The organism is Rhizobium albus, assembly GCA_030160035.1.
GTDB classification, from domain to species: Bacteria; Pseudomonadota; Alphaproteobacteria; order Rhizobiales; family Rhizobiaceae; genus Georhizobium; species Georhizobium albus.
The window spans coordinates 683678-739255 of the sequence record BSNO01000004.1 but is presented as its reverse complement, the minus strand read 5'-3'; the positions used below and the strand labels follow the sequence as shown (position 1 = coordinate 739255).

The 55578-nt window shown below is 63.2% G+C and carries 58 protein-coding genes and 1 tRNA gene (2 of these 59 only partly in view); 34 read left to right on the top strand and 25 right to left on the bottom strand.

What is annotated here, in order from left to right:
- Window positions 1-773, top strand: the 3' portion of a protein-coding gene (locus tag QQL76_RS18835; RefSeq protein WP_499208928.1) for a GNAT family N-acetyltransferase. The gene continues 520 nt to the left of window position 1, outside the view; 773 of the gene's 1293 nt are visible here — the last part of the coding sequence; the start codon falls outside the window, past its left edge; the stop codon is at window positions 771-773.
- A gap of 9 nt (window positions 774-782) precedes the next feature.
- Here QQL76_RS18835 and QQL76_RS18830 read toward each other — a convergent pair whose 3' ends face one another.
- The 3 genes from QQL76_RS18830 to QQL76_RS18820 form a co-directional block, all read right to left on the bottom strand.
- Window positions 783-2429 carry an acyl-CoA synthetase family protein gene (locus QQL76_RS18830; protein ID WP_499208927.1) on the bottom strand — a complete coding sequence of 549 codons (1647 nt, stop codon included), beginning with the start codon at window positions 2427-2429 and terminating at the stop codon, window positions 783-785.
- A gap of 69 nt (window positions 2430-2498) precedes the next feature.
- Entirely contained in the window at window positions 2499-5165 is a 2667-nt protein-coding gene (locus QQL76_RS18825; RefSeq protein ID WP_499208926.1) for a bifunctional diguanylate cyclase/phosphodiesterase, read from the bottom strand.
- A 143-nt stretch (window positions 5166-5308) separates the two neighbouring features.
- Window positions 5309-5393: transfer RNA gene (locus QQL76_RS18820), tRNA-Leu, on the bottom strand.
- Window positions 5394-5568: 175 nt separating this feature from the next.
- Here QQL76_RS18820 and QQL76_RS18815 point away from each other — a divergent pair.
- Both QQL76_RS18815 and QQL76_RS18810 read left to right on the top strand, forming a co-directional pair.
- On the top strand, window positions 5569-6093 hold the full coding sequence (locus tag QQL76_RS18815; protein ID WP_499208925.1) for a disulfide bond formation protein B: 525 nt from the start codon (window positions 5569-5571) through the stop codon (window positions 6091-6093).
- Window positions 6094-6241: 148 nt separating this feature from the next.
- Window positions 6242-8368 carry a DUF294 nucleotidyltransferase-like domain-containing protein gene (locus QQL76_RS18810; protein WP_499208924.1) on the top strand — a complete coding sequence of 709 codons (2127 nt, stop codon included), beginning with the start codon at window positions 6242-6244 and terminating at the stop codon, window positions 8366-8368.
- Window positions 8369-8389: 21 nt separating this feature from the next.
- On the opposite strand, the gene QQL76_RS18805 is transcribed toward QQL76_RS18810, so the two are convergent.
- Complete coding sequence (locus QQL76_RS18805; protein ID WP_126012317.1) at window positions 8390-8947, bottom strand: HNH endonuclease; 558 nt, start codon at window positions 8945-8947, stop codon at window positions 8390-8392.
- A 109-nt stretch (window positions 8948-9056) separates the two neighbouring features.
- Window positions 9057-9704: a DNA-3-methyladenine glycosylase family protein gene (locus QQL76_RS18800; RefSeq protein ID WP_499208923.1), complete on the bottom strand. Its 648-nt coding sequence runs from the start codon at window positions 9702-9704 to the stop codon at window positions 9057-9059.
- Window positions 9705-9830: 126 nt separating this feature from the next.
- On the opposite strand from QQL76_RS18800, the gene gluQRS reads away from it, so the two are divergent.
- Window positions 9831-10721, top strand: a complete 891-nt coding sequence (gluQRS, locus tag QQL76_RS18795; RefSeq protein WP_499208922.1) for a glutamyl-Q tRNA(Asp) synthetase — start codon at window positions 9831-9833, stop codon at window positions 10719-10721.
- On the opposite strand, the gene QQL76_RS18790 is transcribed toward gluQRS, so the two are convergent.
- Entirely contained in the window at window positions 10718-11014 is a 297-nt protein-coding gene (locus tag QQL76_RS18790; RefSeq protein ID WP_499208921.1) for a hypothetical protein, read from the bottom strand. The two genes, gluQRS and QQL76_RS18790, sit on opposite strands and share 4 nt — an antisense overlap.
- 107 nt (window positions 11015-11121) lie before the next feature.
- The gene (locus tag QQL76_RS18785) at window positions 11122-11970 is read right to left on the bottom strand and encodes a YihY/virulence factor BrkB family protein (RefSeq protein WP_499208988.1); all 849 of its coding nucleotides are present in this window, start codon (window positions 11968-11970) and stop codon (window positions 11122-11124) included.
- Between the two features lie 81 nt (window positions 11971-12051).
- Here QQL76_RS18785 and QQL76_RS18780 point away from each other — a divergent pair, with 81 nt between their 5' ends.
- From QQL76_RS18780 to QQL76_RS18745, 8 genes are all read left to right on the top strand, one after another.
- On the top strand, window positions 12052-12888 hold the full coding sequence (locus QQL76_RS18780; protein ID WP_499208920.1) for a Rossmann-fold NAD(P)-binding domain-containing protein: 837 nt from the start codon (window positions 12052-12054) through the stop codon (window positions 12886-12888).
- A gap of 109 nt (window positions 12889-12997) precedes the next feature.
- On the top strand, window positions 12998-13195 hold the full coding sequence (locus QQL76_RS18775) for a twin transmembrane helix small protein (RefSeq protein WP_126012334.1): 198 nt from the start codon (window positions 12998-13000) through the stop codon (window positions 13193-13195).
- Window positions 13196-13225: 30 nt separating this feature from the next.
- On the top strand, window positions 13226-13795 hold the full coding sequence (locus tag QQL76_RS18770) for a cob(I)yrinic acid a,c-diamide adenosyltransferase (protein WP_499208987.1): 570 nt from the start codon (window positions 13226-13228) through the stop codon (window positions 13793-13795).
- Window positions 13796-13823: 28 nt separating this feature from the next.
- Complete coding sequence (locus QQL76_RS18765; RefSeq protein ID WP_499208919.1) at window positions 13824-14564, top strand: rhomboid family intramembrane serine protease; 741 nt, start codon at window positions 13824-13826, stop codon at window positions 14562-14564.
- Window positions 14565-14731: 167 nt separating this feature from the next.
- Window positions 14732-15481, top strand: coding sequence for an electron transfer flavoprotein subunit beta/FixA family protein (locus QQL76_RS18760; RefSeq protein WP_499208918.1), 750 nt, complete (start codon window positions 14732-14734; stop codon window positions 15479-15481).
- A gap of 84 nt (window positions 15482-15565) precedes the next feature.
- A complete protein-coding gene (locus tag QQL76_RS18755; protein WP_499208917.1) occupies window positions 15566-16495 on the top strand; it encodes an electron transfer flavoprotein subunit alpha/FixB family protein in 930 nt (309 codons plus the stop codon).
- A gap of 105 nt (window positions 16496-16600) precedes the next feature.
- Entirely contained in the window at window positions 16601-17482 is an 882-nt protein-coding gene (locus QQL76_RS18750; RefSeq protein WP_126012346.1) for a 3-hydroxybutyryl-CoA dehydrogenase, read from the top strand.
- Between the two features lie 237 nt (window positions 17483-17719).
- The gene (locus tag QQL76_RS18745; RefSeq protein ID WP_499208916.1) at window positions 17720-18013 is read left to right on the top strand and encodes a GIY-YIG nuclease family protein; all 294 of its coding nucleotides are present in this window, start codon (window positions 17720-17722) and stop codon (window positions 18011-18013) included.
- A 186-nt stretch (window positions 18014-18199) separates the two neighbouring features.
- On the opposite strand, the gene tlpA is transcribed toward QQL76_RS18745, so the two are convergent.
- Window positions 18200-18886, bottom strand: coding sequence for a TlpA disulfide reductase family protein (tlpA, locus tag QQL76_RS18740; protein ID WP_499208915.1), 687 nt, complete (start codon window positions 18884-18886; stop codon window positions 18200-18202).
- Between the two features lie 37 nt (window positions 18887-18923).
- Here tlpA and argH point away from each other — a divergent pair, with 37 nt between their 5' ends.
- The 5 genes from argH (at window position 18924) to QQL76_RS18715 (ending at window position 25896) form a co-directional block, all read left to right on the top strand.
- Window positions 18924-20327 carry an argininosuccinate lyase gene (gene argH, locus QQL76_RS18735; RefSeq protein ID WP_499208914.1) on the top strand — a complete coding sequence of 468 codons (1404 nt, stop codon included), beginning with the start codon at window positions 18924-18926 and terminating at the stop codon, window positions 20325-20327.
- 140 nt (window positions 20328-20467) lie between these two features.
- Window positions 20468-20737, top strand: coding sequence for a lipoprotein (gene lptM / locus QQL76_RS18730; RefSeq protein ID WP_499208913.1), 270 nt, complete (start codon window positions 20468-20470; stop codon window positions 20735-20737).
- A gap of 11 nt (window positions 20738-20748) precedes the next feature.
- Complete coding sequence (gene lysA, locus QQL76_RS18725; protein WP_404862958.1) at window positions 20749-22032, top strand: diaminopimelate decarboxylase; 1284 nt, start codon at window positions 20749-20751, stop codon at window positions 22030-22032.
- Window positions 22033-22086: 54 nt separating this feature from the next.
- Window positions 22087-23202, top strand: a complete 1116-nt coding sequence (locus QQL76_RS18720) for a GGDEF domain-containing protein (protein ID WP_499208912.1) — start codon at window positions 22087-22089, stop codon at window positions 23200-23202.
- An 87-nt stretch (window positions 23203-23289) separates the two neighbouring features.
- The gene (locus tag QQL76_RS18715; RefSeq protein ID WP_499208911.1) at window positions 23290-25896 is read left to right on the top strand and encodes a TIGR02302 family protein; all 2607 of its coding nucleotides are present in this window, start codon (window positions 23290-23292) and stop codon (window positions 25894-25896) included.
- Between the two features lie 26 nt (window positions 25897-25922).
- Here the strand turns inward: QQL76_RS18715 and QQL76_RS18710 are convergent, their stop codons facing one another.
- The 4 genes from QQL76_RS18710 to QQL76_RS18695 form a co-directional block, all read right to left on the bottom strand.
- On the bottom strand, window positions 25923-26285 hold the full coding sequence (locus tag QQL76_RS18710; protein ID WP_126012366.1) for a response regulator: 363 nt from the start codon (window positions 26283-26285) through the stop codon (window positions 25923-25925).
- 146 nt (window positions 26286-26431) lie between these two features.
- Window positions 26432-28777 carry a PAS domain-containing hybrid sensor histidine kinase/response regulator family protein gene (locus tag QQL76_RS18705; protein WP_499208986.1) on the bottom strand — a complete coding sequence of 782 codons (2346 nt, stop codon included), beginning with the start codon at window positions 28775-28777 and terminating at the stop codon, window positions 26432-26434.
- Window positions 28778-29005: 228 nt separating this feature from the next.
- The gene (hpt, locus tag QQL76_RS18700; protein ID WP_126012369.1) at window positions 29006-29548 is read right to left on the bottom strand and encodes a hypoxanthine phosphoribosyltransferase; all 543 of its coding nucleotides are present in this window, start codon (window positions 29546-29548) and stop codon (window positions 29006-29008) included.
- Window positions 29549-29694: 146 nt separating this feature from the next.
- Window positions 29695-30264, bottom strand: a complete 570-nt coding sequence (locus QQL76_RS18695; protein ID WP_126012372.1) for an FxLYD domain-containing protein — start codon at window positions 30262-30264, stop codon at window positions 29695-29697.
- Between the two features lie 269 nt (window positions 30265-30533).
- Here QQL76_RS18695 and ftsE point away from each other — a divergent pair, with 269 nt between their 5' ends.
- The 4 genes from ftsE (at window position 30534) to QQL76_RS18675 (ending at window position 34001) form a co-directional block, all read left to right on the top strand.
- Window positions 30534-31193 carry a cell division ATP-binding protein FtsE gene (gene ftsE / locus QQL76_RS18690; protein WP_126012375.1) on the top strand — a complete coding sequence of 220 codons (660 nt, stop codon included), beginning with the start codon at window positions 30534-30536 and terminating at the stop codon, window positions 31191-31193.
- On the top strand, window positions 31186-32205 hold the full coding sequence (locus QQL76_RS18685; protein WP_499208985.1) for a cell division protein FtsX: 1020 nt from the start codon (window positions 31186-31188) through the stop codon (window positions 32203-32205). The genes ftsE and QQL76_RS18685 overlap by 8 nt, the downstream gene beginning before the upstream one ends.
- Window positions 32206-32292: 87 nt before the next feature.
- On the top strand, window positions 32293-33075 hold the full coding sequence (locus QQL76_RS18680; RefSeq protein ID WP_499208910.1) for a YdcF family protein: 783 nt from the start codon (window positions 32293-32295) through the stop codon (window positions 33073-33075).
- A 92-nt stretch (window positions 33076-33167) separates the two neighbouring features.
- Window positions 33168-34001: a lysophospholipid acyltransferase family protein gene (locus tag QQL76_RS18675; RefSeq protein WP_499208909.1), complete on the top strand. Its 834-nt coding sequence runs from the start codon at window positions 33168-33170 to the stop codon at window positions 33999-34001.
- Here QQL76_RS18675 and QQL76_RS18670 read toward each other — a convergent pair.
- Window positions 33926-34504 carry a gamma-glutamylcyclotransferase gene (locus QQL76_RS18670; RefSeq protein ID WP_499208908.1) on the bottom strand — a complete coding sequence of 193 codons (579 nt, stop codon included), beginning with the start codon at window positions 34502-34504 and terminating at the stop codon, window positions 33926-33928. The two genes, QQL76_RS18675 and QQL76_RS18670, sit on opposite strands and share 76 nt — an antisense overlap.
- Before the next feature lie 50 nt (window positions 34505-34554).
- Here QQL76_RS18670 and QQL76_RS18665 point away from each other — a divergent pair, with 50 nt between their 5' ends.
- The gene (locus QQL76_RS18665) at window positions 34555-35559 is read left to right on the top strand and encodes a DUF2125 domain-containing protein (RefSeq protein ID WP_499208907.1); all 1005 of its coding nucleotides are present in this window, start codon (window positions 34555-34557) and stop codon (window positions 35557-35559) included.
- 69 nt (window positions 35560-35628) lie between these two features.
- Here QQL76_RS18665 and QQL76_RS18660 read toward each other — a convergent pair whose 3' ends face one another.
- Window positions 35629-36561, bottom strand: a complete 933-nt coding sequence (locus tag QQL76_RS18660) for a prephenate/arogenate dehydrogenase family protein (protein WP_499208906.1) — start codon at window positions 36559-36561, stop codon at window positions 35629-35631.
- A gap of 57 nt (window positions 36562-36618) precedes the next feature.
- Window positions 36619-37719, bottom strand: coding sequence for a histidinol-phosphate transaminase (gene hisC, locus QQL76_RS18655; RefSeq protein WP_499208984.1), 1101 nt, complete (start codon window positions 37717-37719; stop codon window positions 36619-36621).
- 167 nt (window positions 37720-37886) lie between these two features.
- On the opposite strand from hisC, the gene metX reads away from it, so the two are divergent.
- The 4 genes from metX (at window position 37887) to QQL76_RS18635 (ending at window position 40636) form a co-directional block, all read left to right on the top strand.
- Window positions 37887-39074: a homoserine O-acetyltransferase MetX gene (metX, locus tag QQL76_RS18650; RefSeq protein ID WP_499208905.1), complete on the top strand. Its 1188-nt coding sequence runs from the start codon at window positions 37887-37889 to the stop codon at window positions 39072-39074.
- Window positions 39071-39685 carry a class I SAM-dependent methyltransferase gene (gene metW / locus QQL76_RS18645; protein WP_499208904.1) on the top strand — a complete coding sequence of 205 codons (615 nt, stop codon included), beginning with the start codon at window positions 39071-39073 and terminating at the stop codon, window positions 39683-39685. Before metX ends, metW begins: the two co-directional genes overlap by 4 nt.
- Before the next feature lie 68 nt (window positions 39686-39753).
- Entirely contained in the window at window positions 39754-40119 is a 366-nt protein-coding gene (locus QQL76_RS18640; protein WP_499208903.1) for a DUF2384 domain-containing protein, read from the top strand.
- Window positions 40112-40636 carry an RES family NAD+ phosphorylase gene (locus tag QQL76_RS18635; protein ID WP_499208902.1) on the top strand — a complete coding sequence of 175 codons (525 nt, stop codon included), beginning with the start codon at window positions 40112-40114 and terminating at the stop codon, window positions 40634-40636. Before QQL76_RS18640 ends, QQL76_RS18635 begins: the two co-directional genes overlap by 8 nt.
- On the opposite strand, the gene QQL76_RS18630 is transcribed toward QQL76_RS18635, so the two are convergent.
- Window positions 40587-41378, bottom strand: a complete 792-nt coding sequence (locus tag QQL76_RS18630; protein WP_499208901.1) for a class I SAM-dependent methyltransferase — start codon at window positions 41376-41378, stop codon at window positions 40587-40589. The two genes, QQL76_RS18635 and QQL76_RS18630, sit on opposite strands and share 50 nt — an antisense overlap.
- Before the next feature lie 208 nt (window positions 41379-41586).
- On the opposite strand from QQL76_RS18630, the gene QQL76_RS18625 reads away from it, so the two are divergent.
- From QQL76_RS18625 to QQL76_RS18615, 3 genes are all read left to right on the top strand, one after another.
- The gene (locus QQL76_RS18625; RefSeq protein ID WP_126012414.1) at window positions 41587-42021 is read left to right on the top strand and encodes a VOC family protein; all 435 of its coding nucleotides are present in this window, start codon (window positions 41587-41589) and stop codon (window positions 42019-42021) included.
- 111 nt (window positions 42022-42132) lie between these two features.
- On the top strand, window positions 42133-42903 hold the full coding sequence (gene gloB, locus QQL76_RS18620) for a hydroxyacylglutathione hydrolase (RefSeq protein WP_499208900.1): 771 nt from the start codon (window positions 42133-42135) through the stop codon (window positions 42901-42903).
- Window positions 42903-43385 (top strand): cupin domain-containing protein, encoded by a 483-nt coding sequence (locus QQL76_RS18615; protein ID WP_499208899.1) that lies wholly within the window; start codon window positions 42903-42905, stop codon window positions 43383-43385. The genes gloB and QQL76_RS18615 overlap by 1 nt, the downstream gene beginning before the upstream one ends.
- On the opposite strand, the gene yddG is transcribed toward QQL76_RS18615, so the two are convergent.
- Both yddG and QQL76_RS18605 read right to left on the bottom strand, forming a co-directional pair.
- On the bottom strand, window positions 43374-44255 hold the full coding sequence (yddG, locus tag QQL76_RS18610; protein WP_499208898.1) for a DMT family transporter: 882 nt from the start codon (window positions 44253-44255) through the stop codon (window positions 43374-43376). The two genes, QQL76_RS18615 and yddG, sit on opposite strands and share 12 nt — an antisense overlap.
- 69 nt (window positions 44256-44324) lie before the next feature.
- Complete coding sequence (locus QQL76_RS18605; protein WP_499208897.1) at window positions 44325-45116, bottom strand: DUF3108 domain-containing protein; 792 nt, start codon at window positions 45114-45116, stop codon at window positions 44325-44327.
- Window positions 45117-45399: 283 nt separating this feature from the next.
- Between QQL76_RS18605 and rpmB the strand changes: the two genes are divergently transcribed.
- Both rpmB and QQL76_RS18595 read left to right on the top strand, forming a co-directional pair.
- Entirely contained in the window at window positions 45400-45699 is a 300-nt protein-coding gene (rpmB, locus tag QQL76_RS18600; RefSeq protein WP_499208896.1) for a large ribosomal subunit protein bL28, read from the top strand.
- 84 nt (window positions 45700-45783) lie between these two features.
- The gene (locus QQL76_RS18595; RefSeq protein WP_499208895.1) at window positions 45784-46419 is read left to right on the top strand and encodes a VUT family protein; all 636 of its coding nucleotides are present in this window, start codon (window positions 45784-45786) and stop codon (window positions 46417-46419) included.
- Here QQL76_RS18595 and QQL76_RS18590 read toward each other — a convergent pair whose 3' ends face one another.
- The 4 genes from QQL76_RS18590 to QQL76_RS18575 all read right to left on the bottom strand — a co-directional run bounded on the left by QQL76_RS18590 (window position 46420) and on the right by QQL76_RS18575 (window position 51046).
- Window positions 46420-47424, bottom strand: coding sequence for an esterase-like activity of phytase family protein (locus tag QQL76_RS18590; RefSeq protein WP_499208894.1), 1005 nt, complete (start codon window positions 47422-47424; stop codon window positions 46420-46422).
- Window positions 47421-49331: a cobaltochelatase subunit CobT gene (cobT, locus tag QQL76_RS18585; protein ID WP_499208893.1), complete on the bottom strand. Its 1911-nt coding sequence runs from the start codon at window positions 49329-49331 to the stop codon at window positions 47421-47423. Before cobT ends, QQL76_RS18590 begins: the two co-directional genes overlap by 4 nt.
- 15 nt (window positions 49332-49346) lie before the next feature.
- Entirely contained in the window at window positions 49347-50342 is a 996-nt protein-coding gene (cobS, locus tag QQL76_RS18580; RefSeq protein WP_499208983.1) for a cobaltochelatase subunit CobS, read from the bottom strand.
- A gap of 77 nt (window positions 50343-50419) precedes the next feature.
- Window positions 50420-51046: a J domain-containing protein gene (locus tag QQL76_RS18575; RefSeq protein ID WP_499208892.1), complete on the bottom strand. Its 627-nt coding sequence runs from the start codon at window positions 51044-51046 to the stop codon at window positions 50420-50422.
- A gap of 113 nt (window positions 51047-51159) precedes the next feature.
- Here QQL76_RS18575 and QQL76_RS18570 point away from each other — a divergent pair, with 113 nt between their 5' ends.
- Window positions 51160-51438 carry a BolA family protein gene (locus QQL76_RS18570; RefSeq protein WP_126012441.1) on the top strand — a complete coding sequence of 93 codons (279 nt, stop codon included), beginning with the start codon at window positions 51160-51162 and terminating at the stop codon, window positions 51436-51438.
- A 6-nt stretch (window positions 51439-51444) separates the two neighbouring features.
- Here QQL76_RS18570 and QQL76_RS18565 read toward each other — a convergent pair whose 3' ends face one another.
- The 3 genes from QQL76_RS18565 to QQL76_RS18555 are packed head-to-tail and all read right to left on the bottom strand — an operon-like array spanning window position 51445 to window position 54466.
- Window positions 51445-52746 (bottom strand): HlyC/CorC family transporter, encoded by a 1302-nt coding sequence (locus tag QQL76_RS18565; protein WP_499208891.1) that lies wholly within the window; start codon window positions 52744-52746, stop codon window positions 51445-51447.
- Complete coding sequence (aroB, locus tag QQL76_RS18560) at window positions 52743-53873, bottom strand: 3-dehydroquinate synthase (RefSeq protein WP_499208982.1); 1131 nt, start codon at window positions 53871-53873, stop codon at window positions 52743-52745. The genes QQL76_RS18565 and aroB overlap by 4 nt, the downstream gene beginning before the upstream one ends.
- Window positions 53874-53875: 2 nt before the next feature.
- Complete coding sequence (locus tag QQL76_RS18555; RefSeq protein ID WP_499208890.1) at window positions 53876-54466, bottom strand: shikimate kinase; 591 nt, start codon at window positions 54464-54466, stop codon at window positions 53876-53878.
- A gap of 147 nt (window positions 54467-54613) precedes the next feature.
- On the opposite strand from QQL76_RS18555, the gene QQL76_RS18550 reads away from it, so the two are divergent.
- Window positions 54614-54811 carry a hypothetical protein gene (locus QQL76_RS18550; protein ID WP_126012453.1) on the top strand — a complete coding sequence of 66 codons (198 nt, stop codon included), beginning with the start codon at window positions 54614-54616 and terminating at the stop codon, window positions 54809-54811.
- 51 nt (window positions 54812-54862) lie between these two features.
- Window positions 54863-55578, top strand: the 5' portion of a protein-coding gene (locus tag QQL76_RS18545) for a site-specific tyrosine recombinase XerD (RefSeq protein WP_499208889.1). The gene runs 265 nt beyond the window's last position; the window shows 716 of its 981 coding nt (coding positions 1-716); its start codon is at window positions 54863-54865; its stop codon lies beyond the right edge, outside the window.

Sequence of the window (55578 nt, the reverse complement as noted above, 5' to 3'; positions counted from 1 at the left end):
GCATCGATGGGCCGGCGGCAGAACTGCTGCGCGCCGTCGCTCTGGCGCGCGGTTTGACGGTGGAAACGACCGAAGCGGTGGAACGCCCGGTGCTGCGGTCGAGCGAAGAGCCGGAGCGCTATCTGCGCGGCGCCATCCGCGGACGTCACCTGAAGGAGATGCGTCGGCAATGGCGCCATCTCGCAGCCCAGGGCACGCTCGTGCACAAGGTCGCGCGCCAACCGCTCGATGTGCGCATCGGGCTGGAACAGTTTCTCGCACTCGAAGCAAGCGGCTGGAAGGGCCAGCGACGAAGCGCGATGGTGTCGGATCGCTACCGCGCGGCTTTTGCCCGCGAGGCCGTGACCAACCAGGCCGAAAACGACAATGCCCGCATCCATGTTCTGGAATTCGATGGGCGGGCCATTGCGGTGATGGTCGTGTTCGTGATCGCCGGCCAGGCCTTCACCTGGAAGACCGCCTATGACGAAAGGTTCGCCGCATCCTCGCCGGGCAAGCTTCTCTTCTGGAAGCTGACCGAACAGCACCTCGACGACCCGAACATCCAGATGACGGATTCCTGCGCGGTGCCTGACCATCCGATTGCCAGCCGGCTCTGGGAAGAGCGCGAGCGCATGGCCACGATGATCATCGGGCTTGACGGAAAGGCAGACCGTCAGGTCCGCCAAGTCGCGCGTCAGCTCCACCTCTACCGGAACACCCGCAACGTCGCGCGCATCCTGCGCGAACGCGTGCGCGCGCTCGCCCGCCGGAAGTCCGCGGCGAAGAACTGAGCCTGCCGGTCAGACGCCGGCTGCTGCTTCCTCGATCGCTCTTTGGCGCAATTCGCGCCGGATGACCTTGCCTGTCGTCGTCAGCGGCAGGCTGTCGACGAACGCGACCTCGCGTGGGTATTCATGGGCCGATAGCCTCGTCTTCACCCAGGCGGTGATCTCGCTCGCAAGCGTCTCCGATGCCTGAAATCCCGGTTTCAGGACGACATAGGCTTTCACCGCTTCGGTGCGGATAGGGTCCGGCTTGCCGACGGCTGCGGCCAAGGCGATGGCCTCGTGTGCGTGGAGGCAATCCTCGACCTCGCCTGGGCCGATGCGATAGCCGGCCGATGTGATGACGTCGTCGTCGCGGCCGAAGAACTCGACATAGCCGTCTTCGCTCATCACGCCCTGGTCGCCCGTCGTCATCCAGTCGCCGATGAACTTGCGCCTGGTCGCCGCCTCGTCGTTCCAGTAGCCGAGGAACATGACCGGGTCCGGCCGCTTGATCGCAATCTGCCCGGGCGTGCCGGGCGCACAGGGCACGCCGTCCGCATCAATGACGGCGACTGAGTGTCCCGGCACGGTCTTGCCGATCGCGCCGGAGCGCGAAACGCCGATTTTGGCGCAGGATGCGAGCACGAGATTGCACTCGGTCTGACCGTAGAATTCATTGATCGTCACACCGAGTTCGCGCCGTCCCCATTCGAAGGTTTCGCGGCCGAGCGATTCACCACCCGAGCCGATGGTCCTGAGGTTCAGGCTATACTTTTCGGCCGGACGCACGACGCTCCGGAGCATTCTGAGCGCTGTCGGCGGAATGAAGGCGTTGCGCACGTCAAGCTCCGCCATGATGCGGAAGGCGAGATCGGGATCGAATTTCTGCGCAGGTGTCGCCACCACCGGAACGCCGAAATAGAGTCCCGGCAGAAGCACGTTGAGAAGCCCGCCTGCCCATGCCCAGTCGGCCGGGGTCCACAGCTTGTCGCCGGGCTGAGGCAGGAACTCATGGTGCATCTGTACCCCGGGCAGATGCCCGATGAGGACGCGGTGGCCGTGCAGCGCCCCCTTGGGCGGCCCGGTCGTGCCGGAGGTGAAGACCATCAGCGCCGGCGTGTCGCCGGTCGTCGGCTCTTCGATCGGCGGTCCGTTGCGATGCGTCTGCACAAGTGCGTCGAAGCCGAGCGCCGGGCTTTCCACCGCATCGCCGGCGACGATCGCGGTCTTGAGGTCGGGCAAGGCGTCGCGTAGCGGCTGAAGCTTCTCGACCCCCATCGCGTTCGTCACGATCGCGCGCGCACCGCAGGCGGCCAACCGATAGCTGAGCGCATCCTGCCCGAACAACAGCGCAAGCGGCACGGCAATGGCCGCCATCTTGTAGATCGCGACATGGGCGATCGCGGTCTCGAAGCTTTGCGGGAGAAGAATTGCGACGCGGTCGCCGCGAGAAACGCCCTCGGCCTTCAGTGCCCGTGCCAGCGCCGATGCCCGGGCATCGAGTTCGGCATAGGTCAGCGAGGCATGGTTGCCGCCGAGATCGAAATGCTGGAGGCAGACCCGCTCCGGCTCGCTGCGCGCCCACCGTGCGGAGACATATTCGGCAATGTTGAAATCATCCGGCACGTGCCATTCGAAGCCGGACACGGCCTCTTCGTAGGTTTGGCTCTCGTCGAGCATTTCAGTTGTCCGCCTTAATTTTGGGCAGCAGCTTAAACGCTCAACGGTGGCGGATGGCAAGGGCGTGATTCACGCCGCGCCCATCGCCTCCGCATTGCCCTCGCGCTGATAGGCGGCGAGATAGGCCGACAGATCATCCCCGGACATGGGGCGCGCGAACACGTAGCCCTGCAGCGAACTGCAGCCGAGCCTGCGCAAGATCGACACGTGCTCCATGGTCTCCACGCCTTCCGCCACGACCTCGATCTGCAGCGAGCGACCGATATCGATCATCGACGAAACGAGATTGCGGGCGGTCTCGGACTTCGTGATCGGCATGATCAGCTGGCGGTCGATCTTGAAGCGTTTCGGCTGGAGATTGACGAGGCTGACGATGGAGGCGTAGCCCGTGCCGAAGTCGTCGATCTCGATATCGATGCCGAGGTCCTTCAAGCCAGCGATGTTCTTCGCGACGATGTCCTTGCCGTCGTCCAGGAACGTCGATTCCAGCAACTCGAAGGACAGATCGCCAGGCTTGAAGCTCAGTTGCTTCAGCCCGCCGATCAGGCTCTCGTCATGCAGGCGGGCCGATGAGACATTGACCGAGATGCGTGGCACCGCGATGTCCAGCGCGCGCCAGCGCACCAGCTGGAACATCGCCTGATCGAGCACCCGCTGGTCGATCGCAGCCATGACGTTGATATCTTCGGCAGTGTCGAGGAAAGCAGCCGGCGGAAGAATGCCGCGCTCCGGATGCTGCCAGCGCACGAGAACCTCTGCACCGACCACGGCGAGCGACGTCGCGTCGAACTGGGGCTGATACCAGGCCACGAATTCGTCGCGCTCCAGGCCACGCAGGATCTCGTCGGCTGTCTTCTTGCCGGCGATGACGGCCGTCTGCAGCGCTTCGGTGAAGAATTCATAGCGGTTGCGGCCGCGGCTCTTGGCTTCGTAAAGCGCAATATCGGCATTGACGAGCAGTTGACGCCCGTTCCGATCGCCGGGTGCCGCCAGTGCGATACCGGCGCTCACTCCGGCGCGGCAGTCCTGCGACTGGTACAGGAATGGCTGCCGCATCGCCTCGATGATCGACATCGCCAGGGCTGCAAGACATGCGGCGCTCGTCGGACCCATGGTCACGATCACGAATTCATCGCCGCCGATGCGGGCGACGAAATCCTGCTCGCGGACATTCGCCCTGAGGATGCCGGCCGCGTGGCGCAGGGTCTCGTCACCTGCCGCATGTCCGAGCGTGTCGTTGATCTGCTTGAAACGATCGAGGTCCAGATGGATCAGGGCCGATGGCAGGCGCCCACCATCGCCGCCCTCGCTCAGGATGCGGTCGAGATAGCGCCGGTTCGGCAGTCCCGTCAGCGGATCGTGGTTGGCGTTGTGCTCCATCTGCGCCTTGGCCTCTTCGAGCGCTGCGGTGCGCGCTTCGGCGAGATCACGGGCGAGCTTCAGGCGGGCATTCAACTCCAGATCGGCCGAAACGTCCCAGTTGACGCCGACGATGCGCCGGCCGCCATTGGAGTGGATATAGGCCGAGCCGATCGCCCGGATGTGGCGGCAATAGCTGACGGATTGCCCCGAGCGGAACTCGGATTCGTACCGCTCGCCGCCATCGAGCACGCGTCGGAACGCTGCCGTTGCCTGCTCCAGATCGTCGGGATGGATGCAGTCGAGCCAGCGCTCGAAATCGTTGATGTCGTCTTCCGGCCGGATGCCATAGAGCTCCTTCATCCGGTCGTCCCAGTAGAGCTCGCCCGTCTTCGCGTCGATCTCCCAAATGCCGATCTTGGAGGCGTCGAGCGCTAGTTCGAGGCGGTGGGACAGACGCTCCATCTCCTCCTCGCGTCGCCGCATCTCCTGGATGTGACGCTGGCGCTCGTCGACGAGGCGGCCCGACATCACGATCGGCACCACGATGAGGATCGAGGCTGTCGCAAATATCGCGCGGATGAGCCAGGTGTTCGGCGGCATGGTCGCCCAGCCATCGTTCGGAACGGCTGACAGCACCCATTGCCCGGTCGGCAGTACAACCGACATCGTTTCGGGCTGCTGCGCCAGGATCTGGGCGTCTCCGTAGAAAAGTTCGCCCCGGTCGCCAAGCCCGTCCTTGCCGCGGATGGCGATGTCGATCGGAAGGTCTGCCGTCAGGCCGCTGGCCGCGTAGAGCGCCTGAAGGTCCAGAACCGCAGCAACGATCCCCCAAAAGCGCCGACGCCCATTGTCGTCCTGGACGAACACCGGGTAGCGGCCGATGAGACCCTGTCCGCCCTGAACGAGATCGACCGGACCGGCGAGAACGAGGCCGCCGGTGTCGCGGGCGCGCAACGCGGCATCGCGCTGGGCAGGTAGCGTGCGGTAATCGAGGCCGATGGCTTTCTCATTGCCTTGCACGGGATGCATCAGCGTAATGACGAGGTCGGGCGCGGCAGCGATGTTGCGCACCTGCGAATTGTCGTCGATCAGTTCGCCGGCCAGTCGCTCGAAGCGCGCCTGGTCCATGTCGGGTTCGCTGGTGATGACCGCGACGAGGCCGCGCACCAGCTGGGTATTGGCATTGATGCCACCTTCGAGCTTTGCGCGAACCACCGAAAGCCGCTCGGCGACCTCGGCACGCTGCTTCTGCATGAAGACGACGTTGTTCTGGTGTTCGGCATAGACGCCGGCCGCAATCAGCACCGCAAGCGCAACGATTGCGGCGAACTGACTGGATTTGAAACGGTAGCCGACCGCTCTCCAAGCCCCCATGATCCTGTCCCGCGAATGCCCGGACACCCCGCGTTGGATGTCCCCCGATGGGTCGACACTAGAGGCGAGAGCTTAACACTTTGAAACGTCGAAGCTGGGAGAACTGGCCACGTGTCGGGTCGTCCAAAGCCTGGATCGATCGATGGTGCGGGTGGTCGGGGTCGAACCGACACTCCTTTCGGAACCGGATTTTGAGTCCGGCGCGTCTACCAATTCCACCACACCCGCATCGCGTGACGAGGCGATATCTGCCACGAGCGACGCAGTCAGTCCAGCCTTAATTCGAGGCCTTGAAAGGTGATTTCGATCCGTTCCGTGGGCTGGCCTGCGGCGTCGATGGCACTTCGTTTTCCCGCAGACGACATGGTAGAAGGCTGCAATCAACGATGCGGATCGGCATGACATGGCAGACAGAATTTCACTCGACAGGCCCATAGCGCGGGATCGACGCACCGCATTGGCGGCAGCGCTCGCCATCGGCATGGCGCTCGTCGTCGGCGGTGCCCTCGCCTTCGAGCACATCGGCGGCTACATTCCTTGTGCGCTCTGCCTGCAGCAGCGCACGCCCTACTATGTGGGCATTCCCGTCGCGCTGCTTGCTCTCTTGTCGGCGACGATGCGCTGGCCGGCGATGGTGACCCGGGCCCTGTTCCTGATCGCTGCCGCGCTGATGGCCTATGGCGCCGGGCTCGGCGCCTACCATTCCGGCGTCGAATGGGGTTGGTGGGAAGGCCCGGCGGCGTGCGGCGGCGGCGCGGTCAGCACCGATGCGGGCAGCCTGCTCAATGATCTCAACGCGCTGCGCCCCCCATCCTGCGCCGATGCGGCCTTGCGGGTTCTCGGCCTCTCCTTCGCGGGCTGGAACGTCATCGCCAGCATCGGGCTTCTTGTCATTGCTCTCAAAGGAGCATTCGCGCCGGCGCGGTGAATGCCGAGGCAAAGACTTAGAGCAATTTCGCTGAATCGCTCAATTGCTCTAAGTATCTGATTTTGCGCGTTTCCGGACGGTGAACCGGTATCCACTTCACCTGGAAACGCTCTAAGGCTCTACCGGTGACAGGTTGAAGGCAAGACCGATGAAGGCAGCAACCGGTGCAACGCCGCTCAAGGCGCTTGATGCCATCGTGTTCGACAGCGAGACCACCGGCCTCGATACGAAGGTCGCTCGCATCGTGCAGATGGCCGCCATCGGCGTATCGGGTGGTGCGATCGTAGAAGACGACCGTTATGAAAGCCTGGTGGATCCGCGCATGGCGATCCCTTCAGGCTCGAGCGCGATCCACGGCATCAGCGACAGCATGGTCAAGGATGCGCCGGTGTTCGCCGTCGCGCTCGGCCATCTGGAATCCTTCCGCAGCGAGCGGCCGATCATCGGCTATTCGATCGGGTTCGATCTCGCCATCATGGCCAAGGAGGCGAGCCGCACCGGCCTGACCTGGCGCCGGCCCCGATCGCTTTGCGTGCGCACGCTGGCGGCCTTTGCCAATCCCAATCTGCCGGACCATGCCCTGGAGACGATCGCCACCTGGCTTGGCGTCGAGATCGTCGGACGCCACAGCGCGATGGGTGATGCACGGGCGGCTGCGGCCATCTTCATCGCTCTTTTGCCCAGGCTTGCCGATCTCGGCGTCCGCACGCTTGCCGAGGCGGAACGGGCAAGTCTCGGCCTCAACGAGCAGATGACGTCGCATGATCGCGCAGGCTGGACGCGGCCGGTGCTGGAACCGGGAGACCACCCCTCACTCGCGGCGGTCGACCCCTACGCCTACCGGCACCGGGTCGGCCAGATCGCGTCCGCCGAGCTTGTCATCATTGCCGGCGATCAGCGGGTGGATCGTGCCATGAAGCTGATGGCCGAGCGCAAGATCAGTTCAGTCCTCGTTTCGCCCGAAGGCAAGCCCGGCGGTACCGTGCAGGAATACGGCATCGTCACCGAGCGCGACATGCTCCGCCTCGTCGTCACCCATGGCTCGGCGGCGCTCGAGATGCCCATCGATACCATCGCCACGCGGCCGCTGATTTCAGTCGCCGAGGAATCCTTCGTCTACCGCGCCATCGGCCGCATGGAGCGGCAGCAGATCCGGCATCTGGCCGTGCGCAATCAGGAAGACCGGCTGACGGGCATCATTTCGGCGCGCGATCTTCTGAAGTTGCGCGGCAGTGCGGCCATCCGGCTCGACGATGCGATCGAGGCGGCGAAAAACGCCGCCGATATCGCAAAGGCCTGGGCGATGCTGCCCGGCGTCACCAACCGCCTGCTTGCCGAAGACATCGACCCGCGCATCCTCGCCGGCATCGTTTCGGAGGAGCTTCGTATCGTCACGCGGCGCGCGGCCGTCATGGCCGAAGCGCAGATGCTGGCGGAGGGGCGCGGCGCTCCTCCCACATCCTATGCTTTTCTGGTGCTTGGATCAGGCGGCCGGGGTGAAAGCCTGCTTGCGGCCGACCAGGACAACGCCATCGTCTATCAGCAGGGCGAACCGGTTGGCCCGGAAGACGAGTGGTTCGCCGAACTGGGCGAGCGGGTCGCCAAGACGCTCGATACGGCCGGCATCGTCTATTGCAAGGGCGGCGTCATGGCCAAGAACCCGCAATGGCGCGGATCGCTCGCCACCTGGCACCGACGGATCGCGCACTGGATCGCACGCTCCGAGCCGGAAGATCTGCTCAATGTCGATATTTTCTTCGACATGCGGGCGGTTCACGGAACCCAGCCGCTTGCCGCGCGGCTGCTGGACGACGCGCTGACCTCCGCCCATGACCACCGGCCCTTCGCCAAGCTCCTCGGCGACCGGCTCGGCGAATTCACGCCGGTTTTCGGGATGTTCGGACGGCTGAAGACGATCGATGGCCGGATCGATCTCAAGAAGCACGGGCTTTTCCCGATCGTGACGCTCGCACGGGCGCTGGCCATCCGCCACGACATCCGCCACCGCCGTACCGAATTGCGCCTGGAGGGGTTGATGGCCCGCGGTATCGGCTCGGAGGAACAGCTGACGGCGCTGCTCGATGCGCACCGGTTCATTCTCGGGCTGATGCTTGCCCAGCAGTCGCGGGATCTTGCGGAAGGCATACCCGTTTCGAACAAGGTCGCGGTCGACCGCCTCACACCGTCTCAAACAGCGCGGCTGAAGGCAGCCCTCAAGCTAGTGGAGAGCGTGCCCAATCTCTTCCGCGGGCTGGTCACTGCCCAGCCCCGCTGACATTGTGGCGACGCAGCCGGCTCAAGGCTGCAGTTCGACATCCCAGTAGAGATAATCCATCCAGCTCTCATGCAAATGGTTCGGCGGGAAGAGCCGGCCATTGTTGTGAAGATCGTGCACGGATGGCTGGAACGGCGTCTGGCGCGGGAACATCTGCGCTTCGCGCGGCATCTGCCCGCCCTTCTTGAGATTGCAGGGCGAACAGGCTGCGACGACGTTTTCCCATGTCGTCTGACCACCGCAGCGGCGCGGGATGACGTGATCGAAGGTCAAATCGTCGGGCGAGCCGCAATATTGGCATTCGAAGCGATCGCGCAGGAAGACGTTGAACCGTGTAAAGGCCGGGTGTCGGGACGGCTTGATGTAGCTTTTCAAGCAGACGACACTCGGGATCTTCATCGAGAAACTCGGTGAGGACACCGCGTGCTCGTATTCGGCCACGATGTTCACGCGGTCGAGAAACACCGCCTTGATCGCGTCCTGCCAGGACCACAAGGAAAGCGGATAATAACTCAAGGGCCGGAAGTCGGCGTTCAATACAAGCGCCGGTAAGGACTCCGGTGAAACTGCAATCGTCAAGTAGCTGCTCCTGACCGATTCGTACGCTGCGTCACATATATTAGGCACCATGTTGCAGGAATGTGAAGCTATGGCGAAGTCCGGGCACCTTTGTTGCCAAGCCTTATCCTCAGCTTCCCACCGGAGCCACCGTACGGCGGATCACCGTTCCATAATAGGCCCACAAAAGTCTGGCGGCGATCCCCCTGAAAGGCGACCATTTCTCTGCAAGTATACGCAGGTCCCGTGCGGTTGGACGCGTGGCGAGGGAAAAGGCATGGGCGGCAGCCGCTTGCAGCGCCACATCGCCGGCCGGAAAGATGTCTGGATGACCACCGCAAAAGAGCAGATAGACTTCTGCGGTCCACGGGCCGATCCCCGGAAGTGCCGTCAGGTCGGCGATCGCCTGTTCGGCCGGAAGATGTCGCACCGCGTCCAGATCGATCGCTTCTTCGGCCACGGCCCGGGCCACACCCAGCAATGCCGCCTGCTTGGCGCGCGAGAGGCCAATCTGACGGAAATCGGCTTCCTCAAGTGAAAGAACTCCGGCCGGGGTGATCTCACCCAGCCTGGACAGGAGACGCGCATGGATGGCGTCGGCACTCGCGCGCGACACCATCTGCGACACGACGATGCCGGCAAGCCCCGCATAGCCTGAAGGCTGAAGGCGCAGCGGCACGGGGCCCGCCTTCTCGATCACCGGGCGCAGGCGCGGGTCGGCACGGGCGAGTTCCGCCAAGCCCGCCTCGATCTGCTCCTGTGTCGCGATGGGCTGCATGGACGTTGACCTCGGTCCGGGACAGATGGCACGGGACATCGCTCCGACTTATCGCTTTCCCGACCGTGAACCGGTATCCACTTCACCCGGGAACGCTCTAGCAGATCATCCGCCGCGGAACCAATCATGAGCGCTGCGCCGTCCAGTCCCGTCTTCCGCTTCGCGCCGAGCCCCAACGGTGCGCTGCATCTCGGCCATGCCTATTCGGCGCTGCTGAACGAGAAGCTGGCGCGGGAAACCGATGGCCGGTTGCTGCTGCGCATCGAGGATATTGACCAGACACGCTGCACGCCGGCGCTCGAAGCGCAGATGATCGCCGATCTCGCCTGGCTCGGCCTGGACTTCACGCCGCATCGCCGCCAATCGGAGCACTTCGGCGACTACCGGCAGGCGCTCGATCAACTGATTGGTCGAGGCCTCGCCTATCCCGCCTTCCTGAGCCGTGGCGATATCCGGGCGTGGATCAGCGACCAGGAGCGTGCGACCGGCAAGCCATGGCCGCGCGATCCGGACGGCGCACCGATCTATCCTGCCCTAGATCGTCACCTCTCCGCCTCCGAACGCGAAGCCCGGATCGCCGCAGGTGTGCCTTTCGCGTGGCGGCTCGATATGGCGGCTGCGCTCGCCGTAGTGGGTCCGGACCTCAGTTGGGTGGAAAGCGGCCAAGGCCCCTCGGGCGAGCACGGGATCATCGTCGCCGATCCGGGTGCCTGGGGCGATGTGATGCTGGCGCGCCGGGACACGCCGACCAGTTATCATCTGTCCGTGGTGGTCGACGATGCGCTGCAGGGCGTCACCGACGTGGTGCGCGGCCGGGATCTCTTTTTTGCTACGGCGATCCACCGGCTGTTGCAGCACCTACTCTCACTGCCGGCGCCGCGCTACCACCATCACCGGCTCATCCTCGGTGACGACGGAACGAAGCTCTCGAAGAGCAAGGGTGACGAAGGCGTTGCCGCCTTGCGCGATGCAGGCATCGATCCCATCACCATTCGCAGCGATCTCGGGTTTGGCTAGAAATCCATGCGCATGAGAATGCGCTTCACCACCGCCAGGAAGAACAGCGATCCGAAGCCGCCCGCGATGCCGGCAGCAAATCGAATTTCCGTTGCATCCATCGGCATGCGCATCGCTTCATAGGCCATCAGGCCGAGATAGAACCCGGCGGCGAGCACGATCATGTTGCCGAGGGCACCAAACCCCTGCCGGCCCATGACGGCGTCCATCGCCTGCCCGACCAGAAATCCACCCATCAGAGCGAGGATCGCAAAGATGGTGGACCATTCAATTGAAAGATCCCCGAGCGTCATGCTCGCACCTCCAACAGTTCACCCTTTGCTAAATTACCACTGAGCGTTGGTGGGCGCGATGGGGATGTCGAGATTGGGTAAACGGCGTCCTAGCGGCCATCCGCAAATTACACATCGTCCTTGTGGATCTGACGGTAGCGCAGGATCGCGGCATTCACTTCGGCGCCGAGGATGAAGATCGCCGCCACGATGTAGAGGAAGAACAGCGCGATCACGATGGAGGCGAGGCCCGCATAGGTCGACACGTAGGTCGCAAAACGCTGCAGGTAGGACGCGAAGAGGCTGGCAGCCACCAGCCAGCAGATGATGGTGAGCCCGACGCCCGGCAGAACTTCCGCAAGCTTGCGGCGGCCGGCGGGCAGCCAGAGATGCGAGATCGCAAGACCGATGATGAGGACGGAAACCGCCACCACGATGCGCCAATTGTCGATCATCGACGTCGTCGCATCCATCCAGGGCAGCCATTCGCGCGCCAGACGCACGGCGAGCGGGGCGAGGACGAGCAGGAAGCTGATCGCCATGAAGACGAAGGATGCGATGAAGACGAAGCCAAGGCTCTGCGCTCGCGTCAGATACCAGGGCCGCCGATCGGCGACCCGATAGGCACGGTTCAGCGAGATGCGCAACGCTTCAACACCGTTGGAAGCAAAGAACGCCGCCGCAAGCACACCGATCGTCAGAAGGTCGAAACGATCCTGCGTCAGCACATTCTCGACTTCGCGCGCGATCGGCTCAGCGACCGTCTGCGGCCAGGTGTCGAAGATGAGATGCACGGCTGTCTCGGAAAACGCATCGGCGCCAAGATAGCTGGCCAGCGCCGTTCCGAAGATCATGAAGGGAAAGATCGCCATGATCGTCGAGAGCGCGACATGGCTCGCCATCGCCCAGCCATCTTCGTCATTGAAGTGGTTGAAGGCGTCGAGCGCTATCCGGTAGGTCTTCTTGTAGACGCCCATTCTCGTAAAGTCGCACTTCAGCCCAGGCGGTTCGGCAATGCGCACCGTTCCGCGCCCATCTCATCAAGCGGTGCATCAAGCATGACACAAATACGTTCCATTCTCTTAACCGGATGCTCATCGGGCATCGGCGCCTATTGCGCACGGGCCTTGAAGGCTGAGGGCTGGCGCGTGCTGGCCACTGCCCGCACCGACGCCGACCTTGCGGCACTTGCAGCCGAAGGGATCGAGGCCTTTCAACTGGACTACCGCGACGCGACCTCGATCGCGACGCTTTTCGAGACCGTCATGGCTGCGACAGGTGGCACGCTCGACGCGGTCTTCAACAATGGCGCCTATAGCCAGCCCGGCGCGGTGGAAGACCTGCCGGTCGAAGCATTGCGCGAGCAGTTCGAGGCGAATGTCTTCGGGTGGCACGATCTCACGCGGCGCATCGTGCCGGTCATGCGCGCACAGGGACATGGCCGCATTGTGCAGTGCTCTTCCATCCTCGGCCTGGTTCCGATGCCTTACCGTGGGGCATACAATGCATCGAAACATGCGATCGAGGCGCTCAGTCTCACCATGCGCATGGAACTGACGGGCTCCGGCATCCATGTCAGCCTGATCGAGCCGGGCCCGATCGAATCGAAGATCGCGATCAACGCGCTGCGCTACGTGGATAAATACATCGACATCGAGAACTCGGTTCATCGCCCCGCGTATGAAAAACAGCTTGCCCGCCTGCGCCAAGGTGGGGTCAAGTCCAAGAACAAGCTCGGCCCGGATGCCGTGCATGCCGTTCTGACCCACGCGCTGAATTCTCCGAAACCACGGCCGCATTATGCGGTCACACGTCCGGCCAAGCTCGGCGTCGCGATGAAGCGCATTTTGCCGGCAGGCTTCTTCTACAACATGCTGGCCCGGCAGGAGCCCTGACATGGCGTCATTGCGACACACTTTCCGTGAGCGGATGGAATGTGGCAAAGCAGGCGCAACGTCCTATGTGTGGTGTTCTCATACGCCACAGCGCAAGAAGTAACCTGATATGGAAAACATCACTTACGCCCTCGCCATCATCGTCATGGCCGCCGTCGCGGTCGTGCTCGTGCGCGGCTTGTTTCACATGATGCGGGGCGGCGATGGCGTCACGTCGAACAAGCTGATGCAGATGCGCATTCTCCTGCAGTTCATCGCGATCGTTCTCATCGTGGTGACGCTGTTGCTGACGAATGGCGGGCGCTGATCGCGCAGCGAGAATGCGGGGGGACGAATGATGGTTCGACTGAACAAGATCTACACGCGCACCGGAGACGACGGCAGCACCGGCCTTGTCAGCGGTGATCGGCGCGCCAAGGACGACGCCCGCATTGAAGCGTTCGGCACCGTCGACGAGGCCAATTGCACGATCGGGATGGCGCGGCTCCACACGCAGGGGAGCGAACTCGATGCGGTGCTCTCGCGCATCCAGAACGACTTCTTCGATCTCGGCGCCGACCTCGCCACGCCCCATACTGACGAGAAACTGGACTACGAGCCTCTGCGCATCGTTGCAGCCCAGGTCGACTGGCTGGAAACGGAAATCGATCGGCTGAATGCGGATCTCGAGCCGTTGAAATCCTTTGTGCTGCCGGCCGGCTCCCCGCTCGCCACCCACCTCCACCTTGCGCGCACGATTGCACGCCGCGCAGAACGGGCGATGGTGACGCTTGCGGCCAGGGAGACGATCAATCCCGAAGCGCTGCGCTACATCAACCGCGTCTCGGATTTCCTGTTCGTCGCAGCACGCCATGCCAACGACAATGGCGCAGGCGACGTTCTGTGGGTTCCAGGCAAGAACCGCTGACGCCTGAAACCAGCCATCGGGAGTGGCGATGTTCGTTCCGATCCACGACGCCAACGATCTTCGGCACATCCGGCTGCAGGTGGTCACCCTCGGACTGATCGCCGCCAACGTCATCATCTATCTCACGACGGCGATGGACGGGCTCGACAGCGAAGCGGTGCTCGCGACGGTCTACGGTCTCGGCTACATTCCCGCAGTGGCCAACGGCCATCTCGATCTTGCGCCGGCGCTGGCCATCGTGCCCGACGCTGCAACCTACATCACCTATGCCTTCCTGCATGGCGGTCTTCTGCACCTTGCGGGCAACATGGCCTTTCTCTGGGTGTTCGGCGACAATGTCGAGGATGCGATGGGGCATGTGCGCTTCCTCCTCTTCTACCTCGTCTGCGCTGCCGCCGCTGCGATGGCGCACGGGTTTCTCTATCCCTTTTCCGAGGTGCCGTTGATCGGCGCGTCCGGTGCCGCCTCGGGCGTGGTGGCCGCCTATCTCCTGCTTCATCCGCGCGTCAGACTCTGGGTCCTCGTCTTCGGCCGCATTCCCGTGCCCGTCCCTGCCTATTTGGCGCTCATCGCGTGGATCGCCTACCAGTTCGGCATGCTCGTCATCGATATCGGTGGCGAAGTTTCCTGGGCCGCACATGCAGGTGGCATCATCGCCGGGCTGGTGCTGTTGCCCCTGATGAAGCGGCGCGACGTGCCGCTTTTCGACCGCCGGATCGTGCGGCCACGCGCCGTGACGGTGGTGCCCGCCATCCGCCGCGACGTTTGACTTTTACGTAAGCGTAAGCTAGTGCTCGACCCAGTCGAGCGGCACCGGCTGCGATTGAAATCCCCGGCGATTGGCGTATGCATGTCGCAAATCGGGCGCCTGTCGGTGACAATGCGCTGATAAACAGCCTGTCCGCGTCGAAGACCGCGTTTGAGAAAGGGAAGAGAATGAAGATCCTCGTGCCGGTAAAAAGGGTGGTCGATTACAACGTGAAGATCCGCGTCAAGGCGGACGGTTCAGGCGTCGAACTGAACAACGTGAAGATGTCGATGAACCCGTTCGATGAGATCGCCGTCGAAGAGGCGTTGCGGCTCAAGGAAGCCGGCAAGGCCGAGGAAGTCGTCGTCGTCTCCGTCGGTCCGGCAAAGGCCGAGGAAACGCTGCGCACCGGGCTTGCCATGGGTGCCGACCGCGCGCTCCTGATCCAGACCGACGACGTGGTCGAGCCGCTGGCCGTCGCCAAGCTGCTCAAGGCCGTCGTGGCGGAAGAAAATCCCAATCTCGTCATTCTCGGCAAGCAGGCGATCGACGACGACTCGAACCAGACCGGCCAGATGCTTTCGGCGCTGCTCGGCTGGGGTCAGGGTACCTTTGCCTCCAAGGTCGAACTCGGCGATGGCAAGGTCAATGTGACCCGCGAAGTCGATGGCGGCCTGCAGACCGTGGAGCTGAAGCTGCCAGCCGTCGTGACGACGGATCTGCGCCTCAACGAACCACGCTATGCATCGCTGCCGAACATCATGAAGGCCAAGAAGAAGCCGCTCGACAAGAAGACGCCGGCTGATTTCGGGATCGACACCGCGCCGCGCCTCAAGGTCCTGAAGACCGAGGAACCCGCCGGCCGATCGGCAGGGGTCAAGGTCGGCTCCGTCGAGGAACTCGTGCAGAAGCTCAAGAACGAAGCCGGCGTGCTTTGATGTGATTTTCAGCGTTGGCCCGAGGCTCGGTCGAAAGACCGCGACGCCTTGAGCCCGCCAACGCGCTCAAGGGAGAAACGACAGATGACCATTCTTCTCGTCGCTGAACACGACAATGCAACGCTTTCCGACCAGACGGCGAAGGCGCTTTCGGCTGCATCCAAGATCGGTGGAGACGTCCACGTCCTCGTCGCCGGCAAGGGCGCGCAGGCCGCCGCCGACGCAGCTGCCAAGCTTGAGGGTGTCGCCAAGGTTTTGCTGGCCGATGCCGACAGCCTGGAACACCGCCTCGCCGAGCCGACCGCGGCACTGATCGCGAAGCTCGCCGCCAACTACGACACGGTCATCGCGCCTGCGACCACCATGGGCAAGAACGTGCTTCCGCGCGTCGCTGCGCTGCTCGACGTGATGCAATTGTCCGACATCATCGAGGTCATCGACGCGACGACCTTCAAGCGGCCGATCTATGCCGGCAACGCGCTGCAGACCGTGCAGACGACCGACGCGAAGAAGGTGATCACCGTGCGCACCGCCTCTTTCCAGGCGGCTGGCGAGGGCGGCTCGGCGAGCGTCGAGACAATCGACGCCGGTGACAATCCGGGCGTGTCGTCCTTCGTCGGCGAGGCGATTGCCGAAACCGATCGTCCGGAACTGACCTCCGCGAAGATCATCGTTTCCGGCGGGCGTGCGCTCGGCTCCAAGGAGAAGTTCGAGGAAGTGATGCTGCCGCTTGCCGACAAGCTCGGCGCAGCCGTCGGCGCTTCGCGCGCTGCCGTCGACGCCGGCTACGCGCCGAACGACTGGCAGGTCGGCCAGACCGGCAAGGTGGTTGCGCCCGATCTCTACATTGCCTGCGGCATCTCCGGCGCGATCCAGCACCTCGCCGGCATGAAGGATTCCAAGGTGATCGTCGCGATCAACAAGGACGAAGAGGCACCGATCTTCCAGGTCGCCGATTACGGTCTGGTCGCCGATCTCTTCACGGCGCTTCCGGAACTCGAAAAAGCGCTCTGACCACCCGCCGATTTGCACATTAGAGCGCTGGCCGGGGTGGACGCATGCCACCCGGCCACGCTAGTTTCCCTCATTCTTTCAGGACATGGCGGAACCAGAGGGTCAATGACCAGCACAATTCGTAGCGTGGGCGTGGTGGGCGCGGGACAGATGGGCTGCGGCATCGCCCAGGTCTGTGCTCTTGCTGGGTATGACGTCCGTCTTCACGATGTGACGACCGAGCGCATCGAAGCGGGGCTCGCGACGATCAACGGCAACCTCGCGCGCCAGGTATCCTCGGCAAAGCTGCCGGAAGAAGAGCGCAGCAAGGCGCTGTCGCTGATCAAAGCCGCTCCCACCATGGACGATCTGGCGTCGATGGATCTCGTCATCGAGGCCGCGACGGAAGACGAAACCGTCAAGCGCAAGATCTACCAGCAGCTGTGCCCGGCTCTCAATCCGGAAGCGATCCTCGCCACCAACACTTCGTCACTGTCCATCACACGGCTCGCCTCGGCCACCGACAGGCCCGAACGCTTCATCGGCATTCACTTCATGAACCCGGTTCCGGTGATGAAGCTGGTGGAGCTGGTCCGCGGCATCGCAACGGAAGACGAGACGTTCCAGTCCGCCAATAAGTTCGTCGCCTCGCTCGACAAGACGATCACGGTTGCGGAAGACTTCCCGGCCTTCATCGTCAACCGCATCCTGCTGCCGATGATCAATGAGGCGATCTATACGCTCTACGAGGGTGTCGGCACCGTCGAAGCGATCGACACCGCGATGAAGCTCGGTGCCAACCACCCGATGGGTCCGCTGCAACTCGCCGACTTCATCGGCCTCGACACCTGCCTCTCGATCATGCAGGTGCTTTATGACGGCCTCGCCGACAGCAAATACCGCCCCTGCCCGCTCCTCGTAAAATACGTCGAAGCCGGCTGGCTCGGCCGCAAATCCGGCCGCGGGTTCTACGATTATCGCGGTGAAGTGCCCGTTCCAACGCGGTAGGACTTTTCCGGACACATCCGGGCCACCCTCGCCCTTCGACAGGCTCAGGATGAGGGTGGAGGAAGGGTTGTTCTGCCGCTGCCAGCATCAGCCGTATTGCTGATCAAACAGACGAGTTGATCTGGACACTTGCGCGGCACGACCGCCTACCCTCATCCTGAGCTTGTCGAAGGGCGAGGGTGGCCACGATGCCGCTTCAATGCCATCCTCACCGGACGGCGCGATAAAGGGGTAATCATGGAAGCCACCGTTTACATTTTGCGCTGCTCCGACGGCTCCTATTACACTGGCCTGACCAAGCAGGACATCGAGGCGCGCGTGTGGGAACACAACGAGGGCGTCTACGACGGCTACACGAAGAAGCGTCGTCCCGTGCATCTCGTTTTTCACGAATGCTACGACCGCATCATCGACGCAATCGCCCGTGAGCGACAGATCAAGGGCTGGTCGCGCGCCAAGAAAGAAGCCTTGATGCGGTACGATTATGAAGCGCTGCCCGAATTGTCGCGCACGCGTCGGCAACTGGATTAAAACGATCACTGTGGCCACCCTCGCCCTTCGACGGGCTCAGGATGAGGGTGGAGCAAGCTTCGGCTCGGCAAGCGATGCATTAAGTTCGCATCGAAACGCACACGCAATCCCGGACATGGTCGAGACGGATTAACCTCCACCCTCATCCTGAGCCCGTCGAAGGACGAGGGTGGCCACAATACTCGCCTAGATCCCCTTCGCCGTCTCCACCAGCTTGATGGCGTCGTCGCCGGCCCAGGCGGCGGGGCCGTTCATGGCGGCCATAAGGCAGGAGTTTTCGTCGATGAGGAGCGTCACGGGAAGGCCGAAGGCGAGGCCCTGGGCCTTGAGGTCGTTGAAGATGCCCATGGACGCATCGCGGTACAGCGCGAGGTTGTCGACGCCGATTTCTTCCAGGAAAGCACGCGGCTTCTCTTCGTCGCCCAAGTCGATGTTGACGGTCACGACCTCGAACGTTTCGTCTCCCATCGTCTCCTGCAACTCGGCGAGATCCGGCATCTCTTCCCGGCAGGGGGCGCACCATGTGGCCCAGAGATTGACGAGCAGCGTCTTGCCGTCGAAATCGCCGAGCGTCATCGGCGCGCCGTCGGGGCCTTTGAAGCCGAGCGAGGCAAGCGAGACCGGCGTCTCTGTGGGCGACATCGCGGCAACCGCGCCGGTGGCGACAGGGGTCAGCGCTGCGACCCGGTCGTCGGTTGCCGGGCAGCTTGCCGCCTCGGTGGTGCCTTGAAGCGAAACGGCCGCCACTTCGTTCATCGGCGGCGTGCGGTCATTGCCAGAAGGACTGCCCTTCACGTATACCGCCCCGGCACCAGCCAGGACACCAAGAACGACGGCGGCGATTGCCAGTTTCGCGGTGGACAGGCTCTGCATTCTCGCGATCCCTCTCAATCAGACCGTTGGGCTCAACATGTCGGACAACACTGCCGAAGGCAAATCGTCGAACCAGATGTGGGGTGGGCGTTTCGCGTCCGGTCCGGCTGCGATCATGGAAGAAATCAATGCTTCCATCGACTTCGACCGCAAGCTGTACCGTCAGGATATCGCCGGCTCGCTTGCCCATGCGGCGATGCTCTCAGATAAGGGCATTATTTCGTCTGAGGATCGCGACAAGATCGCGCAGGGCCTGAAAACGATCCTTGGCGAGATCGAGCAGGGGCAGTTCCAGTTCTCCCGCCGGCTGGAAGATATTCACATGAACATCGAGGCGCGGCTCGCCGATCTCATCGGTCCTGCAGCGGGCCGCCTGCACACCGCCCGATCGCGCAACGACCAGGTTGCGCTGGATTTCCGGCTGTGGGTGAAGGAAGAACTGCAGCGCACGGATACGGCGCTGACAGGCCTGATCGAGGCATTTCTCGAGCGCGCCGGTGAGCATGCCGAAACCGTCATGCCGGGCTTCACCCATCTTCAATCGGCCCAGCCCGTGACATTCGGCCACCATCTCATGGCCTATGTGGAAATGTTCGGCCGCGACCGTTCACGGGTCCGCGATGCGATCGAACGGCTCGACGAATCGCCGCTCGGTGCCGCCGCACTTGCCGGCACGGGCTATCCGATCGATCGCCATCAGACCGCCGCTGCGCTGAATTTCCGCGAGCCGACCCGCAATTCCATCGACACGGTGTCGGACCGTGACTTCGCGCTGGAGTTCCTGACGACCGCTTCGATCGCTGCCACGCATCTGTCGCGGCTGGCAGAAGAGATCGTCATCTGGTCGACGCCGCAGTTCCATTTCGTGACGCTGTCGGATGCGTTTTCCACCGGCTCGTCTATCATGCCGCAGAAGAAGAACCCGGATGCAGCCGAACTGGTGCGTGCAAAGACCGGCCGTATCAATGGCTCGCTGATCGCGCTGCTGACGGTGATGAAGGGTCTGCCACTCGCCTATTCCAAGGACATGCAGGAAGACAAGGAGCAGGTGTTCGACGCAGCCGAAAGCCTGGAGCTCAGCATCGCCGCCATGACGGGCATGATCCGCGACCTCAAGGTCGACGCGCAATCGATGCGCGCGGCGGCCGGCTCGGGCCATTCCACCGCCACGGACCTTGCCGACTGGCTGGTGCGCGAAGCCGGCCTGCCCTTCCGCGAAGCGCACCATGTCACGGGACGCGCAGTCGCGCTCGCGGATGAGAAGGGCTGCACGCTTTCGGATCTGCCGCTCGACGCGCTGCAGGCGATCCATGCGTCGATCACCGACGATGTCTTCAACGTGCTCTACGTCGAAGCCTCGGTCGCCAGCCGCAAATCGTTTGGCGGAACGGCGCCCGATCAGGTGCGCAGCCAGATCGCCTGGTGGCGCGAACGGCTCTAGAGCGTTGCCAGCTGAAGTGGATGCCGGTTCATCGTTCGGGAACGCGACATCCCAACACACAAAGGCGTGCGTTCTGCTCGCATTGCACATGACGCACGGCATCGGCTAAAAGACGCGGCATCATCCGGAGACAAGAGACGATGACCGGCCAGAAAACGACCGCCAACGCGACAGCGCGCCTTCTCATCATCACAGTGGCGGCAGGCCTTGCGCTGACAGCCTGCGGTCGCAAGGCGCCGCTTGACCGGCCAGCGCTTTCCGGTGCGCCGCAGGCGCAGGCAGAGGTTCAGCAGCCCGATGCGGATGCCAATCGCCTGTCGGGCGTGATCGGCGGCTCGCGCAACAGCTCGGCTGACATTCCACCCGCCGAACCCAACCGCCGCTTCTTCCTCGATCCGCTGCTCGATTAAGGCCAAGCCTCTTGAACCATTTCCGTTACCTGAACGGCGCGCTCCACGCCGAAGACGTCGACGTGGCGGAGATCGCCAAGGCCGTCGGCACACCCTTCTATTGCTATTCCACGGCAACGCTGACGCGCCACTATCAGGTCTTCGCCGACGCCTTTTCCGACATCGACGCGCTCGTCTGCTATGCGATGAAGGCCAATTCGAACCAGGCGGTTCTGGCGACGCTCGCCAAGCTCGGTTCCGGCGTCGACGTGGTCTCCGAGGGCGAGTTGCGGCGCGCGCTGGCAGCCGGCATCCCGCCTTCTAAGATCATGTTTTCGGGCGTCGGCAAGACCAAGCGCGAGATCGACTTTGCGCTCGCGTCCGGCATCCACTGCTTCAACATTGAATCCGAACCCGAACTGGAGGTCGTGAACAGCCGGGCGCTCGCTGCCGGAACGACTGCACCGGTCTCCTTCCGCATCAACCCGGATGTCGATGCACGCACCCATGCCAAGATCTCGACCGGCAAGAAGGACGACAAGTTCGGCATCTCCTGGCAGGATGCGCGTCGGGTCTATGCCCATGCCGCCACGCTGCCCGGCATCCGCGTGACCGGCATCGACATGCATATCGGCAGCCAGATCACCGATCTGCAGCCCTATGACGACGCGTTTCGTCTGCTGCGCGAACTGGTCGAAACACTGCGTGCCGACGGGCATACCATCCACCACGTCGATCTCGGCGGTGGCCTCGGCATTCCCTACCGCGACGACAACCAGCCGCCGCCGGAACCGCGCGACTATGCCGAAACGGTCAAGGCGCATGTGCGCGATCTCGGTTGCCAAGTGATCTTCGAGCCCGGCCGCATGATCGCCGGCAATGCGGGCATTCTCGTTTCCGAAGTGCTCTACGTGAAGGAAACCGGCAGCAAGATTTTCGTGATCGCCGACGTCGCCATGAACGACCTGATCCGTCCGACACTCTATGAGGCATGGCACGAAATCCGGACGGTGAAGGAAACCCCAGCCGGGGCACCGCGCATCAAGGCGGATATCGTGGGGCCTGTGTGCGAGAGCGGCGACTTCATGGCCCGCGACCGGACCATTCCGGTTCTTCAAGCCGGCGACCTCATCGCCATCGGCTCTGCAGGTGCCTATGGCGCGGTACAATCGGGTACCTACAATTCACGTCTCCTAGTGCCGGAGGTGCTCGTCAAAGGCGACCGGTTCCACGTCGTGCGCCCGCGCCCGAGCTTCGACGATCTTCTCGGCCTGGACAGCGTGCCGGACTGGGTCAACGAGATCGAAGCTGGTTAGACCAAATTTAAGGTTTTTCGGGCGATAAACCCCTAATTATTAAGGGGTTCCGCGTTGCTTCAAGTCGATCTCGGCGTCATTGCGCTCGCGTTTTTCCACAATGCCGGATTGGTTGCCCTTGTGGTGTTGGCATATGGCTCGGTGCTGAGACGCACACGCGCCGGGATGGCCCGGAACCTCGTTCTCGGCCTTCTGTTTGGGGCAGGCGTTCATCTGGCGATGTCGAGCCCCATCATGCTGACGGAAGGCGTCGTCGTCGACGGTCGGGCAGTCTTCGTTGCCCTTTCTGCGGTGTTTGCGGGATGGCCCGGCGCCCTGACTACCGCATCGATCGCCGCTTTTCATCGGCTCGAGACGGGTGGCATTGGAGCTACCGCGGGGCTCTGCGGAATTGTTTGGGTCTTGGTCTCGACGATCGCGGTCGCTGAATGGCGCGGTCTGACAACAACCGCGCCCAGCATGCGGCGACTGACGGAAATCGCCCTCGTGGCATCACTGATGCCGATAGCCATTCTGCTGATGCCCTCGGATCTCGCACTCACTGTGTTTCTGAATGCAGGCTTGCCGCTCGCAGCGGCGACTTTTTGCGGCGTGCTGGCTTTTGGTCACCTTCTTGCCGGCGAGCTGCAGCGTCATGAGGCAACAGTGCGAGCACGACGGGATTTGCGCACCGATGCACTGACCGGACTGCAGAACCGGCGTGGCTTCGACGATCTCTCCACGCGCGCCTTCCACGTTGCCAGAAGCGAAGGCAAGCAACTTGCGCTCGTCATGATCGATATCGACCACTTCAAGAAGGTCAACGATATTTGGGGTCATGCAGCGGGCGACAAGGTGCTGGCCGAAGTCAGCGATATCATCGGAACGCATGTGCGTGTTCACGACACCGTCTGCCGCTTCGGCGGTGAGGAAATCGCCGTGCTCATGCCGCACGCCTCGCTGGAAGCTGCGCTATCGACTGCCGAAAGGGTTCGGATCGCCATCGAGGAGGCAATCTTCTTGTTGGGAGGGATCCAGATCAAAGTCACCGTCAGCGCCGGTGCGTCATGCGTCGACGAGTCAATGACCGAATTTCGTGATCTGTTCGATGCCGCAGACAAGGCGCTCTATTTGGCGAAAACCGCCGGTCGCAATCGGGTGAAGAGCGCGGCCATCGTCAAAGCCGCCTGAGGATTTGCTCCCCATCACAATCCGGTGGGTGCCCTCGCCAAAGCCACATTTTCCGCTATCCTCGTCTTGAACCTGGAGCAGCGGTGAATGGCGATTTCTACCTTGGCGGAAACGGCGGCGGCACTGGCCGCCAAGCTTTCGCGCAAGCGGGCCACGACGAAGCTCGTCATCGCGCTGGAGCGCCTCTGGATCGCAGTCCTTCCGCTTGCCGGGATCGCCGCGATCTACGTTGCGCTGTCATGGTTCGGCTATTTTCGCGCCGTGCCCGACTTGGTCCGCATCGCGACGCTTGTTGTCCTGGGGCTGGCCGCGCTTGCGTCGCTCTACCTGCTCACCCGTTTCCGACTTCCATCGACGGGCGAGGCCGACGCCCGGCTTGAGGAACGCAATGCGATCGCGCACCAGGCGGTGCGCGTTCAAAGCGATACGCTCGAGCGCGACAATCCGCTTGCCCGCGCGCTTTGGGAAGAACACCAGCGGCGCATGAGCGCAAAGCTCGACAAGCTTTCGGTCGGCCTGCCCAATCCCGATACGCCACGCCGCGATCCCTACGGAATGCGGGCGCTGGTCGTGCTTCTGCTCTTCACGGCATTTGCGTTTTCTTCGTCCAACCGCGCCGGCACGCTGTCGGATGCGTTCGTTTCCCATGCGGTCAGCAATGCGCCCCCGGCGCGCATCGACGCGTGGATCACGCCGCCGGCCTATACGGGCCGTCCGCCGATTTTCCTCAGCACGGCGCAGCTGGGCGAAGGTGCGGTCATCACCCTGCCGGAGCGCAGCGAAGTGGTTGTCCGGATCAGCGGCGGCGCCGGCGGGGAGATCGTCAGCTTCGCAGCGGAACAGGCCGAAAGCGCGGTGATGCTGGCACCGACCGAGGCAAACGACGCGCCCTCGTCCGCAGCGCAGAGGCCTGCAGCCGCATCGAGTGGCGATGCGCGCGGCTACCGCATGGATGCGATGCGCAGCGGAACGCTGGTTGTTTCCGGCGCGCGCGACGGCGACCGCGCGTGGCGGCTTGCGGTCGAGCCGGACCAGGCACCGCAAATCACTTTCGCTGAAGATCCTCGCCGTGCCGTCAACGGTGCGCTGGAAATTGCCTTCACTGCTTCCGACGATTACGGGGTCGTCCGCGCTTTCGCCGATATCGCGCCGGTCGATCCCGCGGAGGGCGCTCGCCCGCTCTACGAGGCACCCGAGTACCGCTTGAACCTGTCGCGTCGCCAGGGGCTGGAGCAGCGGGGACGTGCAAGTCACGATCTCACGCAGCATCCATGGTCAGGCACGCTCGTCGACGTGACGCTCGTCGCCGTCGATGCCAGCGGCCAGGAGGGCCGATCGGAGCCGCACCGCATGCGGTTGCCGGAACGCAGCTTCTCCGAGCCTCTCGCCCGCGCACTGGTCGAACAGCGACAGATCCTCGCGCTCGATGCCAACGCCGTCGCCGAGGTGCTGACGCTGAGCGATGCGCTGATGATCGCACCGGAAGAGACCATCCCGAACCTCTCCCATTTCCTGCTTCTGCAATCGGCGCGCTCGCGCATCGAGCAGGCCTACAACGACGACATGCTGCGCGATGCCGCCGATTATCTCTGGGAAGTGGCGCTGGGCATCGAGGACGGCGACCTGTCGCTTGCCGAGAGACGCCTGAGGGACGCCCAGCGCGAGCTTGCCGAGGCATTGGAGAACGGTGCGACGGACGAGGAGATACAGGCGCTGATGGACGAGCTGCGCGAGGCGATGCAGGAGTACCTGCAAGCGCTCGCTCAGGAACTGCAGAATTCCGATCAGGCCATGCAGCTTCCCGAAAACGCGATGCAGAACCTGCTTCGCCAGGAAGACCTTAACGCCATGCTCGACCAGATCGAGAATCTCGCTCGGCAGGGCGCGACGGAAGAAGCGCAGCAAATGCTGTCCGAACTGCAGCGCATGATGAACAACCTTCAGGCCGGCCGGCAGCAGCAACAGCAGCAGGGCAATGGCGAGATGCGCCGCCAGATGGATGAGCTCGGCGAATTGATGCGCGAGCAGCAGGAGCTGATGAACGAGACCTTCCGGCTCGATCAGGAGCTCGCCGAGCGCATGCAGCAGAGCCTCGATCCGTTCAATCCCGGCCAGCAGGATCAGCAGCAGGGCAATCAGGCGCCGCAGGAGGGTCAGCAGGGCGAGAACGGACTTTCGGAGATGACGCCCGAGCAGCTGCAGGAGGCGCTGCGCCAATTGCGCGCGCAGCAGGAGGCGCTCCAGCAACAACTGGGTGAGTTGCAGGAGAGCCTGGAGGGCATGGGCATGGAGCCGAGCGAAGGGTTCGGCCAAGCGGGCGAGGCCATGGGCGATGCCTCACGCTCGCTCGGTGACGGGCGCGGCGAACAGGCCGTCGGCGAACAGGGCCGCGCGCTTGAAGCGCTGCGCCAAGGCGCTCAGGACATGATGAACCAGATGATGCAGCAGATGGGCCAAGGCGAGGGTCAGGGCGAAGGCCAGGGCCAGAACCAGATGCGCCGGTCGGATACCGATCCGCTTGGGCGGCCGCGCTCTACCGAAGGGCCGGATTTCGGCGACACGGTGCGCGTGCCGGACGAGATCGACATCCAGCGGGCGCGGGAGATCCTGGAAGCGATCCGCAACAGGCTCGGCAATGCGCTGAGCCCGCAGCTGGAACGGCAATATTTGGAACGGCTGCTGGAGATCCGCTGAGGCGATGCCGCCTCGCGCATCGGGTCTCAGGCGGCGAGCGCCCGGCTTACGGCGGCGCGAATTTCCGGCAGGCTGAAGGGCTTGGAAACGACATCCACGATGATGGCGGCGAGGTTGTCCGCACGTTCGCGCTGCTCGGCATAGCCGGTCATGAGCAGGATCTTCATGGTCGGGTGCATGGCGGACGCTTGGTGCGCCAGCTCGATGCCATCCATCGCCGGCATGCGGATATCCGACAGAAGCAAATCGTAGCGCTCGCCACCACCCAGCCTGTCGATGCCTTCGGCGCCGTCACCGACTTCCTCGACCTGGTGACCGTCGAGCTTCAAGGCTCGTGCCACGAACGAGCGGAGCGCAGTCTCGTCTTCCGCGATCAGAATTTTCGCCATTGCCGTCTCCGCTTTCGTCAGCGCACCGCAATCGGTCGCCGCGGGTTTCTCTGCCCAGCCCTTACGCCAACAAACCATTGATTGGTTTGCTTTGCGTAAAGAGAGCACGCCGGAAACCTGGTTGAGTGCCGAAATGAAGCGGCGTTTCAGCTCGGCTCGATAAGGGCCTTGATGCGTTCCGTCAGCTGCTCGAGCGCGAATGGCTTGGTCATCACGTGCATGCCATGTTCCAAATGGCCATGGCCAACGACCGCATTCTCGGCGTAGCCGGTAATGAACAATACCTTCAGATCGGGTCGCGTTTCGCGTGCTGCATCGGCCATCTGCCGGCCGTTCATGCCTCCGGGAAGGCCGACATCCGTAATGAGGAGATCGAGCCTCGCATCGGACTGCAGAATCTTGAGGCCCGACGGACCATCGCCCGCCTCGATCGCTGTGAAGCCCAACTCCTCCAGCACCTCGACGACCAGAAGCCGGATAAGGGGTTCGTCATCGACGACGAGAACCGTTTGTCCCGCCGCTTCGAGCGCGGGCGCACTCGGCTCGGCCTGAACGCCCTGCTCTACGACATCGCCCAGATGGCGCGGCAGATAGAGGCACACCATCGTGCCTTGCCCGACTTCCGAATAGATCCGCGTCTGCCCGCCGGACTGGCGCGTGAAGCCGTAGATCATCGACAGGCCGAGCCCGGTGCCCTGGCCTATGGGTTTGGTCGTGAAGAATGGATCGAATGCCTTGGCGACGACCTCCGGCGGCATGCCGGCGCCGTTGTCCGACACGCACATGGAAATGTACTGACCCGGCGGGATCTCCCGTTCCCGAGCGGCGCGCTCGTCCATCCAGCGATTGGCGGTCTCGATCGTCAGCTTGCCGCCATCCGGCATCGCGTCACGCGCATTGATGCAGAGATTGAGAAGCGCGTTTTCGAGCTGGTTCGGGTCCACGAGCGTGGCCCAGAGGCCAGCGGCTGCCACCACTTCCACGGCGATCTGCGGTCCCATGGTGCGGCGAATCATGTCGTCCATGCCGACGACCAGACGGTTGACGTCGGTCGCCTTCGGATCGAGCGTTTGGCGGCGGGAAAATGCCAGGAGACGATGGGTCAGCGCAGTCGCCCGCTTTGCCGCGCCCTGCGCCGCGCCGAGATAGCGGCCAGCCTCGTCGACGCGACCCTGCGCGATACGCCGTTCGGCCAGCTCCAGGCTGCCCGTGATGCCCGCGAGCAGATTGTTGAAGTCGTGCGCAATCCCACCGGTCAGCTGGCCAACCGCTTCCATCTTCTGGGACTGGCGCAGCGCCTCTTCCGCCGCCATCAGTTCCCCAGTGCGTTGCTGGACCTGCTGCTCCAGAGTCGCGTTCAGATTGGCCAGTTCGGCGGCCTGAGCGCGGCTGTGCTCGATGTCGGTGTTGGTGCCGATCCAGTTGACGATCGCGCCGTCCTCGTCCCTCACGGGCTCGGCGCGGACCAGGAACCAGCGATACACTCCATCGTGACGGCGAATGCGGAACTCTGTCTCGTAGACGGCTCCTGTCGTCAAAGCGCGCTCCCAGGCGGCGGCAGCTTTCTTGAGATCGTCGGGGTGAACGATCTTCGTCCACTCCACACCTTCCAGATCTGTGCTCGAAGCGCCCGCATATTCGGAGACGCGGTTGTTGAACCAGTAGAGCAGGCCATCGGGTCTGGCCGCCCAGACATGGTTCGGCACCGTCTGGGCAAAGACGCGGAACTGTTCCTCGCTGTCGCGAAGCGCCTTTTCAGCCTGTTTGCGGGCCGTAACGTCCTGAAACAGCACGGCCACCTGGCGGCGGCTCGGCGGCTCGACCCGAACGGCGGCAAGCTCCAGATGCCGGCCGGTCGCGATCAACATCTGTTCGAAGCGGATCTGCTGTCCAGTGCGCAGCACTTCGCCATAGCGCGCAACCCAGTCATCGGCCTCGGCGGGAACCATCTCCCGCAGCTTCTGACCGACGACGTTCGGAATGCCGGCATGGCGGGCATAGGCTTCATTCGCTTCGATGTGAACGTAATCGCTGGCCGGGCCGTGCGGACCATCCAGAAATTCGATGATGCAGAAGCCCTGGTCGATGGCGTCGAACAGCATGCGGTAGCGGGCTTCGCTCTCGCGCAGCAGCTCGGTGCCGATCGTCCGATCGGTGACATCGGCACCTTCGACGAAGATGCCTGTGATCTGCCCGTCCCTGCCGCGCAAGGGTTGATAGACGAAATCGACGTAGCACTCGTTGATCGGCCCGCCCGGCACGGGCTGCACGGCGTATTTGATCCCGTCGGCCCGAAACGGCTTGCCGCTCTGGTAGACGTCGTCGAGCAGCTTGAGGAAGCCTTGCTCCACGGCATCGGGAAGCGCTTCGGCAACCGTCTTGCCCAGCACGTCACGGCCGCCGACGATCTTCCTGTAGCTCGGATTGGCAAGTTCGAACCGGTGCTCCGGGCCGCTCAGAAGCGCCATGAAAGTCGGCGCCTGCTCGAACATCGCTGCCAGCTGATCGCGTTCGAGAACGACGTTCTGGAACGAGGCCTGTTCGGAATTCTCGTTGCTGTCCAAGAGGTTTTCCCAGCCTACGTGTTGCAGATCGACATTCGACCCTGTCGCGCCTGTCGATGATGACAGGCTTTCCGGCAGAGCGTTCGACTGGTTCTACACCGAGACGTTGAAAACGCGATAAGATTTCCGCCTAAGGCGACGGAAAGGCCGTCAGGCTCAGGCGTCGCCCTTCACCACGCCCACGAAAGGCAGTTCGCGGAAGGCGTAAGCGACATCCATGCCGTAGCCAACGACGAAATAATCGGGGCATTCGAAACCGACATGATCGGCCTCAAGCTGGCCCTCTCGCTTGGAGCGCTTGTCGAGCAGCACCGCGATCGAGACATTGGACGCACCGCGCTCATACATGAGATCACGGGCAAAGCGCAGCGTGCGGCCCGATTCCAGGATGTCGTCGATGAGGAGAACATCGCGGTCTTTGACGAGGCTATCGATGTCCTTGATGATCTTCACGCCCTGGCTGGTGGTGCCCTTGCCGTAGCTGGAGAGCGTGATGAATTCCACCTCCGGCGCCAGGCCAACATCGTGCATGGCGCGGATCAGATCGGCCGCGAAGATGAAAGAACCCTTGAGGATTGCAACGACCAGCAGATCATTGCGCGGCGTGGCAGCGATTTCGGCGGCGATCGCATGGTTGCGCTCCGCGATCGCTTCGGCGGAAAACAAGGGGTCGATGGTCTTTCCGCGCACGACGGGCATGTCTCGATCTTTCCTGCGGCAGTGGCTTTCAAGCCGCCGCTTTAGCGCAGTTGCGCGCCGAGCGAAACGATCGGCTCGACGCGACACCCATGAAGAACGAGGCTTGTTTCAAGCGTGATGCGGAAATGCATCGCCGCAGTCGATGATCAGCGCTTCAACAGCTGGACGGACGGCGGCACATCGACAAGATCGGCGCGCGGGATGCGCGCCTCGAAACGGACCGATCCACCGGCGGCCAGCCGTTCCGTGCCCGCGATCACATCAGCCAGCGCAAAGCTGTCACCGACATTCACATGCACCTGTGGCAAGCTGACAGCGCGATCCCCACCGTTTTCGACGCGGCCGGTGATGAAGAGGACATCGCCGAGGCGCGTGGCCACAATATGGGAATTGACGTCCGTCACCTGAATCTGCGGGCCATAGCCGGTGAGCTTCGCCAGTGCATGACCACCGGATATCCAGAAGGTGGCGGCAGACAGCAGAATGAGCGCGGCCCAGAAGGCGGCATCGCTGCGTCCGCGCCGCTTCGGGGCAGCCGACAGGTCAACGCTCGGCGACGCTGCGGTGGCACGGGCGACTTCTCGGAAGCGGACGGTCGTGTCGGCAACCGAATCAATGTCGATGAATTCCGCGTCAACCACGCGCGAATCGCCGATCAGGACACCGCGAGGCGCCTGTCGGGTAAAATTCTGAGGCGGGATCACATCGATCGACATCGAAGATGTTGCCTTGCTCTTAGCCGTTTGCCGTCCAAACATCGGACACTCCCTAAGGACCGGACATGGTCGCCCTGCCGCGATGTCCGGGCATCAGTGCCCAGGGCCGCGGCTATCGGGGAAAACAGTTGGCAAATCGTGAAGCAGACTGGTTAACTTTTGCCTAACATCCGAGCCAACGTCATGCGAATTGCAGCGAAGCGCATATCGCGATAACCCTCCGCACACGCAATCATCACCTGAATCGGCGTGATTGAGGATAGCAGGCATTGATTCGATTTGAAAATGTCGGACTTCGCTACGGCATGGGTCCGGAAATCCTGCGCGACCTGACCTTCGACATTCCGAAGCGGTCGTTCCAGTTCCTGACGGGGCCTTCGGGCGCCGGCAAGACGACGTTGTTGCGCCTGTTGTTCATGTCCCTGCAGCCGACGCGCGGACTAATCAATGTCTTCAATCGGGACATCGCGACGATTCCCCGCGACGAACTGCCGCTCCTGCGGCGGCGAATCGGTATCGTCTTCCAGGACTTCCGCCTGCTCGATCATCTGACGACCTTCGAAAATGTCGCTTTGCCGCTCAGAGTGCGCGGCAAGGAGGAATCCAGCTACCGGCGCGATGTGCTGGAGCTTCTGAATTGGGTCGGCCTTGGCGATCGGATCAATGTTCTTCCGGCGGTGCTGTCGGGCGGCGAGAAGCAGCGCGTGGCAATCGCGCGCGCCATCATCGACCAGCCACAGCTTCTGCTTGCCGACGAGCCGACGGGCAACGTCGACCCTCCGATGGCTTTGCGGCTGCTGCGCCTCTTCATGGAACTCAACCGGCTGGGAACGGCCGTCGTCATCGCAACCCACGACCTGTCGCTGATGGAGCAGGTGGACGCGCGCCGCATGATCCTGTCGGAAGGGCGGCTTGACATCTATGACTGAGCGCACGCGCAAACCAGCGCCGGCCCGCCCAGCCAGGCCGGACCCTGAGCGGGAGAAGCAGCCGCCGAAGCCGCAGCTTCAGGTGCGCCCTATGGCACCGATCGTGCCGCCGGCCAATGTTTCGGCCAACGCGCTTTCCGTCGTGATCGCGATCATGGCGTTTCTCGCCTGCCTGACGCTCGGCGCGGTCTCCATGGTGTCGGATTCCGCGTCCAGCTGGCAAAGCCAGATTTCGCGTGAGATCACCATCCAGATCAAGCCGGAAGATGGCCTCGACATGCAGGCCGCGCTCGAACGTGCGCGCGACACCGCGCTTTCGATCACCGGCGCCAGCTCCGCATCGATCGTGGGCGACACGGAAACGGCACGGCTGCTCGAACCCTGGCTCGGCCAGAATGCCGATCTGGACGAATTGCCTGTGCCGCGCCTCGTCATCGTGACCATCGACGAGAACAACCCGCCGGATTTCGCTGCCATGCGCGCGCGGCTTGCCGAAACGGTGCCGGAAGCGTTTCTCGACGATCATCGCACCTGGGTAGACCGGCTCGTCGCCATGGCGCGCACCACCGTGATCATCGGCATCTTCGTGCTCAGCCTCGTCTTCACTGCGACGGTGCTGACGGTGATCTTTGCCACGCGCGGTGCGCTGACAGGCAACCGGCATATCGTCGAGGTGCTGCATTTCGTCGGAGCCGAGGCGCCTTTCGTCGCCCGGCAATTCCAGAATCATTTTCTCCTGATCGGGATCAAAGGAGCCGTAGCAGGCGGCATTGCGGCTGCGCTCACCTTCGCCGCGGCCAATGTCTGGACCGGGTTTGCCGCTGCCACACCGGAGAGCGATCAGGCCATGGCGCTCTTCGGCGCATTCAGGATCGGCTTTCGTGGCTATCTCGGAATTCTGGCGATCATCGCCGTCATCGGTCTTCTGACGGCGCTGACCACGCGGCTCACCGTCATCCGAACGATCCGCGAAATCGACGTCGTGCGCTCCGATCCATCGAGAATGGAATAGGCGTCTTGTGCGGTTTCCGACACGATCGGTGTCAAACTTCGCGTTCGCGTCTAGCCCTTGCCCCAATCTGCGGATAATTCTTTGATCATGGTGGAAGTGTCGACGAATGGGACGACGCCTCCCGCACACGATACGGCGCCACCCAGGGACCACCCTCAGGAGACACCGGTTCGCGCAAGGGGCAGGGCGGACAGATGGGCACGGCGGTCGGTATCGCTCGTGCTTTTCGTCCTTTTTGCCGTTGCGGTGCTCTCCGTCGGCGGCTTTCTGCAGTTCGCGGAACAGGTCGCGTCCCTCCGGCCGCCCGAGCAGATCGATTCGACCGATGCGATCGTGGTGTTGACCGGCGGGTCGCAGCGCATCGATCACGGCGTGTCGCTTTTCAACGGTGGCGTCGGCAAGCGCATGTTGATCTCCGGCGTCAATCCGCGAACGAGCGGTGCGACGCTGAAGAACATGACGGCAGGATCGGACGAGCTTTTCGATTGCTGCGTCGACATCGGCTACGACGCGATCGACACGATCGGCAACGCCAACGAGACCGCTCGCTGGATTGCGGAACACGGCTTTTCCCGCGTTCTCATCGTGACCAGCAACTACCATGTGCCGCGCAGCCTTCTGGAGCTGCGGCGTGCCGACCCCAAGACTGCCTTCGACGTCTATCCCGTGACGCTCGCCGATCTGCGCGGCGAGGACTGGCTCTTTAAGCCCGAAGTGATGCGGGTGATGATCAGCGAATACGCCAAATATGCGTGGGCATGGGCACGCGCCACGGCCGGCACCAAGACGGCAACCGGCCTTCGTACCGACCAGGCGGGCGCCGACTTCTCGAACGACGGCATCGTCAGCGCCGGTGCAGCCGCTCACTGACACTGCGCATCTTTGGTAGGCGCAGGCGACCTCATGGTGTAGATGGCCATGAACCTCGTCGACTGCTCTCGTGAGAAAGACCCTCGCCCGGCATGATTGTCCTGCGCTCCGTCCTCTTCAACACCGCCTTCTATCTCAATCTCATCCTGCGCATGATCGTGCTGTCGCCCTATTACTTCCTGGCGTCGCACGAGAACGCCTGGTCGGTGCCGAAGAACTGGGTGCGGTCCAACCACTGGCTCTTGGAAAAGATCGTCGGCACGCGCTTCACCATCGAGGGTCTCGAGAACATCCCGGACGGCGGCTACATTCTCGCACCGAAGCACCAGTCGTTCTGGGACGCCTATGCGCTGCTGCCCTGGGTGCGTGACGCCGTCTACATCCTGAAGCGCGAGCTGATGTGGATCCCGCTCTTCGGCTGGTATGTCGGCAAGATGCGGATGATCCCGGTCAATCGCGGCGCGCGCGGCAAGGTCATGGCGGCCGTTCTCGACCGAACGCGCGAGGAGATGGCCAAGGGCCGGCAGCTGATCATTTACCCCGAAGGCACACGCCGGCCGCCCGGTGCCGAGCCCGACTACAAATACGGCATCGCGCGCCTCTATGGCAGCGTCGGCGTGCCGGTCGTACCGGTTGTCATGCATCCGGGTCTCTTCTGGCCGCGCCGCAAGTTCCTGCGCTTTCCAGGGCACTTCAAGGTCCGCATCCTGCCGCCGATCCCACCCGGGCTCGATCCGGACGTGTTTCTGCAAAAACTCATCGACGTGATGGAGACGGAAAGCGACCGGCTGCTCGTCGAGACGATCGAGGCGAACCCGCATCTGCCGCTGCCGCCCACCGCAGCTAAGCGCTATCTGGAGCTGACGTCCGGAGCGCCTGTGCCGTCGTCGCTGCCGCCCATGCCGCCTTCCGGATCGGCGATCTGACGGGCTACCTGCTCGAGCCAGTGATCGGAAATCTGCATTTGCCGCAGATGGTTGACGGTGTTGATCACGTAATCCTCGTTGGGCCCCGATTGGCCGACGGCGCCACGGACGATCGACGCCGCCTCGCCGGACGAGAGATCACCCGCATATTGCACATGGGCGCGGTCGACCACATAGGCGACCGCGTGAACGCGCCGGCCGGAGCGCAGTTCGATCGGCACACGGCGCTCCTTGTAGACGTGGGTCACGAGTTCGCGTGAACGCAGATAGTCGAGCACCTGGTCGGCCTTCTCTCCGGCCACGGAAAAGGCGATCCCGCGGCAAGACCCGCCGCGGTCGAGACCGAGCACGAGACCCGGTCGCTCGGGCGTTCCGCGATGCACATGGGATTTCACGCAGAGTGCGCGGTGGTAACCGAAGAGCCGCGCATGGCTTGCGTCGATAAAGTCGAAGCCCGGCCGCCACATCAGCGAGCCGTAGCCAAACACCCAAAATTCGTCCATATCGCCGCCGAAGGCTTCCTTCTGAAAAAACGCGAGAATTGGAGATAGGTGTGGAGAGGTCAAGCGCCAAGCGCGGGATGCGTCCGTCCACGAAGATCGTTCTGCTCGCGATGTTCGCAGTCGTCGGCATCGGCATCTATTCGGCCGGCTGGTACTATCTCGCAGGTCAGCTCGCAGCACGCGTCGAAGGCCTGATCGCCAGCCTTTCCGAAGATGGCGTTACGCTTGAATGCGATAATCTCGCCGTGCGCGGCTATCCGTTCAGGCTCGGCGTCTTCTGCGACGGCATCAGCGCTTCCGATCCGAGCAATGGCGACCTCAGCGTGACGACGGCCGCATTCCGCTCGGCTGCGCAGATCTACCGGCCAAATCACGTGGTATCCGAACTCGAAGCGCCCGTGCGCGCCGTTCTCGCCAACGGTGCGAGCCTTGCGCTCGACTGGCAGGCGCTGCAATCGAGCACCGTCTTTGGAACCGCCGGCCTGTCACGCGCATCCCTGCAGGGCAACGCCGTGGTCGCGCAGATCGAGGGTGGTGCAATCGATGCGACCGCCAACACGCTGCAGCTTCATACGCGGCGAAATGGCGAAGATCTCGAATTGGCATTCATGCTGGAAGGCGCGCGTCTCGGCGGGCTTGTCGCGCCTGCGAACCTGCCCTCCTTCGACGTCGTCGCCGAAGCGATCTTCAGCAACGGGGCGGACTTCCTCGCCGGCCGGCGTTTGGCAAGCGAAGAACTGCGTGGCACATCCGGTCAGTTGACCAACGCGACAGCGGCCATTGACGGCGGCGGGCGCGCGGTGCTCAACGGTCCATTCGAGATTGCAGAGAATGGGCTGATCAGCGGCGCGTTCGATCTGAGGATCGAGCGGCTGTCAGACTGGCAGGCGCTGATTGCCGCTCAGATGCCGGGTGCCGAAGGCACGATTGAAACCGCAACGGGCTTCCTGCGTGCCTTCGGTGGCGGCGGCGACACCGTCAGCGTCACGCTTCAGGTGAGCGACGGGCGGGTGGCCCTCGGTATCATTCCGATCGGTCGCATCCCGCCCATCTAACATTCTTGATTGGTCGCGTTTCCGACGGTGAACCGGTGTCCACTTCACCTGGAAACGCTCTAGACCGCGTCACTCACCCGGCGCGCGGGTCGCCTGGCGGCCAAAATCTACGGCATCCACGTCCTGGCCAGCTTCCACGATCGATCGGCGCACGGCACGCGTGCGGCTGAACAGATCGAACAGCTTGTCGCCATCGCCCCAACGGATCGCCCGCTGCAGCGATGCAAGATCCTCAGAAAAGCGCGACAGCATTTCCAGGATCGCATCGCGATTGTGCAGGCAGACGTCGCGCCACATGGTTGGATCGGACGCAGCAAGACGCGTGAAGTCGCGAAAACCAGACGCGGAGTACTTGATGACCTCCGACTTCGTCACTGCTTCCAGATCGTCGGCCGTGCCGACGATGTTGTAGGCGATGATGTGCGGCAGGTGGGACACTATGGCGAGCACCATGTCGTGATGGGCCGGATCCATGGCTTCGACGGTGGAGCCACAAGCCTGCCAGAAGCGCGTGAGCCGCTCGAGCGCGTCCGGATCGGTGCCTTCGAGCGGCGTCAGGATGCACCAGCGGCCTTCGAACAGCTCCGCAAAGCCGGCCGAGGGACCGGAGCGTTCGGTGCCGGCGATGGGATGGCCGGGGATGAAGTGAACGCCCACCGGCATATGCGGGCGCATCTGCTCGATGACCGACGCCTTGGTCGAGCCGACATCGGTGACGATTGCGCCCGGTTTCAGATGGGCCGCGATGTCTTCGGCGACTGCGGCAGACGAGCCGACCGGGACGGAGACGATGACGAGATCGGCGTCGGCGACCGCTTCGGCATTCGAGGTCGTGTAGCTGTCGCCAAGACCGAGAGCCTGTGCGTCGCTCAGCGTTTCGGCCGAGCGCGTGGCAACCACGATATGATCGGCAAGGTCATTGCGGCGGATCACGCGTGCGAGCGAGGAGCCGATCAGGCCAATGCCGATCAGCGCGATTTTTTCGAACTTCGTATGTTCCATTGTCTCATTCAATTCCGCGTCGTCGCGGCGTGACGCTTGCGCGCGCCGGGCGAGACGCTATCTCAGAAATTCCTTCAGGGTGTTGAGAACGCCCTCGTTGGCTTCGGCGCTTCCGATGGTCATACGCAGCGCATCTGGGAGGCCGTAGCCCGCGACGCGCCTGAGAATATAACCACGCGCCGTCAGATAGGCGTCGGCCGCTTCCGCCGTGTGCGGGCCGTCCTTCGGGAAATGAATCAGCACGAAGTTGCCGACCGAAGGTGTGACCTCGAGGCCGAGCTCGGTCAGCGCATCGCTCACGCGGCGCAGCCATTCGTCATTGTGAGCAATCGCGCGATCGACCAGCGCGCGGTCGCGGATCGCCGCCGCACCGGCAGCGATCGCAGCGGCATTGACGTTGAACGGCCCGCGCACCCGGTTGACCGCATCGACGATCGCAGCCGGCGCGTACATCCAGCCGATGCGCAGCGCAGCCAGGCCATAGATCTTCGAAAAGGTGCGCGTCATCACGACATTGCGGTTGGCCGACACGAGCTCGATGCCGGATTCGTAATCATTGCGGCGCACATATTCCGCATAGGCCGCGTCCAGAACCAGGACGACGTGTGGCGGCAGCCCAGCATGCAGGCGGCGCACTTCGTCGGCCGGCATGTAGGTGCCCGTCGGGTTGTTGGGATTGGCCAGGAACACGATCTTCGTGCGTTCGGTCACGCCTTCGAGGATCGCATCCACATCAGCCTTGAGGCCGGTTTCGGGGGCGATCACGGGCGTGGCGCCTGCCGCCATGATCTGGATCTTGTAAACCAGGAAGCCGTGCTCGGTGAAAATGCCTTCGTCGCCGGCGCCGAGATAAGTCTGGCAGAGGAGGCCGAGCAGTTCGTCGGAGCCGTTGCTGCAGAGAATGTTGGCCGGGTTTAGGCCGTGCACTTCGGCAATGGCGTCGCGCAGCTTCGTTGCCGAGCCGTCCGGGTAGATTTCCAGGTGCTGCAGCACGTTTTCCAGCGCCTCGCGCACCTTCGGGCTCGGCCCGAGCGGCGTCTCGTTGGACGACAGCTTGTAGACCTTCGCCACGCCCGGCGCGCTCTCCTTGCCCGGCACATAGGCAGCGATGTCCATCACACCGGGATTCGGGATCGGGGCATCCTTGGCGAATTGCATGGTCATGGGTCTGGCGCTCAAGTCTTCGAGGGCGATGGAAACCCGGCTGCCATAGCTTCCCCCCACGCAAAAGTCGAGAGTGCCAAGAGCCGCGGGGATTGACACCCGGTGGTTCGCAACCCTACCTCACCTCGCCGCGCGACGTGCGGAATGAAGATTTGGGACGAATGACCGTGGCCAGCGAACCGCTCGAAAGTCTGACGACCAATGCCGGCTCGGAAGCCGTCAATCCGTCCAGCGACGTGCTGCGGTTTGGCGCCGACAAGCCGCTGCAGCTCGATGCCGGAACGCTGCTTTCGCCCTTCCAGATCGCCTACCGCACCTACGGCACGCTGAACGCCGACAAGTCGAACGCGATCCTCATCTGCCACGCCCTGACGGGCGACCAGCATTGTGCCAGCACCAATCCAGTGACTGGCAAACCCGGCTGGTGGGAAAATCTGATCGGGCCCGGCAAGCCCGTGGACACCGACCGCTTCTTCGTCATCTGCTCCAACGTGATTGGCGGATGCATGGGCTCGACGGGCCCGGCATCGCCCAATCCCGCAACCGGCAAGCCATTTGCACTCGATCTTCCCGTCATCACGATCCGCGACATGGTGCGGGCACAGGCGATGCTGGTCGATCATTTCGGCATCGACCGGCTGTTTTCGGTGATCGGCGGCTCGATGGGCGGCATGCAGGTGCTGCAATGGGCGTCCAGCTATCCGGAACGCGTGCACACCGCGATCGCGCTTGCGACCGGTGCGCGGCATACATCTCAAAACATCGCGTTTCACGAAGTCGGCCGCCAGGCGGTGATCGCCGATCCGGAATGGCAGCAAGGGCGTTATCTCGAGAAAGGCACACGTCCGTCGAAAGGCCTCGCCGTCGCGCGCATGGCAGCGCATGTCACCTATCTCTCCGAGGCGGCGCTGCACCGCAAGTTCGGCCGCAACCTGCAGGACCGCGATGCGCCGAGCTTCGGCTTCGATGCGGATTTCCAGATCGAAAGCTATCTGCGCCACCAGGGGCTGACCTTCGTCGACCGCTTCGACGCCAATTCCTATCTCTACATGACGCGTGCGATGGATTATTTCGACCTCGCCGCAGACCATGAAGGCCAGCTCGCCGAAGCTTTCCGCGGAACGCGCACGCGCTTCTGCCTCGTGTCGTTCACCAGTGACTGGCTGTTTCCCACCTTCGAGAACCGGGCGATCGTGCATGCGCTGAACGCCACCGGCGCATCCGTGTCCTTTGTGGAGGTGGAGAGCGACAAGGGCCATGACGCCTTCCTCCTCGACGAACCGGTCATGACGGCGACAATCAACGGCTTCATCATGTCGGCCGCCAAATCGCGGGGCCTTGCGCAATGACGGTCAATTCCACGAACCGCATCGATTTCGAGGTCATCGCCAGCCTCGTCGCCGACGGCGCGCGCGTGCTCGACATCGGCTCGGGCGACGGCACGCTGCTGGAAATCCTACAGGAGCGTCGCAACATCGACGGACGCGGCATCGAGCTCTCGCAGCGCGGGGTGAACGAATGTGTGGCGCGTGGCCTCTCCGTCATCCAGGGCGATGCCGACCATGATCTCGTGCACTATCCGGACCAGAGCTTCGACTACGTGATCCTGTCTCAGACGATCCAGGCGACGCACAATCCGAAAATCGTGCTCGACGAATTGCTGCGCATCGGCCGCCACGCGATCGTCTCCTTTCCGAACTTCGGCTATTGGCGGGTTCGAGCTTCGCTCATGTTCAAAGGGCGCATGCCGGTCACGCGGGACCTGCCTTATTCCTGGTACGACACGCCCAACATCCACTTCTGCACGATGCGCGACTTCGTCTCCCTGACAAAGGAAGTCGGCGCCACGATAGACCGCGCCGAAGCCCTCAACGGCGCCGGCCAGAAACTCGCCGTCAGCATGCCGTGGTCGCTCTGGAATCTCTTCGGCCAGCAGGCAGTGTTTCTGCTGAGGCGATGACTGCTTGAATTGGGCATTGTTTGAGCCTAATATGATCGATGATCGCTCAAACGGCGCAAAGAATTGTCATGTCCAACGCGGCCCTCGATATCAATGCAGCGACATTTGCCGACGGCGCTTTTCTGTCTGCGCGGCGTGTTGCGGAGCACCTCGGTGTCACCCTGTCGGAGTTGGCGAAGCTGGCAGGTGTCGCCCGCAACACGCTGACGGCAAAATCGGGAGCCAAGAAAGTCGACCAAGCCCTCAGCCCGCTGGTCCGCATTCTCGCCATGGCGTCCGAAATGGCGGGATCCGAAGAGCGCGCAGTCGTCTGGTTCAAGCATCAACCAATCCCCGGTTGGGGTGGCAAGACTGCATTCGATCTTGCAACTGAAGGCAAAGCGGACAAGGTGCTCTCCTATCTGGAAGCGGTGCGTTCAGGCGTCTATGCCTAAAGCGGCAGTTCCACCCCGACATTCTTTCGAACTCTTTCGAGCCTATGTCCCACGATGGGCCCATGCACCGCTTTCCGGAGCCGGGGCTAGCCATTTCGGCGGTCGATGGAACCCTGTCGGCGCTTCAACAATCTATGCTGCGCTCGAGTTGTCGACAGCATGGTCCGAGTACAATCAGGGCCTGACGCAGCATCCCGCTCTGTTAGCGCTTTTGCGCCTTTCCAACGCAGCCATTGCCGATTTAAGCGACGAAGCGGTTCTCGAACGCTTCGGCATTCCCCACGACATCCACGAGGAGGAGTGGCGCGCTCTCGTTGACCGTGGCGAAGAGCCGACTGCGTATGCAGTGAGGCGCGCTATTTTGGCGGCCGGGTACGACGGCGTGATCTACCCATCCTTCATGTCACGCGGCGGCCGATGCATGGCACTCTGGGCCTGGAACGAAACCGGACCAGCCAAACTGGAAGTCATCGATCCAGAACGACGGCTTCCCCTGTCGCCGGCATCTTGGCTTTGATGTCCGCGATGCGGCCGGCGCGGATGCCCTGTGGCGCGAGCACTGGAACGAAGACGCGGCGGGAGGCGCGGGTGGTGACTGGCAGGCCCTGGTAGAGCCGCTTCTGGGCTTCCACCACGATGACGCCGGAGAACACGGGCCACGCTTTGCGACCGATCCGCTCCATGAGGTTGCGCAGCCGAAGGATCGAGCGGCGCTTGGACGGTGGAAAGAACAGCGCCTCGCCCGATGCGCCCGGGGTGAAGTTGGTTTCGCGCAGAAGCCGCGTCAGCTGTCCGCGCGAATAGGGTCTCCCCGCACCGAAGGGCGTGTTGTCGAAGCGAGCCCAGATGCCCCGGCGGTTTGGCACCACGATGACCAGCCGGCCGGCGGGCGCCAAAACGCGCCACATCTCCTTTAGCGTTTCGCGGGGGTTTTCAGCGAATTCAAGCGAGTGGACCATGAGGATCCGGTCAAGCGCAGCATCCGGCAGCGGCAGTTCCTCGTCAAATACCAGAGCGGCAGAAGACGGCTCGCCCGCCGGCCAGCTGACGGCTCCCTGCCCGGCCGTCATGAACGCGAAACTGCGTTCTGTGTCGGTTCGAAAGCGGTCGAGATAGGGCAGTGCATAGCCGAGCCCCATCAGGCGCTCATTGGCGATCGGCTGCCAGATCGCTGACAACGCCATGCCGATCGCCTGCTCGGCCGCCAGCCCCAGGCGAGAATGATAGAACTGGCGCAGATCCACGATATCGACGTTCATGCGATCGAGCCTAGCGTATCGGTGTTACATGCGAAATGCCGGGGTACGAGCGTCCCCCAATGATCTTTCGTCAATCTGTAAGGCGGCCTCTGCCTTCAACTGGCCTCGCCTTTACCACGGTCCCGGCCACATTTCGGCCGAATGAGCGCTCATCACCGTCCGTGAAGGGAACACCAACGAATCAACAGAGGCCAAGGAGCCCGCACTCATGATCAAGCCGATCCTCATCGTGAAACACGGCGAAGAAGACATTGCGGCTGCGTTCTATGTCCGCGCCTTCGGTGCTTCCATCATTCATGTTCATCGGCTGCGCAGCGGCACGCCCTTTTCCTTCGAGCTTCGCATCGGCGAGCAGATGTTCGGCGTTTCCGGCGCAAATCCCCGTCGCGATGCCGATGAGATTCCAAGCGGACCGAAATCGCCCGATTTCGTCGGCACCTCGACCTGCCTGATGGCGCTGGCCGTTGATAACGTGCCGGCCGTGACCGAGAAGGCGGAGATCGCCGGCGCCACGGTGCGGGTGCGGCCGACGCTTTCCAGCCACGGCGGAATTGCCAGCTCGATCATCGACCCGTTCGGTCATCTCTGGAACATCTACCAGGCGCTGGAGATGAAGCCGAGCAAGTCCGCGATCGCGGCCTGACGCGCGGCGAACGGATCCGGCGCTGCCTTACCGGCTGATTGTCCCTCTTGAACCGGCGGGCCCGATGGTCACATTGGGTCTCACGGCAGGCAAAGCGAGGACAGACGGCCCATGGCGCACTTGATCATCGACCAGTTCATGAGCCGCGACGATAATTTCGCGGTTCTCGTCCACGATCCCGAAAGCGGCGAGACCGCCTCGATCGATGCGCCGGAAGAAGAGCCGATCCGCATCAAGCTGAACGAGCATGGCTGGGCGCTGACGCATATCCTGACGACCCACCGCCACGCCGACCATGTCGAAGGCAACATCAATCTCAAACAGCGGTTCGGTCCGACGATCATCGGCCCCGAGGCCGAAGCGGACCGCATCCCGGGCATCGACCAGAGCGTGACGGATGGTGACCGGATCACCTTTGCGGGACGCCCCGTCGACGTCATCGCCACACCCGGCCACACGATGGGCCATGTCTGCTACCACTTCCCCGAGGACAGGCTGCTCTTTGCCGCCGACACGCTGTTCGTGCTTGGCTGTGGGCGTCTGTTCGAAGGAAGCCCGGCGGATATGTGGGCCTCACTGCAAAAGCTCATGGAGCTGCCCGACGACACCGCGGTTTATTGCGGGCACGAATACACGCTCTCCAACGCGCGCTTTGCCGTTACCGTCGATCCTGACAATGCCGAACTGACGGATCGCCTGAAAGAGATCGAGGCGCTTCGCGCGGAGGGCAAGCCGACGGCGCCGACCACCATCGGTCGTGAGAAGGCGACGAACCCCTTCCTCAGACCGCAGGATCCCGGCATCCGCCGCACGCTCGGCATGGACACTGCCAGCGATACGGAAGTCTTTGCCGAAATCCGGCGCCGGAAAGACCGCTTCTGATGTTCGGCCAGGATTTCGATGCGGTGGAAACGCCTTACCCCGCCACCGCGCGCCAGATCATCGAGGCGCTTGCGCTGAAGCGTCATCCCGAAGGCGGCTGGTATTCGGAAACGTTTCGCGATGGCGCTCCCGGCGAGCGGGGCCATTCGACCGCCATCTACTATCTGCTCGAAGCAGGCGACTGTTCCGAATGGCACCGGGTCAAGGATGCCGCCGAGGTCTGGCACTTCTATGCCGGCGCGCCGCTCTCCATCACGCTCTCGCCCAATGGCCACGACGCCGAAAGCCATCGGCTCGGTCCGGACATCCTGATGGGGCAGCGCCCGCAGATCGTCGTGCCGGCAGGCTGGTGGCAGACGGCGTGTTCGCTTGGCGAATACACGCTTGTCGGCTGCACGGTGGCACCAGGCTTCGTGTTCGACCAATTCGAGATGGCAGAACCCAACTGGCGGCCGACGCCGCGGCCCTCATCAGGCGGTTGAGGCCGGGCGTTTGCGGACGATCAGGTCCTTTGCGGCAAGCGCCGCGCCGCCGGTGATGAGCAGGCAGGCGATCCCGATGCGCCAGGTCAATTCGCCGAAGCCGGCCGCAATCAGGATCAGCGTCGACAGGAGCGGTGCGGCGTAGCTCGAAGCACCGAGCACCTGGATGTCGCCGTGCTTCACGCCGTAGTCCCACACATAGAACGCGCCGCCGACCGGCATCAGCCCGAGGCCGACGACTGCCAGCCATTGCAGCGTCGTCTGCGGCCACACTGTCTCCTCCAGGCCGAGGTGGCAGATGAGGGACAGGGCTGCAGTCGCAAGGCAGAACCCCGTCACCACATCCGTCGGCACCACCCCGAAGCGGCGCGACAGAAGCGAATAGGCCGACCAGGTGAAGGCGCACAGAAACGCCATGGCGTAGCCGAAGAGATAGCCACCTTCGAAAGCGATGCCCTGTCTTGAGATGATCAATACGGTGCCGGCAAGACCGGCCGCGCAGCCCGCCAGATGATGCCAGCCCAAGCGCTCGCCGGGCAGCATCGCCGAGCCGACGACGATGAGGAGCGGCCAGAGATAGGCGATCAGGCCGGCTTCGACCGCCGGGGCGTTTCTCAAGGCCGTGAAATAGAGGAAGTGATAGCCGAACAGACCGCCGATCCCGAGCGCCCAGACGGGCCATGGCTGCCTGAAGGCCTGCCACCGCTTTGGATCGCGGATGAGGAAGACGAGGCCGATCAGGCCGCCGATCGCGAAACAGATCGCTGAAAGCTGAAAAGGCGGCACGGCGCCGGATGCCGCGGTGAAGAGTGCCAGCAGCGACCACATGAGGATCGCCGAAAATCCGATCGCCGTCGCTTGTGCCTTCACCCGTCCGCCCCCGAGGCCCGCTCTCGGTGGGCCGATGGCTCAAGCGTTATCGGGCAAGCGCGCGACCGGTCAAGAACCGAAATGGGTCGCAGTGATCGTCACGGGACCGAGCTTCGTCGGCACGCGCGCATAGACAGGCGCGTAGATGCCTGCCTGTTCGTTGTGGGCGAACCAGACTTCGACATTCATCTCGCGCATGTACTGGATGGAACTGTTCCGGGCGTGGTAGCCCGATTTCGGTTCGGCGCGGGCGGTGCAGACGATCGCCTCCGCGGTGAAAGGCGTTCCATCGTAGCCCTCCGCCTGGAAAGGCTGCGTACCGGCTTCATTCAAATGGATGTCGTAACGCGTTTCCCCGTCGAAGATCGGCAGTGTGCGATCACAGACATTGCTGCCTTCAGGAATCATGACGCCTGCGATCGGGTCGAGCACGGCCCGCATGTCGCTTTCCGGTACCGGCACCCAATCATCACGCGTGCGCTTCTTTTCAGGCGTCAGGATTGCAGAGGTGACCGACCCGTTGTCGAAATCGACCTCCATGCGCTGCTCGTCGTTGCCGGAAGAATAGGCAACCACGTACCGCTCTGCCTGCATGCGATCATTTGCCTTCACGCCGGAAACGGTCGTCGAGCCCGTGGTGCGGCCCACGATATTGGCGACGCCCGCCGACTGCATTTCACCGGCGACGGTAAAACGTTCACCATCGAAGACGGTGGTGAAGGTGGCGCGCGCCACTGATAGACCGATATAGGCGACGCGATAATCGGCCCGGTGGGTGGACGGCTCGGCAGCGGCAACGTTCGCGCCGAGCAGGATGGTTGCGATCGCGCACGGTGCGATGGCGACATGACAGCTTTTCAAGGCTTTTGCTCCTTGTGCTCAAGTCTTTCTCGGTCCATTCATAGCGTGCAAATAGCGATGATTTTGTGGGCGTGGACGGGCAAGTCTGGGGCGGGTCTCCGGAAAGCGTGCGATGTGCCACTCAATTCGCCCGTTTCGCTTGACGGCGGCGCGCTCGCTGACTATAGAACCGCGACTTTTCCGATAACGGGCGGCGACGTGCGGCCGGATATGCGATCCGGTAACGCATTTGCTTTGAAGGCCCGATGACGAACTCAGACCGATTAAGAATGAAGGTGCACCCATGTCCCGCAGTTGCGAATTGACCGGCAAGGCCGTCCAGTCGGGCAACAATGTGAGCCACGCGAACAACAAGACGCGCCGCCGCTTTCTGCCCAACCTCTGCAACGTCACGCTGATTTCCGACGCGCTTGGCCAGAGCTACCGTCTGCGCGTTTCCGCGCATGCGCTGCGTTCGGTCGAGCACCGTGGCGGCCTCGACGCTTTCCTGCTGAAGGCGAAGGATGGCGAGCTGTCCATGCGCGCCCGTCTGCTGAAGCGTCAGATCGCCAAGAAGAACACCGGCGAAGCCGTCGCGGCCTAAGCTTTCGAGCTTTGACATCAGGGCGCGGCGATCCTTCGGCGGCGCCCTTTCATTTCAACTGGTGGCATCACCCAGGATAAAAAAATGCAGGCTCTGAAGCAGCACGCACCATTCATTGCGGCCATGGCGCTCGTCGTCGCGGCATCGAACTTCCTCGTTCAGTTTCCGGTCCAGGCGACCATTGGCGGCTTCGATCTCGCCGACCTTCTGACCTGGGGCGCTTTCACCTACCCTGTAGCCTTTCTGGTCACCGACCTTACGAACCGACGCTACGGGCCGCAGGCTGCTCGCCGCGTAGTTCTCGTGGGCTTCGCCGTTGCGGTTGTTCTGTCGATCTGGCTCGCCACGCCGCGCATTGCCATTGCCTCCGGCTCGGCCTTCCTGGTGGCCCAAATGCTCGACGTGTCGATCTTCGACCGCTTGCGCCGCGCCGCGTGGTGGAAGGCGCCACTGATCTCCAGCATCATCGGTTCGGTGATCGACACGATCATCTTCTTCTCTCTCGCCTTTGCGCCCCTGTTCGGCTTTCTCGGCGCCAATGACGATTTCGCGATCGCATCCGCGCCGCTGCTCGGGCTCATTGCCCTGGAAGCGCCGCGCTGGCTCTCCTGGGCGCTTGGAGACCTCGGCGTGAAGCTTGTCGTGTCGATGGTGATGCTTGCGCCCTACGGTGCGCTGCTCGCGCTCATGCGCAACGATGGCCAGCCCCGGCCGGCCTGATCACTCGACCAGATCGAATTCCAGCAACAGGTTGCGCTGAAGGAACAGGTGGTTGTCATCCGAAACGAGGATGACGCTGATCCGCCCATCCGCATGCTCGATTATGTCGAGCCCTTCCATATTGTCGATCTGGTCGCCGAAATTCGCGTCGAGCATCACATTGCCATCGACGACGGCACCGCGGCGGATGTCGGCCGCCGCGATCCGGCGGATGCGCATGCCGATGCCTTCGCTCAGCGAAAAGCGGCGCTCCAAGAGGAGAATGTCGCCATCCGGCAGGAACGCGCCGTCCGTAACGTCGAAGGGCGGGTGCCGCTTGACGAAGAAGACGCCCTCCTGCGGGCCCGAGAGAACCGCTGCGTAGATGTCGCCGTCCGCATTGAGACTGCGCTCGCTGACCAGCACAGGCGCGCCGCCAAGCGGCCCTTCCTCCGGCGCGACCATCACCGTTTCGATGCCGGCATTGCGGCGAAGCTCGGCGCGCGGCATGATCATCGACAGCACGCCTGAGGGCGCTCCCGGCGGAAAGATCGAGCGATCGAAGATTTCGACGCGATGATTGTGCTCGAAACCGACGATCAGACGGTCCTGATCAAGCGCCAGCCCCTCCGCATCGGCCTGTGATTTGCGCTCATGAGGCACGCCGGCGTCGCTGAGGATCGGTGCCATGCGGAAATCGGTAAGCCCGCGCATGCGGCCGCTTTCGTCGCGCAGAATGCGGCCGCTGTACCAGTTACCGGTGTCCATCACGCCAATGAAGGCATCGGCACTGCCGTCATAGCGGATCGCGGACATGCCGCCGACCACGCCGCCTGCCGACGAGAACTCAAGCCCGCCGCGAAATTCGAACGCGCCGAACCGGGTTTCGTCGGATCCGATGCGGAAATTCTCGATGACCTGGGCATTGATCGCGATCGGCGCATCGCTCTCGGCATCCTCAGCGCGTGCACAACCGGCGGCGAACAGCGTGACGGATAGGAGCAGGCCGCAGCGTGTAAGCGTCAACCGGCCCTGCGCATCGCCGGGCCGCGCCTCCCTGCGGAGGGCCCCTGCTCTTCTTCGAACAGGCTTGCGAGCTGCTCGGTCATGGCGCCTGCCAGTTCCTCGGCATCGATGATCGTGACGGCGCGGCGATAGTAGCGCGTGACGTCATGGCCGATGCCGATGGCGAGAAGCTCGACCGGCGAACGAGTCTCGATCTCCTCGATCACGGCGCGCAGATGGCGCTCCAGATAGTTGCCCGGATTGACCGAAAGCGTGGAATCGTCGACCGGCGCGCCGTCCGAGATCATCATCAGGATGCGGCGCTGCTCAGGCCGGCCAAGCAGGCGATTGTGCGCCCAGATCAGCGCCTCGCCGTCGATGTTTTCCTTGAGCAGGCCTTCACGCATCATCAGGCCGAGGTTGCGGCGCGCCCGGCGCCATGGAGCGTCGGCGGATTTGTAAATGATATGGCGAAGATCGTTGAGGCGGCCGGGGCTTGTCGGCTTGCCGTCCGCAAGCCACTTCTCGCGCGCCTGCCCGCCTTTCCAGGCCTTGGTGGTGAAGCCGAGGATCTCGACCTTCACGCCGCAGCGCTCGAGCGTACGCGCCAGTATGTCGGCGCAGGTGGCGGCAACCGTGATCGGGCGGCCGCGCATCGAGCCGGAATTGTCGATCAGCAGCGTCACCACAGTATCGCGGAAATTCGTGTCGCGCTCCATCTTGAAGGAGAGCGGCTGCATCGGATCCATGATCAGTCGCGACAGGCGTGCCGGATCGAGGTAGCCCTCTTCCAGGTCGAAATCCCAAGCGCGGTTCTGCTGCGCCATCAGGCGGCGCTGCAAACGGTTGGCCAGGCGTCCGACGACGCCCTGCAGATGGGCCAGCTGCTTGTCGAGGAAGGCGCGGAGCCGATCGAGTTCGGCCTCGTCGCAGAGATCGGAGGATGCCACTTCCTCGTCGAAGGCTTCGGTGAAGACGCGGTAGTCGACCTTCTCGTTGATGTCGGACAGCGGCAAGTTCGGCCGACGGGTTTCGCCGGGCGAATCCGCCTCCTCATCCATGTCCTCGTCGAAGTCCTGCTCGGAGACTTCCGCGCCGTCCATCTCGCCCTGCTCGGACTGGTCTTCGGCGCTGTCATTGTCTTCCGAAGGCGCGCTGTCGGAGCCTGCAGCCTCGTCGGCGCTGTCCTCCTTGTCCTCATTAGAGCGCGGCTGTTCTTCGTTGTCGTCCTCGTTGTCTTCGCTTTCCTGGTCTTCGTCCTCGCCGTAATCCTCGGCCATCTCCATGGAGGCGAGCATGTTGCGCATGGCGCGGGCGAAAGCCTGCTGGTCGTCGACGGCATTCACGAGATTGTCGAGGTCGCCTGCCGCCTTGTCCTCGATCCAGCTGCGCCAGAGGTCGACGACCTTGCCGGCCGATTCCGGCACGGCTCGGCCCGTCAGGCGCTCGCGCACGAGCAGCGCAACGGCCTCTTCGAGCGGCGCATCTTCCTGGTTGGTGATGCCCTTGTAGTTCGCCTTGGCGTATTTGTCGGAGAGCATGGAGGCGATGTTGTCGCCGACACCGGACATGCGCCTCGTGCCGATCGCTTCCACACGCGCCTGTTCCACCGCATCGTAAATGGCACGGGCATCGGAACCGGCAGGTGCCATGCTCGAATGAACCCGGCTGTCATGACATGCCTTGCGCAATGCCATGGAGTCGCCGATGCCGCGGGTCACCGCAAGATCGTGGAGGGTCGGACGCTTCGGCAGGTCGGGAAGGCGGGCACGCTCGCCTGCCAGGCCGGGGCGTTCATTGGCATAGACGACCTCGAGCTCGTGGTCGCCGGCAATCGAGCGAATGCAGCCGGCAAGCGCGCGCTTGAACGGCTCGGTGTCGACCGGGCCGCCAGGCTTTCCCTTCGAATTATCGCCGCGTCCTGCCATGCTCGTTCAGCGCTTTCAGTTACGGGCATCCAGAACGATGTTGGCGGCGCTTTCCTTCAGTTCCTCGCCGAAGGCGCGCTGATACTGCTCAGCCACCAGCGTGCGCTCCAGTTCGTCGCACTTGTTGAGGAAGGTGACGCGGAAGGCAAAGGAGATGTCGCCGAAGATGCGCGCATTCTCGGCCCAGGTGATGACCGTGCGTGGGCTCATGACGGTCGACAGATCGCCGTTCATGAAGGCCGAGCGCGTCATGTCAGCCAGGCGCACCATGCGCGAAACCGTGTCGCGGCCCTTCTCCGTATCGAAGCTCTTAACCTTGGCGAGCACGATGCCGACTTCGTTGTCGTGCGGCAGGTAGTTCAGCGTCGTCACGATGGACCAGCGGTCCATCTGCGCCTGGTTGATCTGCTGGGTGCCATGATAGAGACCGGTCGTGTCGCCGAGACCGACGGTGTTTGCCGTGGCGAAGAGGCGGAATGCGGGGTGCGGCCTGATGACGCGGCTCTGGTCGAGCAGCGTCAGGCGGCCGGAGGATTCCAGCACGCGCTGGATCACGAACATCACGTCCGGGCGGCCGGCGTCATACTCGTCGAAGACGAGCGCGACGTTGTGCTGGTAGGCCCAGGGCAGGATGCCGTCCTTGAATTCGGTGATCTGCAGACCGTCCTTGATGACGATCGCATCCTTGCCGACAAGGTCGATGCGGCTGACATGGCTGTCGAGGTTGACGCGCACGCAGGGCCATCTCAGCCGCGCGGCGACCTGCTCGATATGGGTCGACTTGCCGGTACCGTGGTAGCCCGACACCATAACGCGACGATTGTGCGCAAAACCAGCCAGGATCGCGAGCGTCGTTTCGCGGTCGAAGAGATAGTCCGGATCGAGTTCCGGCACATAGGCGTCCACGGCGGAATAGGCCGGCACATCCATATCGCTATCGATGCCGAAGGTTTCGCGGACCGACACCGTCGTGTCGGGAAGGTTCTCAATGGCAATGTCGATCTTGTTCATCATGTCATCCGCCTGGCGGCGGCTTCTTTTTGAGAGGGTGCCGCGGGAGGCGCGATGTCCCGTCGACTTAATTGGCTCTAACAGAAACCAGACTGCTTTAACAATTGATAGGCCTGCACCACGGCGCGAAATCGCTCTTCCGACGATCGATCGCCGCCATTGGCATCGGGGTGATGCTTCTTCACGAGCGCCTTGTAGCGCGTCTTGATATCATCGGAGCCGGCGGAGCCATCGAGCCCCAGCGTCTCGAACGCCTTGGTCTCGAGCGTCTTCAGCTTGCGCTGGCGCGGTTCTCCGCGACGCGCGCGCGTCCGCGCCTCGCCGAAAAAGGCGAAGGGATCGCGCATGCGCGCCTGCGAGGCCGCACTGCCGGAGCGCGCCTGGCTTTGCTGCGGGCTTGCCTTGGCCGCCTTGTTGACGCCGACCGTCCAGGTCGGGCGGTGGCCGGTCAGCGCTTCTTTCTGGTAGCGCGCGATCTCGGTGTCGGAGAGGCCGGAGAAATAATTGTAGCCCTTGTTGTACTGCCGCACATGGTCGACGCAGAACATGAAATATTGCCCCTCCGCCTCGCGTCCGACGGGCGCGCGGTGGGTGCCTTTTTCGTTGCATCCGTCCCATTGGCAGACAGGCGTGGTCGGCTCGGGACGAGCCCTCGCCTTGCCCTTGACCCTGATGCGGTCAAAATATTTCGAATCCAGTTTCATCGTCTGACATTATGGGGCGCCCCAGGGGCGCGAACAAGGATTGACAATTGGCGATGTGGCTCCCTATGCGGCAGCGCATCACCTGCTGCAACGAAAGCTGAACGAGGGCCACCATGAGCATGGAAGAAACGATCGAGCGCAAGCTCAGGGACGCGTTTCAGCCGGAGCGGCTGGCAGTCATCAACGAAAGCCATCTGCATGCGGGCCACCGCGAGTTCGATGGCACGGGCGAGACCCATTTTCGCGTGCGGATCGTCGCGCCGGCCTTTGCGGGAAAATCGCGGATCGAGCGGCACCGCGCATTGAACGAGCTTCTCGCGCCGGAAATCGAAGCGGGCATCCATGCACTGGCGCTCGAGCCCGCTGCTCCCGGCGAAACGACCCGCTGGTAAGGCGCGTCAGCCGACCACGTCTTCCAGCGGCTTGATCCGAAGCCGCGTGATGCGGTTCTTCTCGCGCTTCATCACGGTGAAGCGCTTGCCGTGGAACGTGAAGGCCTGGCGCTCGTCCGGAATGATCTGGCTTTCGTGGATCACGAGGCCGGCAATCGTCGTCGCCTCTTCATCCGGAAGGTTCCAGTCCAGCGCGCGGTTGAGGTCGCGGATCGGCACCTGGCCATCCACAACGACGGAGCCGTCGGCCTCCTGGCGCACGCCCTGCATGTCGATATCGTGCTCATCGGCGATCTCGCCGACGATTTCCTCCAGGATATCCTCGAGCGTCACGAGGCCTTCGACTTCGCCGTATTCGTCGACGACGATGGCGAAATGCGTCTTGCGGCGCAGGAACGCGTTCAGCTGATCCTTGAGGTTGGTCGTGTCGGGGACGAACCACGGCTTCTGGGCGATCTTGGCGATGTCGATCCGCGCCGGGTCGTTGCCGACATCGGCGAGCGCACGCAGCAGGTCCTTCGCATGGACGACGCCAATGATGTTGTCCGTCTGGCCACGCCAAACCGGCATACGCGTATGCGGGCTGTCGAGGATGGTGCGCACCACCACCTCCGGCGCATCGTCTGCACTGACCATCCGCATGCTGGTGCGGTGCACCATGATGTCGGAGACTTCGAGCTCGTCGAGATCGAGAACGCCGCCCAGCCGATCGCGATCGGCCTTCACGACCGAGCCCTCACGGTGCAGCAGATCGACCGTGCCACGCAGTTCTTCGTGTGCCGACAGCATCGACGTCTCGGCCGACAGCGTCACACCGAAGAGGCCGAGTATCTTGCGCACGATCCAGTTGACCACCGACGACAGCGGCCCGACGATCTTGACGAAGACGCTGATCGGCGATGAGACGGCGAGTGCAAAGCGGTCAGGACCCGAGATCGCCCAGCTCTTCGGCAACACTTCCGCAAAGATCACGAGCAGGACCGTCATCGCGATGGTCGCGACGGCCACGCCTGAATCACCGAAAATGCCGAGCAGCAGGCTTGTTGCCAGGGACGAGGCAAGAATGTTGACCAGGTTGTTGCCGATCAGCAGCGCGCCGATCAGCCTGTCGCGGCGATCGATCAACCTGCCGACGACGCCCGCGCGCGGATCGCCATTGCTCTCCATCGTATGCATGCGCGAGCGGGAGGCAGCCGTAAGCGCCGTTTCCGATCCCGAAAAGAACGCGGAAGCCCCGATCAGGCAGAAAATTGCGAGCGCGGTCAGCCAATAGTCCGAGATGAAGCTTGCGAAGGCATCTGCTGTCATTGCGCCAGCTTCTCCTTGAGGAATGCGTGAACTTCCGCCGGGGGAACGTCATCGGCGATGAAGGAGTGGCCGATCCCACGCGTCAGGATGAAGGTGAGGCGGCCGCGAACGACCTTCTTGTCCTGCCCCATCAGGTCGAGAAGGCGTTCGGCAGGCGGCAGGCCACCCGGGATATCTGAAAGGCCTGTCGGCAGCCCGACCTGCCTGAGATGCGCTGCGACGCGGGCGGCATCATCGGCGCTGGCGAGGTTCATGCGGTTCGAAAACTCGTGCGCCAGAACCATGCCGATCGCGACACCCTCGCCATGCACCAAGCGCGAACCATCGTACTCGGTCGCGGCTTCCAGCGCGTGGCCGAATGTGTGGCCGAGATTGAGCAGCGCGCGACGGCCGCTCTCGCGCTCATCGGCGACCACCACCTCTGCTTTGGCTTCGCAGCTGACCGCGATCGCCTCGACGCGCTCCGGTCCGCCATCGAAGACACGCTGCCAGTTCTTTTCCAGCCAGGCGAAGAAGTCGGGCTTGTCGATCAGCCCGTATTTCGCGACCTCGGCGTAGCCTGCGCGAAATTCGCGCGGCGATAGCGTGTCGAGCACGGCCGTATCGGCGATGACGAGGGACGGCTGATGGAAGACGCCGACCAGATTCTTGCCATGGGGCGAATTGATCCCCGTCTTGCCGCCGACGGAGCTGTCCACCTGCGCAAGCAGCGAGGTCGGAATCTGGATGAAGTGCATGCCCCGGCGCACGATGCCGGCTGCGAAACCGGCGAGATCCCCGATGACGCCGCCGCCGAGAGCAACGATCGCGTCGCCTCGCTCGAGCCTTGCGGCGAGCACGGCGTCGACCACGTCGATGAGATGCGCAAAGCTTTTGGTCTTCTCACCCGCTGGCAGCGTGATCGTCTCATGGCCGATCCCGGCTTCGTCCAATGCGGCATGGAGCGAGCCGAGATGGAAGCCGGCGACCGTCGCATCGGTGACGATCGCCACACGGGACTTGGGCAGACGCCTGGCGATCAGTGCGCCGGCGTTGCGCAACGCTCCGGGTTCGATGACGATCTCATAGGCCCGATCCCAAAGGGGAACCTGGACGCGCCGACCGGCACCGGCTTCGACCTGCTGCATGTTCATGAAATCGCTGCCTCTCCGGCGCGGGCAGCAAGGGCGGCGATTGTTTCCTCGACGATCACTTCCTTGCGCACATTGCGGGAATTGATGGTGATATCGGCTTCCGCATAGATCGGATAGCGCTTTTCCATCAAGGCCTTTAGCGTCTGCTCCGGCTCGGCGGTCTTGAGCAGCGGACGCGTATCGCGCTTCTTCACCCGCTCCCAAAGAACGTCCAGATCCGCCTTCAGCCAGATCGACACTGCCTCTTCCTTGATCAGGGCGCGCGATTTCTCGTTGATGAAGGCGCCGCCGCCGGTGGACAATACGCGGGGACCCGATTTCAGCAGTCGCTCGATCACGCGCGCCTCGAGCGCCCGGAATTCCGTTTCGCCGTAAAGATCAAAGAGTTCGGCGATGGTCATCTGGGAGACCCGCTCGATCTCGGCATCGGAATCGACGAAGGGCAATTCGAGCGCGGTGGCAACCATCTTGCCGATGACGGACTTGCCCGCACCCATCAAGCCGACGAAGACGATATTGCGCGCGCCGAAGGCTTCGCGCGCAACGCGGCGGAGATCTTGCCGGCTCACGTCGCTTACCGCCGTCATCGCAGGTCCCATCGTTGAGGTTACGGCACCTCCTATCGCGAAATGGGTCCGGACCGTCAAGGCTCGCCTGCCGCCGGGCAACGCCATGCGCTTGCTTCGAATCGGACGGTCGCCCATAAAGGGCACTGAAACAGTGGACTGCAACCGATGCCCTCGCTCATTCGATTTCTGGTGTTCTGCGGCGTCGTCGTCGGTCTCGTCTATGGCGCGATGCTGGCGCTCGTGCTCTTCGTGGAGCCGACTCCGCGCGAGATCACCGTTAGGGTTCCGACAGAACGGATCAACCAGCAGCCCGGCGGGGCGACCACCGGCGACACGGCTCCGACCATCGGACGCTCGGACTGATCCGGGCCGCCTTCCTCTTTTCGCAGATCACCACCCGCCTTTGGAGGATCCATGGCTGATCTCAGCGCGGCCCATCTGGAGGCCTTCATCGAAATGATGGGGGTGGAGCGCGGGGCTGCCGACAACACGCTGACATCCTATGCACGCGATCTGGACGATGCATTCGCGTTCCTGCGCGACCACAACTCCTCGCTGACTACTGCGAGCGGCACGGATCTCGATGCCTATCTCTCCGACATTCACCGCCGCGGCTTTGCGCCAGCGTCCCAGGCACGACGGCTGTCGACGCTTCGGCAATTTTACGGGTTCCTCTATTCCGAAGGCGTCCGCACCGACGACCCGACGGCGAACCTCCAGTCCCCCGCGAAGTCCGTGAGCCTGCCGAAGACGATGTCGATGGCCGATGTGGACCGGTTGATCGAACAGGCGGAGACGGAAGCGGGTGAAGCGGGCCTCACGCCATTCGAGACCTGCCGGCGGTTGCGCCTCCTGGCGCTTCTGGAACTGCTGTACGCCACCGGCATGCGCGTGAGCGAGTTGGTCGCTCTGCCGGCGAGCGTCGTGGCGACGCGCAGCGACATGCTGGTGATCCGCGGCAAGGGCAAAAAGGAGCGCCTCGTGCCGCTGACAGGCCGGGCGCAGCGCGCAGCCGAGCGTTATCGGGCAGCCCTTCAAGCCACGCAGGTCGACGAAGCCCGAATCGGCGGCGCACCGGACGAGCGCTGGCTGTTTCCTGCCGATTCCGAGAGCGGCTATCTTGCGCGGCA

Excerpts from the sequence above, each read along its gene's own strand:
- QQL76_RS18830 (WP_499208927.1), bottom strand. The coding sequence starts at position 2,429 with ATGCTCGACGAGAGCCAAACCTACGAAGAGGCCGTGTCCGGCTTCGAA.
- QQL76_RS18825 (WP_499208926.1), bottom strand. The coding sequence starts at position 5,165 with ATGGGGGCTTGGAGAGCGGTCGGCTACCGTTTCAAATCCAGTCAGTTC.
- QQL76_RS18815 (WP_499208925.1), top strand. The coding sequence starts at position 5,569 with ATGGCAGACAGAATTTCACTCGACAGGCCCATAGCGCGGGATCGACGC.
- QQL76_RS18810 (WP_499208924.1), top strand. The coding sequence starts at position 6,242 with ATGAAGGCAGCAACCGGTGCAACGCCGCTCAAGGCGCTTGATGCCATC.
- QQL76_RS18800 (WP_499208923.1), bottom strand. The coding sequence starts at position 9,704 with ATGCAGCCCATCGCGACACAGGAGCAGATCGAGGCGGGCTTGGCGGAA.
- gluQRS (WP_499208922.1), top strand. The coding sequence starts at position 9,831 with ATGAGCGCTGCGCCGTCCAGTCCCGTCTTCCGCTTCGCGCCGAGCCCC.
- QQL76_RS18790 (WP_499208921.1), bottom strand. The coding sequence starts at position 11,014 with ATGACGCTCGGGGATCTTTCAATTGAATGGTCCACCATCTTTGCGATC.
- QQL76_RS18785 (WP_499208988.1), bottom strand. The coding sequence starts at position 11,970 with ATGGGCGTCTACAAGAAGACCTACCGGATAGCGCTCGACGCCTTCAAC.
- QQL76_RS18780 (WP_499208920.1), top strand. The coding sequence starts at position 12,052 with ATGACACAAATACGTTCCATTCTCTTAACCGGATGCTCATCGGGCATC.
- QQL76_RS18775 (WP_126012334.1), top strand. The coding sequence starts at position 12,998 with ATGGAAAACATCACTTACGCCCTCGCCATCATCGTCATGGCCGCCGTC.
- QQL76_RS18770 (WP_499208987.1), top strand. The coding sequence starts at position 13,226 with ATGGTTCGACTGAACAAGATCTACACGCGCACCGGAGACGACGGCAGC.
- QQL76_RS18765 (WP_499208919.1), top strand. The coding sequence starts at position 13,824 with ATGTTCGTTCCGATCCACGACGCCAACGATCTTCGGCACATCCGGCTG.
- QQL76_RS18760 (WP_499208918.1), top strand. The coding sequence starts at position 14,732 with ATGAAGATCCTCGTGCCGGTAAAAAGGGTGGTCGATTACAACGTGAAG.
- QQL76_RS18755 (WP_499208917.1), top strand. The coding sequence starts at position 15,566 with ATGACCATTCTTCTCGTCGCTGAACACGACAATGCAACGCTTTCCGAC.
- QQL76_RS18750 (WP_126012346.1), top strand. The coding sequence starts at position 16,601 with ATGACCAGCACAATTCGTAGCGTGGGCGTGGTGGGCGCGGGACAGATG.
- QQL76_RS18745 (WP_499208916.1), top strand. The coding sequence starts at position 17,720 with ATGGAAGCCACCGTTTACATTTTGCGCTGCTCCGACGGCTCCTATTAC.
- tlpA (WP_499208915.1), bottom strand. The coding sequence starts at position 18,886 with ATGCAGAGCCTGTCCACCGCGAAACTGGCAATCGCCGCCGTCGTTCTT.
- argH (WP_499208914.1), top strand. The coding sequence starts at position 18,924 with ATGTCGGACAACACTGCCGAAGGCAAATCGTCGAACCAGATGTGGGGT.
- lptM (WP_499208913.1), top strand. The coding sequence starts at position 20,468 with ATGACCGGCCAGAAAACGACCGCCAACGCGACAGCGCGCCTTCTCATC.
- QQL76_RS18715 (WP_499208911.1), top strand. The coding sequence starts at position 23,290 with ATGGCGATTTCTACCTTGGCGGAAACGGCGGCGGCACTGGCCGCCAAG.
- QQL76_RS18710 (WP_126012366.1), bottom strand. The coding sequence starts at position 26,285 with ATGGCGAAAATTCTGATCGCGGAAGACGAGACTGCGCTCCGCTCGTTC.
- QQL76_RS18705 (WP_499208986.1), bottom strand. The coding sequence starts at position 28,777 with ATGTTCGAGCAGGCGCCGACTTTCATGGCGCTTCTGAGCGGCCCGGAG.
- hpt (WP_126012369.1), bottom strand. The coding sequence starts at position 29,548 with ATGCCCGTCGTGCGCGGAAAGACCATCGACCCCTTGTTTTCCGCCGAA.
- QQL76_RS18695 (WP_126012372.1), bottom strand. The coding sequence starts at position 30,264 with ATGTCGATCGATGTGATCCCGCCTCAGAATTTTACCCGACAGGCGCCT.
- QQL76_RS18685 (WP_499208985.1), top strand. The coding sequence starts at position 31,186 with ATGACTGAGCGCACGCGCAAACCAGCGCCGGCCCGCCCAGCCAGGCCG.
- QQL76_RS18680 (WP_499208910.1), top strand. The coding sequence starts at position 32,293 with ATGGTGGAAGTGTCGACGAATGGGACGACGCCTCCCGCACACGATACG.
- QQL76_RS18675 (WP_499208909.1), top strand. The coding sequence starts at position 33,168 with ATGATTGTCCTGCGCTCCGTCCTCTTCAACACCGCCTTCTATCTCAAT.
- QQL76_RS18670 (WP_499208908.1), bottom strand. The coding sequence starts at position 34,504 with ATGGACGAATTTTGGGTGTTTGGCTACGGCTCGCTGATGTGGCGGCCG.
- QQL76_RS18660 (WP_499208906.1), bottom strand. The coding sequence starts at position 36,561 with ATGGAACATACGAAGTTCGAAAAAATCGCGCTGATCGGCATTGGCCTG.
- hisC (WP_499208984.1), bottom strand. The coding sequence starts at position 37,719 with ATGCAATTCGCCAAGGATGCCCCGATCCCGAATCCCGGTGTGATGGAC.
- metX (WP_499208905.1), top strand. The coding sequence starts at position 37,887 with ATGACCGTGGCCAGCGAACCGCTCGAAAGTCTGACGACCAATGCCGGC.
- metW (WP_499208904.1), top strand. The coding sequence starts at position 39,071 with ATGACGGTCAATTCCACGAACCGCATCGATTTCGAGGTCATCGCCAGC.
- QQL76_RS18640 (WP_499208903.1), top strand. The coding sequence starts at position 39,754 with ATGTCCAACGCGGCCCTCGATATCAATGCAGCGACATTTGCCGACGGC.
- QQL76_RS18635 (WP_499208902.1), top strand. The coding sequence starts at position 40,112 with ATGCCTAAAGCGGCAGTTCCACCCCGACATTCTTTCGAACTCTTTCGA.
- QQL76_RS18630 (WP_499208901.1), bottom strand. The coding sequence starts at position 41,378 with ATGAACGTCGATATCGTGGATCTGCGCCAGTTCTATCATTCTCGCCTG.
- QQL76_RS18625 (WP_126012414.1), top strand. The coding sequence starts at position 41,587 with ATGATCAAGCCGATCCTCATCGTGAAACACGGCGAAGAAGACATTGCG.
- gloB (WP_499208900.1), top strand. The coding sequence starts at position 42,133 with ATGGCGCACTTGATCATCGACCAGTTCATGAGCCGCGACGATAATTTC.
- QQL76_RS18615 (WP_499208899.1), top strand. The coding sequence starts at position 42,903 with ATGTTCGGCCAGGATTTCGATGCGGTGGAAACGCCTTACCCCGCCACC.
- rpmB (WP_499208896.1), top strand. The coding sequence starts at position 45,400 with ATGTCCCGCAGTTGCGAATTGACCGGCAAGGCCGTCCAGTCGGGCAAC.
- QQL76_RS18595 (WP_499208895.1), top strand. The coding sequence starts at position 45,784 with ATGCAGGCTCTGAAGCAGCACGCACCATTCATTGCGGCCATGGCGCTC.
- cobT (WP_499208893.1), bottom strand. The coding sequence starts at position 49,331 with ATGGCAGGACGCGGCGATAATTCGAAGGGAAAGCCTGGCGGCCCGGTC.
- cobS (WP_499208983.1), bottom strand. The coding sequence starts at position 50,342 with ATGAACAAGATCGACATTGCCATTGAGAACCTTCCCGACACGACGGTG.
- QQL76_RS18575 (WP_499208892.1), bottom strand. The coding sequence starts at position 51,046 with ATGAAACTGGATTCGAAATATTTTGACCGCATCAGGGTCAAGGGCAAG.
- QQL76_RS18570 (WP_126012441.1), top strand. The coding sequence starts at position 51,160 with ATGAGCATGGAAGAAACGATCGAGCGCAAGCTCAGGGACGCGTTTCAG.
- QQL76_RS18565 (WP_499208891.1), bottom strand. The coding sequence starts at position 52,746 with ATGACAGCAGATGCCTTCGCAAGCTTCATCTCGGACTATTGGCTGACC.
- aroB (WP_499208982.1), bottom strand. The coding sequence starts at position 53,873 with ATGCAGCAGGTCGAAGCCGGTGCCGGTCGGCGCGTCCAGGTTCCCCTT.
- QQL76_RS18555 (WP_499208890.1), bottom strand. The coding sequence starts at position 54,466 with ATGACGGCGGTAAGCGACGTGAGCCGGCAAGATCTCCGCCGCGTTGCG.
- QQL76_RS18550 (WP_126012453.1), top strand. The coding sequence starts at position 54,614 with ATGCCCTCGCTCATTCGATTTCTGGTGTTCTGCGGCGTCGTCGTCGGT.